The organism is Rhodococcoides corynebacterioides (assembly GCF_019834675.1).
Lineage (GTDB): Bacteria > Actinomycetota > Actinomycetes > Mycobacteriales > Mycobacteriaceae > Rhodococcoides > Rhodococcoides corynebacterioides_A.
The window spans coordinates 1-55,956 of record NZ_JABUBU010000005.1 but is presented as its reverse complement, the minus strand read 5'-3'; the positions used below and the strand labels follow the sequence as shown (position 1 = coordinate 55,956).

Below are 55,956 nucleotides of genomic sequence, written 5' to 3'. Positions count from 1 at the left end.
GGACGGTGCACTGCACCGTCCGCAGCTGCGGGAAGCGCCCGCGGGAACGGGGCTCAGCCCTCCCGCAGCCGCGCGATCTCCGCCTGCAACGCGGCGATCTCGTCGATGTACGGCTGGACCCGCCGCCGCACCTGCTCCTCGGTGTACTGCGGTACCAGGCTGCGGGCGCAGTTCCAGTCGAAGGCCTCGACGTCGATCAGGATGCTGCGCTCGCACGTCGCGCCGACCCGGCTGCCGTCGTCGAGGGTGCGCAGCCGCTCGAGCAGGGCCGGATCGTCCGCCTCGTCGACCACGGTGGCGGTGCCGAACACCTTCAGTCGCTGCCGGCGCGGCAGGTCCGCGAGGTAGAGCGCGACGCGGCCCGTGGACTCGATGTTGCCGACGCTGGCGTACTGCTGGTTGCCGCGATGGTCGGCGAACCCGAGGGTGCGTCCGCCGAGGTGGCGCAGGAAACCCACTGGTCCGCTGCGATATTGGACGTACGGCCACCCGTGCGGCGTGATCGTGCCGAGGTGGAACTGGAATGCACCGCGGATCAGCGTGAGTTCGCGCTCCGTGAGTTCCTGCGGGCCGGGGTCGCCGTCGACCGACCACGCGCCCGAGCGCACGGCCTCGCCCTGACGGCGCCGGGCGTGCTCGCCGAAGATCAACTGCGGGTAGCGGGTTCCCACCTCGTGCCTCCTGGTCCACGGCGCACGCTACGCCCGCGTTTGACCGCGCGGAGGACGGGCACCCCGTTCGACCCCACGAACAGGAGCGCACCATGACCGAACCCCGGCACGAGAACGAGAACGACGGCGGCCTCGGCGAGGACAACACCATCCCCGACACCGACGAGGGCGTGGCCGTCGGCCATTCCGAGGACTCCACCTTCGAACCGGAAGAAGACGCTTGAGCATCCTCCGTCAGCACCGCGTCATGACGAGCCTCCCCGGCATCAAGGACGCGTAAGGAGCCCTCTCCGGGTCGGCGGTCGGTCGTAGACAGAACACGACCGCCGCGCGACCCGCCGGCGGTGTCGGAGCGAACCCGCTCCGATGGCCGACCGAAAGAGGCATCGACTCCGATGGCCGATCTGGCGTATCTCCTGGTGGCAGCGGGAGGGTTCGGCGTCTGCGTGGCGCTCGTGCGTGCCCTCGCCACCTCCCCCACGACGGGTGGCGGGCGATGACCGTCGACGGCGCCACCAGCGTGATCCTGGTGGCGGTGTCCGCGGCTCTGGTGATCTACCTGCTGGTCGCCCTGCTCGATCCCGAGCGGTTCTGATGTCGCCCGCACTGGCGGCCGGCCTGCAGATCGCCGCTGTCGTGATCGTGCTCGCCGCCGCGTACGTGCCGTTGGGCAACTACATGGCTCGGGTGTACGCGTCCCCCGGCGACGACGACCCCCGTGTCGACCCCGACACCGGCGGCGGCACCGCCTTGCGCACCCGGACCCGTCCCCGCACCGACTCCCGCGTCGAGTCCCTGATCTACCGCGTGTGCCGCATCGACCCCCGCGCGGAGCAGACGTGGATCGGCTACTCCATGTCGGTGCTCGGCTTCTCCGCCGCGAGCGTGTTCTTCCTCTACCTGCTGCAGCGGATGCAGGGTGTGCTGCCGCTGAACGGTGCGCTGCCGGGGGTGAGCCCGTCGGTGGCGTTCAACACCGCGATCTCGTTCGTGGCCAACACCAACTGGCAGTCGTACGTCCCGGAGACGACGATGTCCAACCTCACCCAGCCGGTGGGTCTGGCGGTGCAGAACTTCGTGTCCGCTGCCGTCGGCCTGGCCGTCGCGGCCGCGGTCATTCGGGGATTCGTCCGGGTGCGCGTGGGCGGCGAACTGGGCAACTTCTGGGTCGACCTGGTCCGAGGCACCCTGCGCATCCTGCTGCCCCTGTCGTTCGTGATCGCCCTGATCCTGTTGACGCAAGGCGTGATTCAGTCCTTCTCCACCGGTTTCACCGCGACGGGTCTCGACGGGTCCTCCGTCACCAACGCCCTCGCCCCGGTCGCCTCGCAGGAGGCGATCAAGGAACTGGGCACCAACGGTGGCGGCATCCTCGCCGCCAACTCCGCCCACCCGTTCGAGAACCCGACGCCGCTGAGCAACGTCGTCGAGATCCTCGCCATCCTGCTGATCCCGGTGGCCCTCACGCGCACCTTCGGCACGATGGTTGGCGACCGTCGACAGGGCCTGACACTCCTCGCCGTCATGGGGGCACTGTTCGCAGCGCTGCTCGCCGTCACCGCCGCGGCCGAGGCCGGTGCGCGGGGCGTCGCGGCCGAGGCCGCCGGCTCGATGATGGAAGGCAAGGAGGTCCGGTTCGGTATCCCCGGCTCGACGCTCTTCGCCGTCGCCACCACGGGAACGTCCACGGGAGCGGTCAATTCGGCCCACGACAGCATGTCGCCGCTCGGCGGCGGCGCGGTCCTGCTCAACATGCTCGTCGGCGAGATCGCCCCGGGTGGCGTCGGAACCGGTCTCTACGGACTGCTGGTGCTCGCGATCGTCGCCGTCTTCGTCGGTGGCCTGCTGGTCGGCCGGACCCCGGAGTACCTGGGCAAGAAGATCGGCCGCCGGCAGATCACCCTCGCTGCACTGTCGGTGCTCGTCATGCCGGCACTGGTGTTGATCGGGACGTCCGTCACGGTGTTGCTCCCCTCGACCACCGGGTACCAGGGGAACTCGGGAGACCCCGGCACGCCGGGGTCGATCCACGGCTTCACCGAGGTGCTCTACGCGTTCGCCTCGGCGGCCAACAACAACGGCAGCGCCTTCGGCGGCCTCACCGTCACCAGCGACTGGTTCCAGACCTCGCTCGGCCTCGCCATGCTCCTCGGCCGGTTCCTGCCGATCGTGCTGGTGCTCGCGCTCGCCGGATCCCTGGTCACCACCAAGCGCACCCCGCCGAATCCGGGCACGCTCCCGACGACCGGTCCGCTGTTCGCGACGCTCCTGCTCGGCACCGTGGTCCTCGTGGCCGCGCTCACGTTCTTCCCGGCGCTCGCGCTGGGCCCCATCGCAGAGGCAGTGCAATGACGTTCACGACTCTCACTCCGCTCGATCCGGTGACCCCCACCGAGGGCGAGGCCGTCGCCCCGGTCCGCACCGGCTACTTCAGTCCACGCCGCATGGTGACCTCGCTCCCGACGGCGTGCGCGAAGCTCGACCCGCGCCACCTCGCCCGCAACCCGGTGATGTTCGTGGTCCTGGTGGGCTCGGTGGCCACCACCGTGTTGGCGGCGCTGGACCCGTCGGTCTTCGCGTGGGCCGTGGCGGTGTGGCTCTGGTTCACCCTGATCTTCGCCAACCTCGCCGAATCGGTGGCCGAGGGACGAGGCAAGGCGCAGGCGGCGAGCCTGCGAGCGGTCAAGCGCGACACCGTCGCTCGTCGCCGCATCGCCGGCGGCGACACCGAGGAGGTGTCGGCCACCGTCCTCGCCGTCGGTGACGAGGTGGTGGTCGTCGCGGGCGAGACCATCCCCGGCGACGGCGACGTCGTCGAGGGCATCGCCACGGTGGACGAGTCGGCGATCACCGGCGAGTCCGCGCCCGTCGTCCGTGAATCGGGCGGCGATCGCTCCGCGGTGACGGGCGGCACCACCGTGCTGTCGGACCGCATCGTCGTGAGAATCACGGCGGCGCAGGGCCAGACGTTCGTCGACCGCATGATCGCGCTCGTCGAGGGCGCCGCTCGGCAGAAGACGCCCAACGAGATCGCGCTGAACATCCTGCTGGCCTCGCTCACCATCGTGTTCCTGCTCGCCGTCGTGGCGATCGGACCGATGGGCGCCTACGCCGGGCGTGCCGCGGATCCGATCCAGCTCATCGCGTTGCTGGTCTGCCTCATCCCGACCACCATCGGCGCACTGCTGTCGGCCATCGGCATCGCGGGCATGGACCGCCTGGTGCAGCGCAACGTCCTGGCCATGTCCGGGCGGGCCGTCGAGGCGGCCGGTGACATCGACACCCTGCTCATGGACAAGACCGGCACCATCACCTACGGCAACCGCCGGGCGACGGGCCTGCATCCGGCACCGGGCGTCGACGTCGGCGCGCTCGCCGCGGCCGCCCGGCTGTCCTCGCTGGCCGACGGCACCCCGGAGGGACGCAGCATCGTCGAGCTCTGCGTGCGGGACCACGAGCTGCCCGCGTCCGCCACCGACGAGGAGACCCGCGGCGAATTCGTGGCGTTCACGGCCCAGACCCGCATGAGCGGCGTCGACCTGAACGGCGATCGAGTCCGCAAGGGCGCCACCGACTCCGTGCTGGCGTGGGTGCGGGAGCAGGGCGGCACCGTCGACCCGGCGGTGGACGACACGGCCGAGGAGATCGCCCGCAGGGGCGGTACGCCGCTCGTCGTGGCCACGGCGTCGTCCGGTTCCGCCCGGGTCCTCGGCGTCGTCGAGCTCTCCGACGTGGTGAAGCCGAACATCGCCGACCGGTTCGCGCAGTTGCGCGCCATGGGCATTCGCACCGTCATGGTCACCGGTGACAATCCGCTCACCGCGGCATCCATCGCCGCGCAGGCCGGAGTGGACGACTACCTGGCCGAGGCGACGCCGGAGGACAAGCTGGCCCTCATCCGGTCCGAGCAGGAGGGCGGGCGGCTGGTCGCGATGACCGGCGACGGCACCAACGACGCCCCCGCCCTCGCGCAGGCCGACGTCGGTGTCGCGATGAACACCGGCACGTCGGCGGCCAAGGAGGCCGGGAACATGGTGGATCTGGATTCCGATCCCACCAAGTTGATCGAGATCGTCGAGATCGGCAAGCAGTTGCTCATCACGCGCGGCGCGCTGACGACGTTCTCGCTGGCGAACGATCTGGCCAAGTACTTCGCGATCCTTCCCGCCCTGTTCAGCGGCGTCTACCCGCAGCTCGGAGCACTGAACATCATGGGACTGGCGACACCGCAGTCGGCCATTCTCTCCGCCGTGATCTTCAATGCGCTCGTCATCATCGGGTTGATCCCGCTGGCGCTGAAGGGCGTGCGCTACACCCCGGCGGGCGCCTCGGCGCTACTGCGACGGAATCTCCTCGTCTACGGCGTGGGTGGGGTGGTGACCCCGTTCGTCGGGATCTGGCTCATCGACCTCGTCGTCCGACTCGTTCCCGGAATGGGCTGATCATGCGCTGGACTCAACGCTTTCTCGGACAGATCGTCGCCGGCCTGTCGGTGCTGCTCGCACTGACGGTGATCCTCGGCATCGCGTATCCCGCTGCGGTGTGGGCGGTCTCGCGCCTCGGCACCGACAGCGCCGAAGGATCGGCACTGCGCGATGCGAACGGATGCGTCGTCGGCAGCTCGCTGGTGGGGGTCGATCCGCAGGTGCCCGACGGTGAACCGGACCCGTACTTCCACGCGCGGGTGACCGGGTCGGTCGCCGACGACGACGCGTTCGCCCCCGGCGACCCCTCGGCGGCGTTGCCGACCAACCAGGGGCCGAGCAGCGAGATCCTGGCCTCGTTCGTCGAGCAGCGACGCGCCGCCGTCGCCGAGCGGGAGAACGTCGCGCCGGAAGCCGTTCCGGTGGACGCCGTGACCGGCTCCGGATCCGGAATCGACCCCCACATCAGTCCGGCCTACGCGGCGATCCAGGTGCCGCGGGTCGCCGCGGTCACCGGCCGATCGGAGGACGACGTGCGGGCTCTGGTCGCCGAGCACACCGACGGACGACAGTTCGGCTTTCTCGGCGCCGAGGCGGTGAACGTGCCCGAGCTCAACGTCGCGCTCGGTCTCACCGCGCCGACCTGCACCCCCTCCTGACAACCGAGACGTCACACGGTTCGATGGACGACGTGAGCACCAGGGGCGAACTCCGGATCTACCTCGGTGCCGCCCCCGGCGTCGGCAAGACGTACGCGATGCTGGGGGAGGCGCACCGACGGAAGGGCCGCGGCTGCGACGTGGTGGCCGGGGTCATCGAGACCCACGGCCGCGTCCACACCGCGGAGCTGCTCGACGGTATCGAGCAGGTCCCGCTGCGGACCGTGCGCTACCGCGGTGCGGAGGCCCGCGAGCTCGACGTCGACGCCGTGATCGCCCGAGCGCCGGCCCTCGTGCTGGTCGACGAGCTGGCCCACACCAACACTCCGGGCAGCCGGCGCGAGAAGCGCTGGCAGGACGTCGAGGACATCCTGGCCGCCGGTATAGACGTCGTCAGCACCGTCAACGTCCAGCACCTCGAGAGTCTGAACGACGTCGTCGAGCAGATCACCGGGGTCCGGCAGCGCGAGACGGTCCCCGACGCCGTGGTGCGCGGCGCCGAGCAGGTGGAACTGGTCGACGTCGCTCCGGAGGCGTTGCGACGCCGCCTGGTTCACGGCAACGTCTACGCCCCGGACAAGGTCGACGCCGCGCTCTCGAACTACTTCCGGCAGGGCAACCTCACCGCGCTGCGGGAACTGGCGCTGCTGTGGATCGCCGACCAGGTGGACGCCGCCCTGGCGAAATACCGCTCGGCACACCACATCACGGACACCTGGGAGGCCCGCGAGCGTGTGGTGGTCGCGGTCACCGGCGGTCCCGAGTCGGAGACCCTGGTACGTCGGGCTCGCCGCATCGCGGCCAAGTCGAGCGCCGAGCTCATGGTGCTGCACGTGGTGCGCGGCGACGGGCTCGCCGGCGTCTCGGCCCCGCAGATGGGCAAGGTGCGTCGGCTCGCCGCCGCGCTGGGCGCGAGCATGCACAGCGTCGTCGGCGACGACGTCCCGGCCACGCTGCTCGATTTCGCCCGCGGCGCCAACGCGACGCAGCTCGTCATCGGCACGTCGCGACGCTCGCGGTGGGCACGCATCCTCGACGAGGGGATCGGTGCGGCCGTCATCGCCGACTCGGGAAAGATCGACGTGCACATGGTCACGCACGCCGAGATGGGCGGCGGATGGCGGTGGCGACGCCTTCTGCGTCCGGACACCGCGCGTCGCCGCGTGCTGGCGTGGGTGGCGGCCGTGGTGGTGCCGGTGCTGTCCGCGCTCGCCATGATGCTGGTGGACCCCTACCTCGAACTGGGTGGCGAGAGCGCGCTGTTCTTCGTCGTGGTGCTCGCCGTGGCGTTGCTCGGCGGCGTGATCCCCGCGGCGCTGTCCGCCCTGATCGCCGGGCTGCTGCTGAACTTCTTCTTCGCCGAGCCTCGCTACAGCTTCACGATCGCCGAGCCCGACAACTTCGTCACCACCGTCGTGCTGCTCATCATGGCGGTCGCCGTGGCAGTGCTCGTCGACGCGGCGACCCGGCGGTCGCGGGAGGCTCGGCGCGCATCGCAGGAGGCGGAACTGCTGGCGCTGTTCGCCGGAACCGTCCTGCGGGGCGCCGATCTGCCGGCGCTGCTCGAACGCGTCCGCGAGACCTACGGTCAGCAGGCCGTGGCCTTCGTCGACGACGACGGGACCGTCGTCGGGTCGGCGGGTGACGCGCCGCCGACGTCGGCGGACGATGCCGACACCGTGGTCGCGACGGCCGACGGGGATTACACGTTGCTCCTGGCCGGCCCGGCGACCCGCGCCCACGATCGACGGGTGCTGACGGCCGTCGCCAACCAGTCCCGCGGCCTGATCCGCCAGGCCGAGCTGGCCGAGGAGGCCAGTGCGGCAGCGGCCCTCGCCGAGGCGGACCGGCTGCGGCGCGCGCTGCTGTCGGCGGTCGGCCACGATCTGCGGACCCCGCTCGCGGCCGTCAAGGCGTCCGTGTCGAGTCTGCGGAGCACCGACGTGGAGTTCTCGGCCGAGGACACCGCCGAACTGCTGGCCACGATCGAGGAGTCGACCGACCACCTGACCGCGTTGGTGGGCAACCTGCTCGACTCGTCCCGCCTCGCCGCCGGGGTCGTCCGACCCACGCTGACCGCGGTGCCGGTGGCCGACGTGCTCGAGCGCGCCCTGGCGAGCAGCCGCGTGTCGATCGACCGCGTCGAGACGGGCGTCGACGACGTCGTCGTGGCCGCCGATGCCGGGCTGCTCGAACGGGTGCTCGCCAACCTCGTCGACAACGCCGTCCGCCACGCGCCCGAGTCGACGATCCGGGTGACCGCCGCCGATACCGGGGCCGGCCGCGCCGTGATCACGGTGGCGGACAACGGACCCGGCATCGCGCCGGATGCCGCCGAGGCGGTGTTCGCGCCGTTCCAGCGGCAGGGCGACCGGGACAACACGACGGGCGTCGGGCTGGGTCTGTCCGTGGTGCGCGGATTCGTCGAGGCCATGGGCGGCACGGTGACGGTGTCCGACACCGCGGGCGGCGGGGCGACCATGACGGTGGAGTTGTCGACGCGGATTCCCTGACGGGTCAGGATCGCCGGGCGGAGAACAGCACTCGGTGCAGGCCGGCGCCGACGAGGCCGCCGATCAGCGGGAAGACCACGAACGCCCAGACCTGGCCGATGGCGTCGCCGCCGGTGAACAGGGCCGGACCGATCGAGCGCGCCGGGTTGACCGAGGTGCCGTCGACCCCGATGGCGATCAGATGCAGCACGGTCAGCGTGAGGCCGATCGGGACGGCCGCGACGACGGTGGCGCTGCGGCCCGCGGTGGTACCCAGGACGACCAGGACCAGGATCGCGGTGGCCACGATCTCGACGATCGCGACGGCCGCCAGGGAGAAGCCGCCGGTGGACGCGTCCCCGAAGCCGTTGGCGCCCAACCCGTCCACCGACCGGTCGTAGGCGGGGGAGCCCACGGCGATCGCGTAGACCACGGCGGCGCCGAGGATTCCGCCCACCACCTGCGCGGCGACGTAGCCGGCCGCGCGGGCGGCGTCGATGCGCCCGGCGATCAGCGCGCCCAGGGTGACGGCGGGGTTGACGTGGCACCCCGAGATCGGCCCGATGAAGAAGGCGAGGGCCAGCAGCGTGAGGCCGAACGCGAGGGCGATGCCGACCGTGCCGACCTCGTCGCCGAGAACGGCGGTGCCGACGCCGCCGATCACGAGGACGGCGGTGCCGATCAGTTCGGCCGCGTAGACGGTGATCGGGGCGGGGGTGGTGTCGGATGTGTTGTTGCTCATCGCTTCTGCTCCTCGAGTGGTCGGTAGGGGAGGGACGGACGGGAGACGTCGTGCACGGCCACGTCGACGGTGTCGACCCGGACGCCGGCTCGGGCGTACACGGCCGCACCGACGGCGCGTCGGACGTCGGCCGCGACCTCCGGAATGGGGACGCCGTAGTCGGCGACGACGTCGAGGCGAATGTCGGCCCGGCCGTGGCGCACTCGCGCGGTGACGCCGCGACGTGCGCGTGCGGACGGGGCTCGACGATCCACCCGCGCCGGGTGGGGATGCAGCCCCGGCACCTCCGCCGCGGCCAGGCCGGCCGTCGTCTCCACCACCGCGGGCGCGACGGTGGTGCGGCCGCGGCTCCCGGCGGGAACGTGGCGGCGGCGGGACGGGGTCCGGGGGGTGGTCACCGAGGTCCTTTCGTGTCGTGTGCGATCGACCCGCGATGCGGATCGTGTGGCCGTGAGTCGGATGCCGACGCGGAAAGCGCACGCGGGGGACCGAGTGAACTGCGTCATCCGGGTGTAAGGAGGGGCGGGGCGGGGAATCCCGACGCGTGCGTTGTGCCCACGACGTGGGTGCATCGGGGGCTGTCGGGAACGGGGGGGCGCGTCGTGCTGGTGCATCCGTCCCGCGTGCCCGGTGTGCAGACCGTGCAGCCGGTGGGGGCCGACGGGTCGTCCGCTCCCGCGCCTGCCCCGGGCGGGCGGTTCCCGACGCTGGACCTCGCGTCGCTGCCCGACCGCGCACTGGCCGCAGCTGCGGCCGTCGGCGATCGGGACGCCTTCGACGAGATCGTGCGGCGGTTCGCGCCGTCGATGACGAGGTTCGCCGAGTCGATGCTCGGCGATCACGGCGCCGCGGAGGAGGTGGTGCAGGACAGTTTCGTCGCCGCGTGGAAGGCCATCGCCGGCTATCGGCAGGAGTCGGCTCTGCGGACCTGGCTGTTCGGGATCACCTCGCACAAGTCCCTCGACCATCGCCGTCGCCGCATTCCGCGGCCGGCCGACGACCACGTCGTCGACGGTGCCTGCACCGACCCGCACACCGACCCGTCGAGAACTTGTTCCGGCGCAGCCTTTCTCGTCGCCGTGGACGCGGTCCTCGCCACGATGCCACCCCGCCAACGGGCGTGCTGGGTGCTGCGCGAGGTCGACGGTCTGCGGGTGGTCGACGTCGCCGACATCATGTCCATGACGCCCGGCGCGGTGCGCGGTCAGATCGCGCGCGCTCGGGCCACCCTCGAAGCCCGATTGGATGCCTGGTCGTGACGCGCAGCGGCGGACCGGCCGACCGCGCCGCCGACGCGGTTCGGCGCCGCGGCGACCGGCCGTCGAGGTGGATCGACGTCACCGATCGCGCGATCTCCCGGGTGCGCGGCGTCGGGGTGCGGGCGTGGCCGCTCGACTCCGTGTTCCCGACGGCGGCGGGCGCGGACACCCTGCGCATCACCGACGTGGTGGTGCGCACCGCGCTGGTGCGCGCACTGATCGCCGCCGGAACGGAGGTGGTGGCCCTCGAGCTCTACACCGAGGGCCACCGATGTTGCGGCACGCGTGTCACGGTTCGCCGTCCGGTCCACCGACGCACCGTCGATGTGGCGGCGACGACCCTCTCGGCGATCCTCGGCGCGCCGTCCGCCGCGTACGACGTGGACGTGGTCACCGCCGTCGACTAGGCAGGTCACCGCCGCAACACCCGTCGGCGGGTTACGGTCGTCGCATGGCGCGCGACCCGCACTTCGACGACGAAATGGCCGCGCTGCTCGCGGACCAGGCTCGCGCCGCCGGCCAGACGCCCGAGCAGTACATCCACGACACCGTGCTGGCCCGGTTGCTGCGCACTCCGGCCGGGCCCACCGAGGCGGGACGCCGGGTGCGAGATCCGAACCGGCTGCGCTCGGTGTGGCGGACGGGACTGCTCGACTCGCCGCGGGCGCCGGTGTTCGAGCGGGCCGTCTCGATCACCGTCGAGTCCCTGCGGGTGCCGTCCGCCGCCATCGTGCTCGTCGACCGAGACCGCGTGTTCTACCTCGGCGCGATCGGCCTGGCGCCGGCGTTCGCGGACTCACGGGAGGCGTCGCTCGAGGATTCCCTGGCCGCGCAGGTGATCGAGTCGGGTGCCGGGTCGTGGGTCGTGCACGACGCGGCCTCGGACGCGCGCATCGCCACGCACCCCGCGGTGGTCGGCGGGGCGGTCGGGTCCTACCTCGCGCATCCGCTGCGCGACGCCGACGACCGTGCGGTCGGGGCCCTCACCGCGTGGCATGCGTGCCCCCACACCTGGACAGCCGGTGAGCAGCGCACGATGGACGACCTGACGTGGGTGGTCCGCGGGCTGATCTTCGGCGAGCACGTCCTCGGCTGACGGGTGCGCGAGTTCCCCCACACCATCAGGTCGCATCCCGCGATCTCGCGGATACGTGTCCGATCGTGTGGCGGAACTCGCGTGGGTGCTCACATGTCGGGCGGGCCGTCACCGGCGACGACGGCCGGGTCCATCCAGATGACCTCCCACACGTGGCCGTCGAGGTCGCGGAAGGACCGCCCGTACATGAACCCGTGATCCTGCGGGTCGGTCCAGGCGCTGCCGCCGTGGCGCAGCGCCGTGTCCGCGAGGGTGTCCACGGCCTCGCGGCTGTCCGCCGACACCGCCAGCAACATCTCTCGGCTCCGGCTCGTGTCCGTCATCTCGTCGAGGATGAACTCCTGGAACTTCGGCCGCGCCAGCAGCATCACCGTGGTGGCGTCGTTCACGATCATGCTCGCGGTGTTCTCGTCCGAGAAGGTCTCGTCGAACGCGAACCCCAGGGCGCCGAAGAAGCTGCGGCTCGCGGCCACGTCCTCGACGTAGGTGTTGACGAACAGCATGCGCGTCATGGTGTCTCCCGAACGATGTCCGGCGTCCCCGAATGGAACGCTCGAGAAAGTAGACCGCGGCGGCGAGGAAAACTCGTCGCGGGCGTGCCGGGTGTGTGCCCACCGGGGTTAGCCGGCGCAGCATCCCGGGCATCCCCACCGCATGTACCCGACCGGCCACCTGACCACGGACGAGTTCTGGACCATGCAGCGTGCCATCGAGGACCGGCTCCGGGCGGAAGCGCGGACCTTCCCGACGTTCGCACTGCGGGACTGGACCGGCCCGCGCGTGCTCGGTCCCTGGGAGCGCGAGAACGACGTCCTGACGACGGTGACCCTGCGGCACGGCGAGCTCGAATCCGAACTCGAGTCGGGAGACGACGTCTCGGCGCCGTTCCTCGACGTCGTCACCACCACGAAAGACCCTGCGAGGAAGGCGATGTCGACGATGCTCGCGGCCGTCGGCCTGACGCCGATGTCACCGGAGTACCGCCGCCGGCGGCAGTCCATCGAGGAGGCGCCGACCCGGACCGCGGAGGTCTCCGTGGACGGTGCAGTGGTGCGGCTCGACGTTCGGGGCGGTGAGGACCGGTGGTGGGCGTGGGGGACGCACGACGGGCTTGGCCTGGTTCTGGAAGGCCGTCACACCTCGATCGACGACGCGACGCTGGTCGCCGCCGACCTCGACCCCTACTTCGAGGGCCTGCGGTCCTCCATCGCCGCGGCGCGGGGTGAGTGAGATGCTGCCGTCCCACGACCGGTTCGACTACGCCCCGATCACCGAGCGCGCGCAGTTCACCTGGCCGGGCGGCGCCACGCTGGCGGTGTACGTCGCGGTGAACTGCGAGCACTTCGCCTACGGCGCCACCGATCTGGGATACACGCCCGGCGGGCAGTCGCCGGACACGTACAACTGGGCGTGGCGCGAGTGGGGCAACCGAGTGGGCGTGTTCCGGCTCGCGGACACTCTGCGCGAGGTCGGTATCAGGCCCACAGTGCTGGTGAACGCCGAGATCTACGACCACGCCCCGCAGGTGGTCGAGGCGCTCCGGGTGCTCGGCGGCGAGGTGGTCGCCCACGGCCGCACCAACTCGCGCATCCCGGTGGCGCAGGACGAGGACGAGGAGCGGCGCACCGTCGAGCACGTCCGCGCGGTGATCGAGCGGCACGAGGGAGCCCCGCCGCGGGGCTGGATGAGCCCCGGCGCCGCGCCGAGTGCGGTGACCGAGGATCTGTTGGCGGAGAACGGTTTCGACTACACTCTGGACTGGCCGATCGACGATCGCCCGGTGTGGCTGCGCACCCGGTCCCGACCGATCCTGTCGGTCCCGTATCCCCACGAGATCAACGACCTGCCGGTGATCGTGCACCACCACGGCACCGGTCGCGACTTCGCCGACCGCATCGTCGACACCGTCGACGAGCTCGCCGAGCAGTCCCGTCAGCAGTCGGTGGTCCTGTCGATCTCGACCCACACGTTCCTCACAGGGCAGCCGGATCGGCTGCGGCACTTCCGCCGCGCGCTGCATCACGTGGCGGAGACGGCCGGGGTGTGGTTGACGACGCCGGGCGACATCGCCGACCACTACCGCACTATCGACCGGCCGCCCACGTGACGTAGTCGTGCAGATCCGATTCGGACAGGTTCGCCTCGGTGAGGGCGGCCAGCGCGTCGGGATCGAGGTTCTCCGCACTGCCGTCCGCGAAGCGGCGGGCACCCTCGGCGGTGACTCCGCGCTCCCACAGGTCCTCGAAGGCGGCGCTCATACCCCGGCCGCCACGGCGCGAGTGGAGACTCCGGCACCCATGTTGTAGCCGAGGTGACCCCCCAGGGCGCCGCCGAGACCGGCCACCGCGAACCCGGCCAACGCGAGGGCCTTCGCGGTGGCGTCGGGGGCGGCCGTGGCGTCGGGAGCAGCGGGGACGGCGGGGGCGGCGGGAGCAGCGGGAGCGGCGGAGGTCACGGGCACGGCCGCCACCCGACGCTTGTACGACGCCGCGAACAGGCCCAGGGCCACGGCGTTGGTGCTCGCGTGGACCAACCCGACGCGCCGTTGCTCGCGGGTGAGCGTGGACCAGGTGGCCCAGCCCGTCACCAGGGCGGTCGGGGCCGTCAGCAGGCCGGCGCCGAGGAGGGTGCGGGCGGCGTCGGGACTGCGTCCGGTGACGTCGAGCAGCACCGCGCTGCTCCACAGGCCCACCGACGAGTACGCCATGATCGGATGCATCGGGTGTCCCACGAACGTGCCGCGCAGCAGACCGTCGACGGGAGTGTCGGACAGTACCGAGCGCAGGCGGGCGGCGACGGGGTCGCTCACCCGGTCGAGCAGCGACGCCTTCTCGAACGGTCGGAACAGCGCAGTGAGATCCATGTCACGCGGTTACCCGGGTCCGGGAACCGTAACCGGGTGTGCAGAAAAGCAGGCCGCGGGTGCGGAAGGCGTCATCGACACCCCGGCGTCGTCCACCGACACTGAACCGCATGAGCGACGACGCGACGCGACCCGGCACCATGGATCTGACCGGCCGGACGGCCCTGGTCACGGGCGGGGCGAGCGGCATCGGCGCCGCGGTCGCCGCGACCCTGGCCGGACGCGGCGCCGAGGTGACGGTGGCGGACTTCGACGGCGAGGCCGCGGAGCGCGTCGCCACCGAGATCGGCGGCCGGGCCTGGACGGTGGACCTCACCGACGTCGACGCCCTGGCCGACCTCCGACTCGAGACGGACATCCTGGTGAACAACGCCGGGATCCAACACGTCTCGCCGATCGACGAGTTCGACCCGGCGGCGTTCCGGCGGATCCTCACCCTCATGGTCGAGGCGCCGTTCCTGCTGATCCGCGCCGCCCTGCCCCACATGTACGCGTCCGGCTACGGACGGATCGTCAACATGTCGTCGGTCCACGGCATCCGCGCCTCGGCCAACAAGAGCGCGTACGTCACCGCCAAGCACGCGCTGGAGGGCCTGTCGAAGGTGACCGCGCTCGAGGGCGCGGAGCGCGGCGTGCGCAGCAACTGCGTCAACCCCGGGTACGTGCGAACCCCGTTGGTGGAGAAGCAGATCGCCGATCAGGCCCGAGTGCACGGTATCGGCGAGGACGAGGTGTTGGAGCGCGTGCTGCTCGCCGAGAGTGCCGTGAAGCGGCTCGTCGAGCCCGCCGAGGTGGCGGCGCTGGTGGGGTTCCTCGTCTCCGACGAGGCCTCGATGGTCACCGGGACCTCCTACGTCATGGACGGCGGGTGGAGCGCGAGCTGATCGCACGCGAAACGCGGGCGGCGGCGTCCGGTTGGTCTCTACGATCATCGACGTGCCCACTCGCCACCGCCCGATCCGGTCGGTCGCGCTCGCGCTGACGATCGTCGCCGTGATCGCGGCGGCCGTCCTCGTCACCACCCTGCGCGGGGAGGTCCCGCCGCGTCACCACTACGTGGCCGCGGCCGAGAACCGAGCCGCTCCGCTCCGCGTGACCGTCGTCGGCGACTCCTTCGCCGCCGGGGTCGGAGCCGACGCCCCGACCGGCGGCTACGCGTACGCGGCCGCCGCACGCGGTTGTTGGACGCCGACGCTGGTGGCGTCGTCGGGCACCGGATACGCGCGGGTGCGCTTCCCCGGCACCGTCCCGTTCACCGACCCGACCCGCCTGGCCGCGGTGGCCGCGTCGAATCCCGACGTCGTCGTGGTGCAGGGCAGCGGCAACGACGTCGGCGACGACGGTCTGCGAGCCGCGGCGACCGCGATGTACGCGGCCCTCGCGGTGATCGTGCCGCGCGCTCGCGTCGTCGTCGTGGGGCCGACGGACGCGCCGGCGGCCCGGCACGAGAACATCGGGCGTATCCGCACGATCCTCGCCGAGGTCACCCGGTCCGCGGGGGTGCCGTTCGTCGACCCCGCCGGCGCCCGGTGGTTGGACTGGACCACCGACTACGTGGCCGACGGCATCCACCCGAACGCGGCGGGGCACCGCGCGATGGGAGAGCGGCTGGCCGCGGAGGTGGCCGCGCTCGGAGTGCCGCGGGCGGACGGGTGCCGCGCGGCTTCCTGAGCGGATCAGCTCGGCGCGGCCGAGTCCCCGTCGCCGGACACCTGGTCGCCGGACACCTTGTCGACGAACTCGCGGGCGATGTCGCGCAGCTTGCGGTTGCGGTGTTGCGAGTCGCGCGACAGCATCGCGAACGCCTCGTCCTCGTCGACGCCGTGCAGCGCCATGAGAATGCCCTTCGCCTGCTCGATGGGGGCCCGGTGATCGAGCGCGTCCCGCAGTCCCGTCGCCACCTCGCGCGCGCTGCGCACGCGCGCGTAGTCGCCGATCGCGGTGGCCACGGTCTCGGTGATGACCCGGAGGACGGCCTCGTCGTCGGCGTCGAACGCGCCCGGCTCGGTGCTGTACAGGTTGATCGAGCCGAGGTCGGCGCCGTCGACCCGCAGCGGCACGGCCAGGAAGGACGCGACACCCTCGCCCGCCGAACGGTGCGCGAAGTCCGGCCAGTGGCGGGTGACGTCGTCGATGCCCATGCGCACCGTCTCGCCCGTCCGCGCCGCCTCGAGGCACGGGCCCTCGCCCACCTCGTACTGGTGCGTGTCGACGCGCAGGGTCAGGTCCGCGGTGTGCACGGCGGTGTACGTCATGCCGCCGAAGAGGATGCTGATGCCGCAGGCCGAGGCGCCGCCGACGGCGTCCTGCGCCAACTCGGCGGTCCGCTGCAGAAGTGTCGCCAGATGGTCGTCGTCCCGCACGCTGCCGCCCACCGCCGCCACGACGGCGGCCAGGCGCGCGCCCGACGTGCGACCGGAGGTGTCGTCGGCCAGGGGGCCGGCGCCGTTGTGTGCCACGGTCGACAAACTATCGCACGGGCGCGGGCAGGCTCGGTCGAAACCCGACTCGAGGGTCACTACCGACCGGTACCGTTCCAGCGGTGGTCCAGCTGCTCACCCGTCGCCCCGTCGAGTCGGGTGACCCGCCCGCGTCGGGACCGGTCGTTCCGGTGCGCACGGTGTCGGTGCAGGCGCTGGCGATCGTGCTGGTCCTCGCCGCGGTGGTCTTCGTCGTGCAGGTGACGCGCCCGGGTCCGGCCACCGAGCCGACGGCGGCGGCGCCGGTCGCGGCCGGTGACCTGCGCCCGTCGTTCCTGGTCGAGTCCGAGCGCAATCTGGGACCGCTGCGTCAGATCGCGAAGGCCAACCGCGCCACCGCGGAGGAGGAGTACGCGGCAGCGCTGGCCGTGCTCGCCACCGCCGCGAGCGCGTCGGAGAAGGATCGGCGCCTCGCCGAGTTGCCCCCGGCCGCGGTGGGCCTGCGCATCGGCTCCTACTCCCTGCCGGCCCGCGGCACCTACACCTCGCCGTTCGGCCCGCGCTGGGGAACGATGCATCGGGGCATCGACATCGCCGGCCCCATCGGTACCCCGATCGTGTCCGTCGCGGACGGGCAGGTGATCGAGGCCGGCCCCGCCAGCGGATTCGGGCTGTGGGTCCGGGTGCGTCACGACGACGGCACGGTCTCGATCTACGGCCACGTCGACACTCTCGTCGCGGTCGCCGGACAACGGGTGGCGGCCGGTCAGCAGATCGCCACCATGGGCAATCGGGGCGATTCGACGGGTCCGCACCTCCATTTCGAGACCGTGGTGGACGGCACCCACGTCGATCCCGAGCTGTGGCTCATCGGCCGGGGGATCTCGCTCGGTCCGACGGGCGACTGACCTGCGCGGTCGTCGGTACTACCCTCGGAAGAATGTCGTCCTCAGCCGATATTCCCGCCTCTCTGATCCTGTCGCGTCGGGACCTCGAGTTTCTGCTCTACGAATGGCTCGACGTCGAATCCCTGACCGAGCGCAAACGGTTCGCCGAGCACTCGCGCGAGACCTTCGACGCGGTGCTCGAGCTCAGCGAGCAGATCGCCGTCAAGCACTTCGCGCCGCACAACAAGAAGGCCGACGCGAACGAACCGCGGGTGGGTGACGACGGCAAGGTCGTGCTCATCCCCGAGGTCGAGAAGGCCCTGCAGGTCTTCACCGAGGCCGGCCTGATCGCCGGGCAGTTCGACGAGTCGCTCGGCGGGATGCAGCTGCCGACGACGGTGTCGAAGGCGTCGCTGGCGTGGTTTCAGGCCGCGAACACCGGCACCGCCACCTACCCGTTCCTCACCATCGGCAACGCCAACCTGCTGATCGAGTACGGCGGCGAGGATCTGATCGACCGGTACGTCCGGCCCATGCTCGAGGGTCGGTTTCACGGCACCATGTGTCTGTCGGAGCCGGGTGCGGGATCGTCGCTGGCCTACATCACCACCAAGGCCACCCCGCGTGACGACGGCACCTACTCGGTCACGGGGACCAAGATGTGGATCTCGGGTGGCGACCACGAGCTGGGCGAGAACATCGTCCACCTGGTTTTGGCGAAGCTGCCCGACGCGCCGGCAGGCGTGAAGGGCATCTCGCTCTTCGTCGTCCCGAAGCACCTGGTGAACGAGGACGGCTCGCTCGGCGAGCGGAACGACGTGAACCTGGTCGGCCTGAACCACAAGATGGGCTACCGCGGCACCACCAACACCCTGCTCGCCTTCGGTGAGAAGGGCGGGGCGACAGGCTATCTGGTGGGCGAGCCGCACAAGGGCCTGGCGTACATGTTCAAGATGATGAACGAGGCGCGCATCGGCGTCGGTATGGGTGCGACCGCCCTGGGCTACACGGGTTACCTGCACTCGCTCGAGTACGCGCGGGAGCGCACGCAGGGTCGCCCGGTGGGGGACAAGGATCCGGCGGCTCCGCAGGTGCCGATCGTCGACCATCCCGACGTCCGGCGCATGCTGCTCGCCCAGAAGTCCTACGCCGAAGGTGGTCTGGCTCTGGGGCTGTACTGCTCGCGGTTGGTCGACGAGCAGATCACCGGCGAGCCCGACGCCGCCGAGCGCGCGGGGTTCCTGCTGGACGTGCTGACGCCGATCGCCAAGGCGTGGCCCTCGCAGTGGTGCCTCGAGGCGAACAACCTGGCCATCCAGGTCCACGGCGGATACGGCTACACCCGCGACTACAACGTCGAGCAGTTCTACCGCGACAACCGGTTGAACCCGATCCACGAGGGCACCAACGGTATTCAGGGTCTCGACCTGCTCGGCCGCAAGGTGGTGGCGCAGAACGGTCGCGGCCTGCAACTGCTCGTGGAGGCCATCACCACCACCCTCGACGCCTCCACCGGCGAGGACGTCCGCGACCACGCCGAGGCGTTGCGCGCCGCGGTGAACCGACTGGTGGAGGTCACCGGAACGGTCTGGGGTCAGGGCGATCCCGATCTGGCCCTGGCCAACTCGACGGCCTACCTCGAGGCCACCGGCCATCTGGTGGTCGCGTGGCTCTGGCTCGAGCAGCTCAATGCCGTGGGCGAGAAGACCGGCGCGTTCTACGACGGCAAGCGGGCCGCCGCGCAGTACTTCTTCCGATACGAGCTGCCCAAGGTCGGTCCGCAGTTCGACCTCGTGGCGTCGCTCGACCGCACCCTGCTCGACCTCGATCCGTCGGTGCTCTGAGCTGCCGGCGCGGCACCCGAGTATCCGTGTAAGTCCGGTCACACTCGGGTGCGGCTGCCGTGCGTTCCCTGCTTAGATACAAGTTGTGCGCAACACGGAACCGACGTCGGCCGACCGGGCCTACACGACCGTGAAAGAGCTCATCGTCTCGGGCGAACTGCCCGGGGGTGAGCTCATCAGCGAAGGACAGATCGCCGCGCGCACCGGCACCAGCCGCACCCCCGTGCGGGAGGCGTTCCTGCGCCTCGCCGCCGAAGGCTGGATGCGGCTCTACCCCAAGCGAGGGGCGCTGATCGTGCCCATCGCACCCGACGAGGCGGCCCATATCGTGGACGCCCGTCGGCTCGTGGAAACCGGCAGTCTCGCCGCGTTCGCCGACGACGCCGCCACCCGCAGCGCCGTCGCGGACCTCATGCGGGCCAGTCTCGACCGACAGCGCGCCCTCGCCGACGACGGCGACGCGCACCGGTTCGCGGCCGAGGACGCCGACTTCCACACCCTCGTCGTGACTCACGGGGCGAACCCCCTGCTGTCGACGTTCTATTCGGGCCTGCGCGACCGGCAACGACGGATGACGTCGAACTCCGTGGCGCGCAACCCGGAAGCGTGGGCGTCGATCGTCGACGACCACACGCGTCTGACCGCATTCGTCGAGCAGGGTGACGTGGCCGGCTTCGAGGTGGCGCTGAGCCGCCACATGGCTGCCACGCATTCCCTGCCGCCCAGCAGAGGACTTTCATGACCACCACCGCTCCGGCCTCGTCCACCACCGGGACCAGGCCCTGGTTACCGGTCGCCCTCGGCATGCTCGCCGTCGCCTGGGGCGGCAACGAGTTCACGCCGCTCCTGGTGATGTACCGCGAGGGGTACGGCTTCTCGCCCGTCGTCGTCGACGTCTTCCTCTTCGCGTACGTGGTCGGCATCGTGCCGGCGTTGCTCGTCGGCGGACCGCTGTCCGATCGGTACGGACGCCGCCCGCTCATGCTGCCCGCGCCGCTGATCGCCGCGGCCGGCTCCCTGCTCATCGCCCTCGGATCCCACACGGCTGCACTGCTGTCCGTCGGCCGCGTCCTCAGCGGCGTCGCGCTCGGGCTCGGCATGGCCGTCGGCGGCAGCTGGGTGAAGGAGCTGTCCGTCGACTCGCCCACGGCCGGCGCACGGCGAGCCGCGATGTCCCTCACCGCGGGCTTCGCCACCGGCGCCGGGGTGGCGGGCGTGCTGGCCCAGTGGGCGCCCTGGCCCGACATGCTGCCCTACGCGGTGCACATCGGTCTCGCCGTGCTCGCGACGCTCGCGCTCGCCGGAGTCCGGGAGACCGTCGTCGACGGGGACCGCACCACCCCGCTGCGCGACGACCTGCGCATCCCGACGGCCGGGCACGCCCGCTTCCTCACCGTCGTTCTTCCCGTGGCGCCGTGGGTGTTCGGCGCGGCGAGCGTGGCCTACGCGGTGCTGCCCGGGTTGATGGCCGACCACGCCGGGGCCTTCCCCGTCGCGTTCTCGGCGCTGCTCGGCGTCGTCGCGTTGTCGTCGGGCTTCGCGATCCAGGCGCTCGGCCGACGCATCGACACGCCGTCGAGCGCGCGGGCCGTCCTGGTGGCCCTGGCCATCGTGGTCGTCGGCATGGTGCTGGTGGCCGTCGCCGCGGACGTGCTGGTGGTGCCGATGGCGCTGCTCGCGGCCGCGGTGCTGGGCGGCGGGTACGGCATGGCGATGGTCTCGGGTCTGCAGGAGGTGCAGCGCATCGCCGGGCCGACGGATCTCGCCGGGCTGACCGCGGTCTTCTACTCGGTGACCTACCTCGGATTCGCGGTGCCCGCACTGCTGGCCCTGCTGGTCGAGGAGACGGCACTCACGTACCCCGAGTTGTTCGGTGCCGGAGTGGTTCTCGCCGTGGTCTCGCTGGCCGTGGTGGCCCGTAACTCCCGCCGCCACCTCCCGGCTCCCGCGTCCCGCTGACGCTGTCCGCAGCTGCGGACGGTGCACCGTCCGTAACTGTACGAACGACCCGCGGGAAGCCGGATCCGGGGTGGAGCACTCAGGGGAGCGGGGGGAGCGCCGTCTGCTCGAGCCACGGCCCGAAGAACCCCGGGTCGACCCCGTGGCGTTCGGCGAGCTCCACGAAGTCGGACGCGGCCACCACCGAATGCCGGTGACTCGCCGTCCATTCGCGCAGAAGGGCGAAGAACGACTCGTCTCCGACGGTGCGCCGCAGCGCGTGCAGAACCAACGCGCCGCGCTTGTACACACGATCGTCGAACATGTCCGCGGGGCCGGGATCGCCCAGCAGAAGGTCCTGCGGCAGACCGGCCAGCCGGGAGCGCGTGCGGGTGGCGAGTTGGTGCGCGCTGGAGGACCCCGACGCCTCGGACCAGAGCCACTCGGCGTAGCAGGCGAACCCCTCGTGCAGCCAGATGTCCTGCCACCGACCGAGGGTCAGGCTGTTGCCGAACCACTGGTGCGCGAGTTCGTGTGCGACCAATCGCTCGTAGCCGCGACGCCCGTCGCAGTGGTTGGCGCCGAACACCGACAGCGTCTGCGCCTCCACGGGGATCTCGAGATCGTCGTCGGTGATCACCACGCCGTACGACGGGTAGGGGTAGGGCCCGAACCGCTCGACGAAGGCCGACATCATCTGCTGTTGCCGGCCGAAGTCGTGGTCGATCAGCGTGCGCAGTCGCGGCGGCGCGTACGCGTCGACGGGTACCGGCGTCTCGCAGAGGCGGCGCTTCTCGTAGAGCCCGATCTGCACCGTCGCCAGGTACGTCGCCATCGGCTCGGGCTGGTGGTAGGTCCACGTGGTGCGCGACGACCGGACCCGCGTGTGCAGCAACGTGCCGTTGGAGATCACGTGGTACGGCGAGTCGGTGGTGATCGAGATGCGGTACGCCGCTTTGGAACTCGGGTGGTCGTCGCACGGGAACCACGACGACGCACCGTTGGGCTGGCTGGCGACGATCACGCCGTCGGTCAGCTCCTCCCAGCCGACCTCGCCCCAGCGCCCGGCGATCGGGGTGGGATTGCCGGCGTACGCGACGGCGACGGAGAAGGACGCCCCGGCGGCGATCGGCGTCTGCGGGGTCACGACGAGCTTGCCCGCCCGATGGGTGAACCGGGCGCGCCGCGATCCGCTCACGCTCACCTTGGTCGGGGTCAGCGCGGGCCCCAGGTCGAGGGTCAGCGCGGCGGCGTCCTGAGTCGCCACCGCGTGCACGATCGTGGTGCCGCTCAAGCGATTCGAGGGCACCTTGTACTCGAGGTCGAGCTCGTACCGCTCCACGGTGTACCCGCGGTTGCCGTGACCGGGGATGTAGGGGTCGAGGGGTTCGTCGGACGCCGTCGGAGTGGGCCGCCCCATCAGGCGGACCACGGCGCGATGGGGTTGCCCTGCCACCGACTCGAGTCCGGAACCGTGTCACCACGCATGACCAGCGACGCCGGTCCGACCGTCGCGCCCGCGCCGATCCCGGCCGCGGGAAGGGCGACGCAGTGCGGCCCGAGCGTCGCTCCGGGGCCGAGGGTGACGGTGTCCATGCTCATGATCCGATCATGGAACAGATGGGTCTGCACAACGCACCCTCGGTTCACGGTCGCGCCGTCGCCGAGGGTGATGAGATCCGCCTCCGGCAACCAGTACGTCTCGCACCAGACTCCCCGTCCGATGTGCGCGCCGAGCCAGCGCAGCCAGACGTTGAGCACCGGCGTGCCCTCGGCCGCGCGGGCGAACCACGGTGCGGCGACCGTTTCGACGAAGGTGTCGGCCACCTCGTTGCGCCACACGAACGAACTCCACAGCGGATGCTCGACGGCGTCGATGCGCCCCACGAGCGTCCACTTGGCGACGGCCGACACGGCCGCGGCGACGGCGCCCGCCACCAGCAGGACGATTCCGGAGAGCAGGGCGGCCGCCCAGTAGCCGAGCGTCCCGGCGATCCAGGTGAGGGCGGCGAGCACCCCGAACCCGATGGCGAAGGAGACGACCACGGGCACCAGTCGACACGTCTCGACGAGCGCGCGCGCGATCTTCAGGCGCCGCGGCGGGTCGAAGGTGCGGCTGCTGTCGGTCGACGCGGGCGCCCGGCGCAGACGGACGGGCGGGCTGCCGAGCCACGACGTGCCGGCCTTGGACTTGGCCGGCGCCGCCGAGAGCACCGCCACCAGACCATTCTTCGGCACCCGTCGTCCCGCGGCGGCCATGCCGGAGTTGCCGAGGAAGGCGCGCTTGCCCACCTTGGCCTGGCCGATCATCATCCATCCGCCGCCGAGTTCGTAGCTCGCGACCATGGTGTCGTCGGCGAGGAACGCGCCGTCGCCGACCGTCGTGAACTTCGGGACCATGAGCACCGTGGAGGCCTCGACGTCCTTGCCGATGTCCGCGCCGAGCAGCCGCAGCCAGCCCGGGGTGAGCAGCGAGGCGTAGAGCGGGAAGAGGAACGTGCGGGCGCTGTCGAGGAGCCGTTCGGTGGTCCAGACCTGCCAGCCCACCCGGCTGCGCACCGGATGGTGACCGGGGGTCATCCCGATCGCGAGGAGCCGCACGGCGACCAGGGTGATCAGTGCGAACACCCCGAGCGAGAGCAGGGTGGCGGGGGCGAGAGCCAGGGCGCCCCGACCGACCGCGCCGGCGAGGGTGCGGGCCCCGGCGGACGCCCACCCGACCACCAGCAGCCCGACGGCGATGGCGAACAGCGGCAGCCCCGAGAGCACCAGGGACGTCAGGCCGTAGACCGGCACCCAGGCGCGGCTGCGCCGGGGCCGGGACGACGGCCAGGGGCGGGTGGCCTTGCCGACCTTGCCCGCCGGGGAGCCGGACCACTGCTGGTTGGCCTTGACCTTGCCGGCGACAGCCGACCCCGCCGTGACCTCGGCGTTCTTGCCCACCTTGGCCCCGGGCAGGAGCGTCGACCGCGCCCCGACCGTGGCGCCGGGACCGACCTCGACGTGCCCGATGTGCACGACGTCGCCGTCGATCCAGTACCCGGTCAGATCGACCTCCGGCTCGATGGAACAGCCGTCGCCGAGGGTCAGCATGCCGGTGACCGGGGGGAGCGTGTGCAGGTCCACGTCGTGACCCACCCGGGCGCCGAGAGCGCGGGCGTAGTCGACCATCCACGGCGCGCCGGACAGGTTGGTCGCGCCGGAGGCGTCGGCGAGGCGGTTGGCCGTCCAGAGACGCAGGTGGACGCTGCCGCCGCGGGGGTAGCTACCCGGCCGGACGCCGCGCAGCAGGACGCGGGCGCCGATCACCGAGACGGCCATGCGGCCGAGGGGTGACACCACCAGGACGAAGCCGAGCAGCGGCCACCACCACGACACGGTGGGCAACCACGAGATCGGGCGGATCCACGAGGCGACGTTCGCGGCGATGGCGAGCCACGTCACCCACTGCAGCCCGGTCAGCGTCGTCAGGGGCAGGGTGGCCGCCACCTGGATCAGTTGCGCTCGACGGGGTGTCGGCTCGACCGACCGGGTCTCCTGCCGCGTGGTGGGGTCCATGTCCTCGAGCAGCGCGACGAGGGAGCCGAGACGCGGCCGGTCGTAGAGGTCGGCGACCGTGATCGTCGGGTATCGCTCGCGCAGCCGGGTCACCAACTGCGCGGCGGTGAGCGAGCCGCCGCCCGCGGCGAAGAAATCGGCGTCCAACGAGGTGATCTCGGCCCCGAGGACGTCGGTCCACACCGCGGCGACCCAGGCGGCGGTCTCGTCGAGATCGACGGTGGGCGTGGCGCCGTCGGGGGTGGCGGCCCGGCCGGGCAGCGGCCACGGCAGGGCGTTCCGATCCACCTTGCCCGACGTCCGGGTCGGCAGATCGTCGACGAGGGCGAGGCGTGGCACCATGGCGGCCGGAAGCTGTTCGGCCAGAATCTCTCTCGCTCGGATCAGATCGAATTCCGGGTCCGTGCTCACCAGGTAGCCGACGAGAACCGGTGTGCCGGAACCGGTCGTGCGGACGGCCGCGGCCGCGCCGCCGACGCCGGGCAGGTTCTGCAGCGCCGTGTCGACCTCGCCGAGCTCGATGCGACGTCCGCCCACCTTGACCTGATCGTCGGCCCTGCCCTGGAAGAGCAGACCCTCGACCTCGAGTCGCACCAGATCGCCACTGCGATAGGCACGGTCCCATCCGAGACTCGGCATGGGCGCGTACTTCTCGGCGTCCTTGGCGGGATCGAGGTAGCGCGCCAGGCCGACGCCGCCGATCACCAGTTCGCCGACCTCGCCGACGGGGACCGGCTGTTCGTCCGGGCCGACCACCGCGAGATCCCACCCGTCGAGCGGTAGTCCGATGCGGACCGGTCCGCGGCCGTCCATGAGCGCGGCGCACGCCACGACGGTGGCCTCGGTGGGACCGTAGGTGTTCCACACTTCCCGGCCCGGAACCGCCAGGCGCTCCGCCAGATCCGGGGGACAGGCCTCGCCGCCGAAGATCAACAGCCGCACGTCCTCGAGCGCCTCACGCGGCCAGAGCGACGCGAGCGTGGGCACCGTGGACACCACGGTGATGTCGCGCGCGACCAGCCAGGGCCCGAGATCCATGCCGGAGCGGACGAGCGAGCGAGGGGCCGGCACCAGGCACGCCCCGGACGCCCAGGCGAGCCACATCTCCTCGCACGACGCGTCGAACGCCACCGACAGTCCCGCGAGCACCCGGTCGCCCGGGCCGAGCGGACGATCCTGCAGGAACAGCCGGGACTCGGCGTCGACGAACGCCGCCGCGTTGCGGTTGCTCACCGCGACGCCCTTCGGCGTACCGGTCGAGCCGGAGGTGAAGATCACCCACGCGTCGTCGTCGATCGTCGGGTGTCCCACCGGGCGTCCCGTCCCGACGCGCCCGGTGCCGGTGATGCCGCTCTCGGTCACGATCGCGGTGACCCCGGCCTCGGAGAAGACCAGGTCCGCCCGTTCGTCGGGATCGTCGACGTCGACCGGGACGTACGCCGCACCCGCGGCGATCACCGACAGGATCGCCGCGTACAGGCCGTAGCCGCCCGACGGCATGCGCACCCCGACGCGATCACCGGCGCTGACCCCGTGCCGGGCCAACCACTGCGCGCCCTCGTCGATGTTCACCATCAGCTCCGCGTAGGAGACGACGCTCTCGCCGTCGTCCACCGCCGGTGCGTCCGGGAACCGCTCGGCGGTGTCGGTGAGGACGTCGACGAGCGTGCGCGGCGGTGCAGCGGCCGGCGAGCGCAGGAACGCCTCGGGTATCGCGGGGTGCGGGGACATCTGCCGGGCGGCCTCTTTCGATGAGCAGGGACGTCTCGTCGCAGAAGGTTATGACACCCGCAGTTTGCGAGGAGATGAACAGCGGCGGGGTGGGCGCCCGTCCGTCCGGTGGTTGACGGCGAACCGCGGCGGGCGTAATACTTAATGAACGTTCATTTATTGAGGAGTATCATGGCAGGCCGTCCCCGGAGGATCGACGACTCCGCGATCTACGAGGCGATGATCCGCGTCATGGGTCGGACCGGTCCCGGAGCGATGACCCTGGCCGTCGTCGCGGAGGAGGCCGGCGTCGTCCCGGCCACACTGGTGCAGCGGTTCGGGTCGAAGCGCGGTCTGCTGCTGGGACTCGCGGAGTACAGCGCGGGGCGGTCGGCGGACCTGCGCGAACAGGCGCAACGGGATCGGCGCCACCCCCTCGACGTGCTCGTCGAGCTTCTCGTCGGCACCTGGGACGTCGCCACGACGCCGCGGGAGTACGCCAATCATCTGGCGTTCCTCTGCGCCGATCTGACCGACGCGCAGTTCCTGGAACTGACGCAGGAGAGTCACCGTGCGCAGCGCGCCCTGCTGGCCGATCTGCTGCGCGCGAGCGTCGACACCGGCGATCTGGCGGGCGGGACGGACATCGACGCCCTCACCGCGACGATCGAGTCGGTCGTCGTCGGCGCGGGCGTCGTCTGGGCCGTCGACCCACGCGGCACCCTCACCGACCGCCTCCGTGCCGCGCTCGAGTCCGTCCTGGCTCCCCACCGCACCCGCACTCCCTGACCGTCCGTTCTCACCGTCACCGACTCACCCCGACAGGAGCACCCTCCCGTGACCACACCGGCCGCACCCACCCGCACCTTCTCCACGAGGGTCTTCATCGCCACCAGCCTCGACGGTTACATCGCCCGTCCGGGGGGTGAACTGGACTGGCTCGTCGAGCGTGGAGAGCGGGCCGGCGACACGGGATACGACGCCTTCATCGCCGACATCGACACCATCGTGATGGGGCGCAACACCTACGAGACGGCGCGGAGTTTCGGTTCCTGGCCCTACCCCGGCACGCCCGTCCGGGTTCTCAGCACGCAGCTCGACACCGACGACCCGAACGTCACCGTCGCCCGCACCGTCCCCGACCTCGTGCGCGACCTCGACGAGGCGGGTGCCCGACACGTCTACGTCGACGGTGGCCGACTGATCCAGACGTTCCTCCGCGAGAACCTCGTCGACCGGCTGACGATCACCACGGCGCCCGTTCTGCTCGGCGTGGGCATTCCGCTGTTCGGTGCACTGGATCGCGACCTGGAACTCCGGCATCTCCACACCGCGACCCTCGCGGAGGGATTCGTGCAGACCACGTACGAGGTCCCTCGGGGCTGAGGGGCTGAGAGCCGGAAACGGGCTGCGGCCCTGCGCAATCGACGTGTCGGGTCCCGAGTCGGCCGTCCGCGCAGGCCGCGTCCGAGTTGACAGCCTCGGCGGCCTTTGCCATTCTGCTGACAGGTCACGAGTACCAGCAACAAGCCCCGGCTCGCTGGTCGGCAACCCTCCTTCCGCGGTGGGGTGCTCCGGGTGACGACCTGGCCGAGTTCCGACCGGAACCGGCAAGCGCGGATCGTCTCACGCCGCCACGGGGAGTACTCGTGCGTCGTCTGCGGTCCCCGGACCGAAGGGTATCGCCATGACTGTCACCACCCCTCTCGCTGCCGTCCTCGGCTCCGATCACACCGTGCGCTGTTCCGACGGGATCGTCCGCTGCACACTCGATCTCGACTACGCGGCCAGTGCGCCGGCGTTGGCCGCGGTGGTCGAGCGCGTCCAGGAGGTGGTGCCGTTCTCGGCCAGCGTCCATCGCGGTGCCGGGCACAAGTCGGCGGTGTGCACCGAGGCCTACGAGGCGGCTCGCCGGACCGTGCACGCGTTCTGCGGGGCGGACGACGAGGACGTCGTGATCTTCGGGCGCAACACCACGGACGCACTGAATCTGTTGGCGCACAGCGTTCCCGGCGACGTCGTGGTCCTCGACGTCGAGCACCACGCGAACCTGCTGCCCTGGCGTCGTCGTCGGGTGGTGCGTACCGAGCGCACCATCACCGCGACGCTCGCTCGCCTGGACGCGGTGTTGTCCGCGAAACCCGCTGCGCTGCTGGCGGTCACGGGCGCGTCGAACGTGACCGGTGAGGTGCTGCCGATCGCGGACCTCGCGGCGCTGGCGCACCGCCACGGTGCGCGCATCCTGGTGGACGGCGCGCAACTGGTGCCGCACCGCCGCGTCGACATCACCGCCGCGGGGGTGGACTACCTCGCGTTCAGCGGCCACAAGCTCTACGCGCCCTTCGGTGCCGGTGTTCTGGTGGGCCGGCGCGACTGGCTCGACGCGGCCGACCCGTACCTCGCCGGAGGCGGTGCGACGTCAGGGGTGTCGGTCCTGGCCGACGGGGACGTGGACACCCACTGGTTCCCCGCGCCCGCCCGGCACGAGGGCGGCACCCCGAACCTGCTCGGCGCGGTCGCGCTGGCGGCGGCGTGCGACGAGATCGCCCGGCTGGACCCGGCGGCCGTCGCGGCGCACGACCGCGCCGCCACCGACGCCGTCGTGCGCGGGCTGACGCGACTCGGCGGCGTCCGGGTGCTGCGGGTCTGGGACGACTCGGACGACGTCGTCGGCATCGTCTCCTTCACCGTCGACGGCGTGGCCCCGACCGTCGTCGCCGACGTCCTGGCTCGCGACCACGCCGTGGCCGTGCGCGCCGGGAAGTTCTGCGCGCATCCGTTGCTCGCGCGCCTCGGCGCCGACGACGGTGCGGTCCGCGTGTCCGTCGGGCTCGGCACCACGTCGGCGCACGTCGAGGCGTTCCTCGACGCGCTGACTGTGACCTGCCTCTCACTGCGCGCCGGTGTCGCGGCGTGATCGATAGCATGACGAACGTGATGGGGGACCGGCTCTGGACTCGACGACACGTCGATCTGTGCCGTTCCACGTCCAGCGCGTGTCGGACCGGTGATCGCCTCGGCCCCGTAGTTCCCGCCGTCGACTGGACCCCTCATGACCCTCGTCTTTCTCGATCCCACCCTCGCTCTCGACGTCGTCGAGTCTCCCCACGACGTCACCGGTGACGTTCCCGGCGTCGTCCGATTCGGTGGCGTCGACCTCTCCACCGCACAGGCGCGCTACCGACGCCTGCGGACCGAGCATCCCGACGCGCGCATCCTCGTCGACCTCGACGTGCACCTCGCGTACGACGCGCGTACCGCCCGTGGCGAGGTCCTCGCCGCCGCGGTCGCTCCCCGCCCGGACACCCTGCGCTACGTGGGAACGCCGGCCGGGCTGGCCGGGTTGATCGCGGACATCGTCGCCGCCGGCGTGGCCGACGGCGTCACCGTGCGGCCCGTGCTCGACCGTGCCCGTGACCGCGTCGTCCGGACCGTCACCACCGAGGTGGCGTCGCTCCTCGATTCACGGACCGCCCGCGCGTCCTGACCGGGCCGGTCAGGGGCCGACGTCGATCGCGAGACCCGCTGTGATGCGGAGCAATTCGCGGTACGACGTCCGGAAGGTGACGTCGGGATGCCCGGCCGACGCCCACAGTCGGTCGTGCTCACCGAGCATCTCGTCGACGTAGGTCGGCAGGTTGGTCGGATGGCCGACGGGAGAGACGGATCCGACCGACTGACCCGTCGCGTGGCGGACCACGTCGGGCGGCGCGTGGGTCAGCGTGCCCTCCAGGCGTCGTCCCGTGGCGACCAGGTCGACGTTGTGGGCGCCGGACACGAGCAGCAGCACCGGATCGTCGTCGAGCAGATGGACCAACGACTTGACCACCGCGCCCACGGCCACGCCATGGGCTGCGGCGACCGCGCGCGCCGTCGACGCCGGCGTCTCGTGGGTGACCAGAACGCCGTGGTGGCCACGCGAGATCAGGACGTCCGCGACGTGCGCGGCGGCGGGGTGCGGAGTCCTGGCCATGACCGAAGAATAGGGTGGAAACCGCTGTCGTGCCCGCAGGTCGGCCCGGCTAGGGTGAGCCGATGACGACCCCCGAGCCCGCGCAGCCGAGCACCTCCTGGACCGCGTTCACGGTCGAGACCGCCGACCACGTCGCCACCGTCACCCTCACCGGGCCCGGCAAGGGCAACACGATGGGCCCCGACTTCTGGTCCGAGCTCCCGCTGATCTTCCGCAGCCTCGACACGGACCCGGACGTGCGGGCCGTCGTCCTCGCCGGATCCGGGCGCAACTTCAGCTACGGACTCGATCTTCCCGCCATGGCCGGCGAATTCGGCGCCGTTCTCGCCGACAAGGCGCAGGCGGGGCCGCGCAGCACGTTCCACGATCTGATTCTGCGGATGCAGGCAGCGATCACCGCCGTGGCCGAGTGCCGCAAGCCCGTCATCGCGGCCGTGCAGGGGTGGTGCATCGGCGGTGGGGTGGACCTGATCTCGGCCGCCGACATCCGTTACGCCTCCGCGGACGCTCAGTTCAGCGTGCGTGAGGTCAAGGTGGCGATCGTCGCGGACATGGGCTCCTTCGCCCGCCTGCCCGCGATCATCGGCGACGGGCATCTGCGGGAGCTGGCGCTCACCGGAAAGGACGTCGACGCGGAGTACGCGCGACGTATCGGCCTGGTCAACGACGTGCTGCCCGACGCGGACGCCGTCCTTGCGCGCGCGTACGAGACCGCCGCGCAGATCGCCGCCAATCCGCCCCTGGTGGTGCACGGCATCAAGACCGTGCTCGATCACGGTCGTCGCGCCGCCGCCGACGAGTCGCTGCGTTACGTCGCGGCGTGGAACTCGGCGTTCCTGCCGTCGGAGGACCTGACGGAAGCCATCACGGCGGTGTTCGAGAAGCGTCCGCCGCAGTTCCGGGGTGCGTGAGAGTCGGTAGGAAGTCGAGGCTACGACGGTGACGTGCGCTGGGTGATCCCACGTTCCCGGTGAACGCCGTTGGTCACTCGCCACATCCGGGGAACCGTGGGGCGCCACCGCGACGTCGAAGGAGAAGACGAGTTCGCCGAGCCCTCGGAATCGTGTTCAGCCTCGACGACGGGCGCGGTGACGGGCTTGATCCGCTCCGGCCCGAAGGAGTTCCCATTCGATGTCCGCCCAGGCTTGGGTCACCCTGACAGTCGGCGTCCTCGCCGTTGTCGGGGTTGCGTTCACCGTCCGCCAGCGAACCATTGCCGACAAGCGCAGCCAGGCTTGGCAACGCATCACGTGGTGCCTGGATCACACACTCAGTGACAAGGATGACGAAGCCGAACTCGGCTGGGACGTCTACGCCACCGTCACCGATTCTCCGCTCATCACCGCCACCGAACGCGATGTATTACGTGCGGTGTCCAACCGCTCCGCCCGCGCGCTGGCGCAGGTGAAGGAAACCGGGGACACTGGCAACTGGAACGACCCACAGGAGCCGCAGTGACCGCCCCCGAACCACACAAGGACGCCCGTACTCCACGACCACGCGTCGCCGCGGCCGCCGCGCGCGCGTCGATTGCGATGTACGAGCGCGATGGCCGAGATGTTCCTCAGTGGCTCCGCGACGTCGCCGACGGCAAGCCCATCGACAAGCGCACGGCCGGCGCCTGACCGCCGGACCACCGACGGAGAGAAGGCCCGATCAGCGGAAGGCGCTCTTCGGGTCGTTCCACAGCTGGTCGGTGAAGTCCTCGAGAACCACGAGCACCACGGAGTCCTCCGCGCGCCGCAGAATGGACTTGCTGGCGCGCACCTGCAGGATGTCGCCCTTGGCATCGGTCATGCGCCACAACGAATCCGCGCGCGTGGCCACCGTCGTCAGGAACGTCTCCGCGATGTTCACTCCGAGCGGCTCGTTGGCCGGAAAGATGTCCTGCAGATGCAACGCATCGTCCGACCGCGGCGTCTGCTCGTCGAACCCCATGAGCTGATCGAAGGCCTCGTTGGCGAAGACCACCGTGCCTCCGGGCTCGACCGCGAGCACGGGCAGCGGAATACGGTCCAGCACCACCGACACCGGGAGTGCCGGGAACTGAGCGGGATCGGAGATCCCGGCGGACGACGAGTTTCGACGATCGCCGACAGCATCGCTCATGAGTACCGCGTCCTTCGTAATCGATCGGCTTCCACGGGCGCCGCCCCGCCCCGGCCGGACCGAGGACGGGAGCGATCGTAGCAGCGTACGAGCCCGCCGGGAGGTGACAACGCATCTCCCGGCGGGAGGCGGGGACGCTGTCAGTGCGAGGCGTCGTTCTTCAGGCGCTCGACGGATGCGGTGATCTCGGCCTCGGCCTCCGCGCGGCCGACCCAGTTCGAGCCCGTCACGTGCTTGTTCGGCTCGAGGTCCTTGTAGTGGACGAAGAAGTGCTCGATGGCGTCGAGCTCGAACTGCGAGACGTCGCCGAGATCCTGGATGTGGTCCCACCGCGGGTCGCCCGCGGGGACGCACAGCACCTTGTCGTCGCCGCCGGCCTCGTCGGTCATCTTGAACATGGCCACGGGACGCGCCTCGACGATCACACCGGGGAACACCGATTCCGGCAGCAGGACGAACGCGTCCAGGGGATCGCCGTCCTCACCGAGGGTGTCCTCGATGAAGCCGTAGTCCGCCGGGTAGCCCATCGCCGTGTAGAGGTACCGGTCCAGACGCACCCGCCCGGACTCGTGATCGACCTCGTACTTGTTGCGCTGACCCTTGGGGATCTCGATGGTCACGTCGAACTTCACGTCCACTGTCCTTTGCTCGGTGGCCACGTACGGTGCACGCAGACACTAGCGTTCCCGGCGGGTCGCCGACGATCGCCGGGTCGGCCGGATGGGTCGATAGGGTGGTCGGGACGCCGGGCGACCCGGTTCGGACGAGTGGTGCGAGGAGTGACGTGGGCAAGGCCAGAGGCTCGGTGCGCTCGCGCCTGCGGTCCCGGCTGCGGTCGCGCTGGGGTGTGGCCCTCGCCGTCCTCGTGCTGATCGCGGCCGTCGTCGGGGTCGCCGCGGTCACCCCGACCTTCCGGGAGCCCGACGCGCCGGTGGCGTCCGCACCCGAGCCCGACCCGGTGCTCGCGTCCCCGGCGGTGGCGCCGGTTCCGGCGGACGCACCGCGACCGGACCCGGCGGCTCTCGCCACCACGCTCGCCCCACAGCTGCGCAATCCCGACCTGGGCCGCTTCACCGGATCGGTGGCCGACGCGATCACCGGCGAGGTGCTGTGGAGCACCGATCCGGACACGCCCATGACGCCGGCGTCGACCACGAAGATCCTCACCGCGGCGGCGGCGATGCTCGCCCTCCCGTCCGACCATCGCGTCACCACCAAGGTGGTCCAGGGGGATCGTCCCGGCCAGGCCGTGCTGGTCGGGGAGGGCGATCCCACCCTGACCGCGCAACCGATCGGCACACCCGGGTTCTACGACGGCGGCGCCCGCATCGACGATCTCGCCGACCAGATCCGTCGTTCCGGCGTGCAGATCACCTCGATCGGCGTCGACCTCGGCGCGTACTCGGGGCCGTCGTCGGCCGACGGCTGGTTCCCCGGCGACGTCGCCGCCGGCTACATCGCGCCCATCGAACCGGTGACCCTCGACGGGGGCCGGTCGGTGCCGACGGTCGACGAGTCGCCGCGCAGCGCCACCCCGGGACTCGACACCGGCCGCGCCCTCGCCCGCGCCCTGGGTCTCGACCCCGCCGTCGTGTCCGCCGAGTCGGCGCCCAGCGGCGCGGGCTCGCTCGCCACCGTGCAGTCCGCGCCCCTGCGCCAGCGGCTCGGTCAGATGATCGGCTTCTCCGACAACGTGCTGGCGGAGGCCGTCGGCCGCGAGATCGCGGCCGGAACGGGGAAGCCGACGTCCTTCGACGGCGCCGTCGACGCCGTCCTGTCGACGCTGCGCGGCAACGGTGTCGACGTGGACGGGGTGCGGTTGGCGGACACCAGCGGACTGTCCGTGGACAACCGGATCCCGGCGCGGGTGCTGTCCGCGATCGTCACCGCGGCGGCCGGGCCCGTCGACACCCGCACCCACGCCGAAGCCCTGCGCCCCATGCTCGACTACCTGCCCGTGGCCGGCGCGACAGGGACGCTCGCCGCGCGCTACGCCTCGGGCGACCGCACCGCGGCGGGCTGGCTGCGGGCCAAGACGGGAACGCTCTCGAACGCCAGTGCGTTGGCCGGATACGTGGTCGACTCGAGCGGACGCGTCCTGACGTTCGCGCTGATGTCCAACGACCGCCCGCCCGAGGTGGGGCGACCGGCCCTGGACGCCGTGGCGTCGACGCTGCGGTCGTGCGGCTGCACGTGAGAGACGACCTCGGTGCCCACCGGGGCCGGTCGTGATCGAAAGCAGGTGCACCCATGGGTGATTCGGGAGTGATCGACTGGGACTTCGCGGCCCGCACCGGCGCCCGGCTGGCGCCCCGCGGTCCGCGGACGTCCCGCTACACCGCCGACGCCGTGACGGCCGAGTTGGCCGACGCCTCCGTCCGGGCCGAGGCCCCCGTGCGCGAGGTCACCGGGCTGGCCGACGGGCTCCCGGTCCCCGCCGCCCGCGTTCTGGACCGGCCCGAGTGGATCGCGGCGGCGTCGTCGTCGATGCGGGAGCTGATGACCGAGCGGAACACCCGCGACGGCAAGGGCGAGGACGACGGCGACGGTGCCTTCCTCGGCGGCAAGCCCGGCGGGCTGCAGGCCGGGGCCATGCTCGCCTTCCTGTCGACGGCCATCCTCGGCCAGTACGACCCCTTCACCGGACCGAACGGCACGCTGCTCCTCGTGGCGCCCAACGTGGTGGCGGTCGAGCGGGCGCTGCGCGTGCGGCCGTCCGACTTCCGTCTCTGGGTGTGCCTGCACGAGGTCACCCACCGCGTGCAGTTCTCCTCCTCACCGTGGCTCGCGGGATACATGAAGGACTGCGTGACCACGCTCGGCGACGGCGCGGACGAGCCGCTGTCCGCGGTGGTGTCCCGGCTGTCGGAGGCGCTGCGGCGGCGCGACGAACTCGGCGACGGCATCGTCGGCCTGCTCCGGGCGACACAGGCGCCCGCCCAGCGCGAGGCCCTCGATCGGTTGCTGATGCTGGGAACGTTGCTCGAGGGCCACGCCGATCACGTCATGGACGCGGTCGGGCCGGCCGTGGTGCCGACGGTGGGACGCATCCGAGAGGCGTTCGACGCCAGACGAACTCGGAAGCAGAACCCGGTGCAGCGGATCCTGCGCGCGCTGCTCGGCATGGACGCGAAGATGGCGCAGTACGTGCGGGGCAAGGCCTTCGTCGACGCCGTCGTGGGGCAGGTGGGCATGGCCCAGTTCAACGCCGTCTGGACCGACGCGGAGACGCTGCCGCGGACCGACGAGATCGAGGCCCCGGAGCGGTGGACCGCGCGCGTCCTCGGATGACCTTCCCGGAGACACCGGCGCTGCACCGTGTTCGGCGGGCGGTGCGGGAGTGGCGGACGCAGTGGCCGACGCCCGACGGCGTGGTGGTCGGGTGTTCCGGCGGCGCGGACTCGACGGCGCTGGTCGCGGGCTGCTGCGCCGAGGGTCTGGCGGTGCGGGCGGTGGTGGTCGATCACGGCCTGCAGGACGGGTCCGCGGAAGTGGCCGCCGCGGCGGCGGCGCGGGCGGAGACCCTGGGCGCCACGACGACGGTGGTGCGTGTGCGGGTGAGCGGATCCGGCGGGCTCGAGGCCGCGGCACGCCGGGCGCGGCGGACGGCGCTGACGGCGGCCGCCGACGGGCGACCGGTCCTGCTCGGCCACACCCTCGACGATCAGGCGGAGACGGTCCTGCTCGGGCTCGGTCGGGGCGCCGGCGCGGGATCCCTCCGCGCCATGACGCCGTGGTCCCCGCCCTGGGGCCGACCGCTGCTGAGCGTTCGCCGAGCCGACACCGTCGCCGCGTGCGCCGAGCTCGGCGTCGACCCCTGGACCGACCCGCACAACGCCGATCCCCGCTTCACCCGCGTTCGCGTGCGCACCGAGGTCCTCCCGCTGCTCGAGGAGGTCCTGCAGGGCGGCGTCGCCGAGGCGCTCGCGCGCACCGCGCGTCGGCTGCGGGAGGACGACGACGCCCTGGCCGCCCTCGCCGACGAGCTGCTCGGCCGGGCGCGCTCCGCGCAGGCCCTGGTGGTCGACGCCCTCGTCGACGCCCCCGCGGCGATCCGACGACGTGCGGTGCTGGCCTGGCTGCGCGAGCGCGGCGCCGACGTGCGTACCGACGCCTCGCTGCGGGCGGTCGACGACCTGGTCGTGCGCTGGCGGGGACAGGGCGGGGTCGCGCTCGCCCGACCGGCCGGTCCGGTGTCGATCGAGGGGGGCGGACGGTTGGTCGCGATCCGTCGACGTGGCAAGCTCGAGGTGATCGGACACCCGCGCGACGGGCACCCACTCGACCACTGACGGCTCGACCGAAGGGACACTCACCCGTGTACGAGGGCGACATCGCATCGATCCTGATCTCCCGCGAGGAGATCGACAAGCGTATCGCCGAGCTGGCCGAGGAGATCGCCGCTCGCTATCCGGTGGGGGCGCCCGAGGGCGATCTCCTGCTGGTCGGCGTGCTCAAGGGCGCCATCATGTTCATGACGGATTTCGCTCGCGCACTGCCGATTCCGAGCCAGCTCGAGTTCATGGCCGTCAGTTCCTACGGCTCGTCGACGTCGTCGTCCGGGGTGGTCCGCATCCTCAAGGACCTCGACCGCGACATCGCCGGCCGCCACGTCCTGATCGTCGAGGACATCATCGACTCGGGCCTGACCCTGTCCTGGCTGATGAAGAACCTCGCCACCCGGCAGCCCGCCTCGCTCGAGGTGGTGACGTTGCTGCGCAAGCCGGAGGCGGTCAAGGTCGACGTCGAGGTGGCCAACGTCGGCTTCGACATTCCCGACGAGTTCGTCGTCGGCTACGGGCTCGACTACGACGAGCGGTACCGCGACCTGCCCTACATCGGCACCCTCGACCCGCACGTCTACGGCGGCTGACGTGCGCACCGCGACCGCTGTCGCCGAGGACGTCCGGTCGGGACGTGTCCAACCCGCCGCGGTCGCGCAGGACGCGCTCGACCGCATCGCCGCCGGGTCGCACCTGAATGCCTTCGCCGTCGTCCGCCCCGACGAGGTGCTGCGCGAAGCGGACGCCGTCGCCACCCGCGCCGACCTCGCCGCGCTGCCCCTCGCCGGCGTGCCGATCGCGGTGAAGGACAACGTGCCCGTCGCCGGCTACCCGATGCGCAGCGGGTCACGGGCGACCTCCGCCGACCCCGCGGCCGCGGACCACGCCGTCGTCGCCCGGTTGCGGGACGCCGGCGCCGTCGTGGTCGGACTGACCACCGTGCCGGAACTGTGTCTCTGGGCCGCCACCGACGGCGCCGACGGCATCACCCGGAACCCGTGGAACACCGACCTGACCTCGGGCGGATCGTCCGGTGGCGCGGCCGCCGCGGTGGCCGGGGGACTGGTTCCCGTCGCCCACGGCAACGACGGTCTCGGCTCCATCCGGATCCCCTCGGCCGACTGCGGACTCGTGGGCATCAAGCCCGGCCGCGGCCTCGTCCCCTCCGACCTGGGGGCGAACTCGTGGTTCGGGATGGCCGAGAACGGCCCGCTCGCGACCACCGTCGCCGACGCCGCACTGGTGCTGTCGGTGATGGCGGGTGACCCCTCCCTGGCCTACGTCGACGAGCCCCGCCCGCTGCGGGTGGGCCTCGCGCTCGGCTCACCGTCGCCCGTGGTCCGCATTGACGGCCACTTCCGGCAGGCGGCGCGGGACACCGCGGACGCCCTGGCCGGGTGCGGCCACCGTGTCGAGTCGGCCGAGCTGCCCTACCCCGCCAGCCCGGTGGGCCAACTCGCGCGCTGGACCGCGGGCGCGGCGGCGGACGCCGCGGGACTGGACCGATCCGCACTGCAGAAGCGCACGCGTCGTCACGTCGCCGCGGGACGACTCGGGCGTCGGCTGGTGCGGCCGTCGCAGATCGAGGCACTCGAGCGGCGGGTGACCGCCTACTTCGCCGACGTCGACGTGGTGGTCACGCCGATGCTCGCGCAGCCGCCCATCGCGGCCGACCGGTGGAGCGAGAAGAGCTGGGTCGGCAACCTGGCCGCCAACATCCGCTACGCCCCGTTCGCCGCGCTGTGGAACCTGCTCGGCTGGCCGGCGATGAGCGTGCCGATGCCGGGCACCCACCCGGTCTCCGGAACACCGCTGGCCGCGCAGATCGCCGGACCGCCCGGATCCGAAGCGCTGTTGCTGTCGGTGGCCGCCCAGCTCGAGCGCGACCGACCCTGGACGCGGACGGCCGACGACCGCTCCTGACCGCACACGGGAGAGCCGGGGGACATCGGTGACGACGGACGACGACGACCAGATCGAGTGGAACCGCGAGGTGCGGGGCGAGACGCCGACCCAGCAGCTCGACCGCAACTGGCTCGCGCTGCTCCAAGAGCTGCGGGTGGTGCAGACCGGTGTGCAGTTGCTCACCGGGTTCCTGCTCACCCTGCCGTTCCAGAGCCGGTTCGAGGACCTCTCCGCGCGCGGTCACGGCATCTACCTGGTGACGGTCTCCGCGTCGACGATGGCGACGATCCTCCTGGTCGCCCCGGTGGGGATGCACCGGCTCCTGTTCCGCCGACGCGCGATCGGCGTCCTGGTCACGGCCGGAAACCGGCTCGCCATCGGCGGTATCGCGATGCTCGGGGTGACCCTGGTGGGCGCCGTCGCCCTGACCTTCGAGATCGTGATCGGACCGGCCGCGGCGCTGCCCGCGGCGGCCGTCGTCACCGTCCTGCTCATCGGGTTCTGGTACCTCATGCCGCGGGCCGCCCGCCCCCGCATCTGACCCCGCATCCGACCCCGCGCCGGGAACCATCGCCGGGCCGTCGTCGTTGGGCCGATTGTGTGCATCGGCGGGCGGGACCTCTCACGCGGTAACCTGACCCTTTCCGGTGTTGTGCCGGGGAGCGGGTGTTCCCGTCCCCGACCTGCGCACGTGACGACGAGCCCGACGGCCCCAGAAGGCGACGCTGTATGAACCGCAAGACACTGTTCCGCAACCTGGCGATCGTCGCCGCCATCCTGTTGGTGATCTTCGCCTTCAGCTGGTTCGGCGACGACACGCGGGGCTGGACGCGGGTGGACACCTCCACCGCCGTGACCCAGCTGGACGACCGGAACGTGAAGACGGCCCAGATCGACGACCGCGAACAGCAGGTCCGGCTGGAGCTGAACCAGGGCAGCGACGCCACCGAGGGCAAGACGCAGATCATCGCGCAGTACCCGGACTCGGTGGCCGGCCAGATCTACGACAAGGTGGCGGCGTCGGGAGCCGAGAGCTTCGACACCCGCGTCACGCAGGACAGCTGGTTCAGCTCGATCCTGCTGTTCCTGCTGCCGATGATCATCCTGCTCGGACTCTTCGTCTTCGTCATGTCCCGCATGCAGGGCGGCGGCCGCGGTGGCGTGATGGGCTTCGGCAAGTCCAAGGCCAAGCAGCTCACCAAGGACATGCCGAAGACCACGTTCGCCGACGTCGCGGGCTCGGACGAGGCGGTCGAGGAGCTCTACGAGATCAAGGACTTCCTGCAGAACCCGGTTCGCTACCAGTCGCTCGGCGCGAAGATTCCGCGTGGCGTGCTGCTGTACGGCCCGCCCGGAACGGGCAAGACGCTGCTCGCCCGCGCGGTCGCCGGGGAGGCCGGTGTGCCGTTCTTCACCATCTCCGGATCCGACTTCGTCGAGATGTTCGTCGGTGTCGGCGCCTCCCGCGTGCGCGACCTGTTCGAGCAGGCCAAGCAGAACAGCCCCTGCATCATCTTCGTGGACGAGATCGACGCCGTCGGACGTCAGCGCGGCGCGGGCCTCGGCGGCGGCCACGACGAGCGAGAGCAGACGCTGAACCAGCTGCTCGTCGAGATGGATGGATTCGGCGACCGCACCGGCGTCATCCTCATCGCCGCGACCAACCGGCCCGACATCCTCGACCCCGCCCTGCTGCGTCCCGGCCGCTTCGACCGGCAGATCCCCGTCGGCGCCCCCGACCTCGCGGGTCGGCGCGCCATCCTGGCGGTGCACTCCAAGGGCAAGCCGATCGCCCAGGACGCCGACCTCGAGGGCCTGGCCAAGCGCACCGTCGGCATGTCCGGCGCGGACCTCGCCAACGTCATCAACGAGGCGGCGCTGCTCACCGCACGCGAGAACGGCACGGTCATCACCGAGGCGGCGCTCGAGGAGTCGGTCGACCGCGTCATCGGCGGCCCCCGTCGCAAGAGCCGCATCATCAGCGAGCACGAACGCAAGATCACCGCGTACCACGAGGGCGGCCACACCCTGGCCGCCTGGGCGATGCCGGACATCGAACCGATCTACAAGGTCACCATCCTCGCGCGCGGCCGCACCGGCGGTCACGCCATGACGGTGCCGGAGGACGACAAGGGCCTGATGACCCGGTCGGAGATGATCGCGCGCCTGGTCATGGCCATGGGTGGCCGCGCCGCGGAGGAACTCGTGTTCCACGAGCCCACCACCGGCGCGTCGTCCGACATCGACCAGGCCACCAAGATCGCCCGCGCGATGGTCACCGAGTACGGCATGAGCAGCAAGCTCGGCGCCGTCCGGTACGGCCAGGAACAGGGCGACCCGTTCCTCGGCCGGTCCATGGGACAGCAGTCCGACTACTCGCACGAGGTCGCTCGCGAGATCGACGGCGAGGTGCGCAACCTCATCGAGGCCGCCCACACCGAGGCGTGGGCCATCCTCGACGAGTACCGCGACGTGCTCGACGAGCTCGCCACGCAGCTCCTCGAACGCGAGACCCTCACCCGCAAGGATCTCGAGCAGATCTTCACGGGCGTCGAGAAGCGTCCCCGCATCACCACGTTCAACGACTTCGGTGATCGCACCCCCTCGACCAAGCCGCCGGTGAAGACGCCGCGCGAACTCGCCGCCGAGCGCGGCGAGCCGTGGCCGCCGGTGTCCGTCGTCAAGCAGCCGAGCCTGGTCGGGTCCGGTCGCGAGACGGCGTCGGGCGAGTGGAACGGCGGCGCCCACAACGGCGCGCCGAACGGCACCCAGCACGGGTCCGGTCAGAACGGGTCGGGTCAGACCGGGTCGGGTCAGAACGGATCCGGCCAGAACGGGTCGCGCGGCTGGAACGACGGCCGGGGAGTCACGGGCGGCGGCGCACACCGCGGCGGTCGTCCCGGTGTGTCCGTGCCCGATTACGGTGCTCCGGCCGGCTGGTCCGCGCCGGGCTGGCCGCCGCGCGAGGACGAGGCGCCGCGCTACCAGGGGCAGTACGGACCGGCCGGCGACCAGGGGTACGGCCAACCGCAGGGGTACGGCCAGCCGCAGGGGTACGGGCAGCCGCAGGGGTACGGGCAGCCGCAGGGTTACGGCCAGCCGCAGGGATACGGACAGCCGCAGGGCTACGGACAGCCGCAGGGCTACGGACAGCCGCAGGGCTACGGACAGCCCCATCCCCACGGCGAGAACCCGCCCTACGGTGATCCCCAGCCGTACGGCGAGGCTCAGCCGTATCGCGAACCGCAGCCGTACCGCGAGCCGCAGGCCGAGCCCGAGCCGTACCGCGAGCCGCAGGCCGAGCCCGAGCCGTACCGCGAGCCGTACGGGCAGGACGATCCGCAGAACCCGGACCGTGGCTCGTCCACACCGCCGCCGACCCAGCGGTGGGAGGGGCCGGACTCCCGCTAGAGTCTGGCCGTTGGTCCCCTCGTCCCGTCGACATCCGGTCGGCGTGGTCCATCGCTGGAGCGGTGTTGCCGTCACGGCCGCGCCGCTCCCGCCTGCAGTGCCTCATCGGAAGGGGCCGAAACCGTGTCTCTCAGTCGTGTCGACGAGTCCTACGATCAACCGGTGTCCGTCACCAACGGTCGCCCGTTCGATCGGGAGCGGGCCGAGGCCGCCGTCCGTGAACTGCTGATCGCCGTCGGCGAGGATCCCGACCGGGAGGGTCTGAAGGACACTCCGGCGCGGGTGGCGCGGGCGTACGAGGAGGTGTTCGGCGGACTGTTCGTCGACCCGGACTCGGTGCTCGACACCACGTTCGACGAGTCGCACCGCGAGTTGGTGATGGTGCGGGACATTCCGATGTACTCCACCTGCGAGCACCACCTGGTGTCGTTCCACGGTGTGGCCCACGTCGGGTACATCCCCGGACCGTCCGGCCGGGTCACCGGGCTGTCGAAGCTGGCCCGCGTGGTCGATCTGTACGCCAAGCGGCCGCAGGTGCAGGAGCGGCTCACCACCCAGGTGGCCGACGCCCTGATGCGCAAACTCGAGCCGCGAGGCGTCATCGTCGTCATGGAGGCGGAGCATCTGTGCATGGCGATGCGCGGAATCCGCAAGCCCGGCGCGCGGACCACGACCTCGGCGGTCCGCGGGGTGTTCCAGTCGAGCGCGGTCTCCCGGTCCGAGGCCCTGGACCTCATTCTGCGTGGATAGTGCGGCCGTGATCGCTCTCGACCCGGCGTCGTCCGCACGCGTCGGCCGCCCGCCCGTCGTGATGGGGGTGGTCAACGTGACCGCCGATTCCTTCTCCGACGGCGGTCGCTACCTGGACGTCGATCGCGCCGTGGCCCGCGGGCTCGATCTCGTCGCCGACGGCGCCGATCTGGTCGACGTCGGTGGTGAATCCACGCGGCCGGGTGCGGACCGCGTCGATCCCGCGGTGGAGACCGCGCGGGTCGTCCCCGTGATCCGCCTGTTGGTCGCGGAGGGCGTGGCCGTCAGCGTCGACACGATGCGGGCGTCCGTCGCCGCGGCCGCCGTCGAGGCCGGCGCGAGCTGGATCAACGACGTCTCCGGTGGACTCGCCGATGCGGCGATGTCGCGCACGGTCGCCGACGCCGGCGCGGGGTGGATGCTCATGCACTGGGCGGCGACCCCGGACTGGACCCACCGGCCGGGCTCCCCGGCGGCGCTCGAGTACGGGAACATCGTCGACGACGTGCGGGCCGGTCTGCTCCGCCAGGTGGACGCCGCGGTGGCCGCCGGGGTCCACGCGGACCGCATCGTGCTCGATCCCGGTCTCGGGTTCGCCAAGAACGCCGACCACAACTGGGCCCTGCTGCGCGGTCTCGGTCGCCTGGTCGACACCGGCTTTCCGGTCCTGGTGGGCGCCTCGCGGAAGCGGTTCCTCGGAACGTTGCTCGCGCGGGGCGGCGAGCCGCGGCCCCCGACGGAACGCGACGTCGCGACGGCGGCGATCTCCGTGTTGGCCGCGAGGGCGGGCGCGTGGGGTGTGCGCGTGCACGACGTCCGCGGAACCGTCGACGCCCTCGCCGTCCACCACCGGTGGACGGCCCCCGATCTCGGAGGAACGCCGTGACCGACCGCATCGAACTGCGTGGGCTGACGGTCCGCGGGCACCACGGCGTGTTCGACCACGAGCGCCGTGACGGCCAGGACTTCGTCGTCGACCTGGTGGTGCACATGGATCTGGCGCCCGCTGCGGCGTCCGACGACCTCGCCGACACCGCCCACTACGGCGAACTGGCCGAGGCCGCTGCCGCCGTGATCGCCGGGCCGCCGCGCGATCTCATCGAGACCGTGGCCGGCGAGATCGCCGACGGCGTTCTCACCGATCCGCGGGTGGTGCGGGTCGAGGTCACGCTGCACAAGCCGTCGGCTCCGATTCCGCTGCAGTTCGCCGACGTCGCCGTCGTGGTGACCCGCGAGCGCGCATGAGCCGCGTCGTCCTGTCGCTGGGAAGCAACCTCGGCGACTCGCGCGCGTTGCTCGGCGCCGCCGTCGACGGGCTCGGTGACACCGTCGTCGCCGTCTCGCACACGTACGCGACGCCGCCGTGGGGTGGAGTCGAGCAGGACGACTTCCTCAATCTGGTGGTGCTCGCCGAGGACGCCGACGCCGACGCGCGGGAATGGCTGCTGCGTGCCCAGCGCCTCGAACAGGTCGCCGAGCGCACGCGGGTGGTGCGCTGGGGACCGCGCACGCTGGACGTCGATCTCGTCGCCTGTGACGACGTCGTCAGCGACGATCCGGAGCTCACCCTGCCGCATCCGCGCGCCCACCTGCGCGCCTTCGTGCTGCGACCGTGGTTGGACGTCCAGCCCGACGCCGTCCTGCACGGCGTTCCCGTGACCGAGCATCTGGCGGCCCTGAGTCCCGCGGAGCGGGACGGCGTCCGACGGGTGGAGGACGTGCGGTGACCGCCACCCGCGTGCGCGACCTCCTGGTCATCGCGGTGACCGCCGCCGTGGCGTCGTGGTTGCTGGTGCGCACGTTCTACGGGACGGTGCCGCCGATCTCGCCGTTCGCCGGGGCGTCCCTCTATCCGGTGTCGGTGGTGCTGGTGGTGGTCGGGTTCGTCGTGCGCTCGCGGCTGCGGACCCGGCGTATCGGGCCGGGGCCCGGACAGCTGCACCCGATCACCGTGGCGCGGGGCGCTGCGCTGGCCAAGGCCGCGGCGTTGGTGGGAGCCGCGGCCGCGGGCGTGTGGGCCGGTGTCCTCGTCCACCTCCTGCCGCTGCGGGGCGTGCTGCGGGCCGCGAGCGAGGACCTGCCGGGTGTCGTCGTCGGAGCCGTCGCCGGCGTCGTGACGGTGGCCGCCGCACTCTGGGTGGAGCACTGCTGCCGCACGCCGGACGAGCCGGGCGAGGACCACGCCGCGTCCTGACGTCGTCGTTCCGGCGGGCGGGTTGGTGACGGAGAACAGACCGGGGTGCCGTTACCCTGGAGGCCATGACGGAGACCGGGCGTGGCAAGGCGAACCGTCGCACCAGACGTGGCAACGATCACACCGTTCTCGCAGGTCTGGTGCTTCTCGGCGTCGTCGCGAGCGTGGTGCTGATCCTCAGCGACAGCGTTCCACTGCTGCGCGTGGGCATCGTCGCCGCACTGTGGGCGGCCATCCTCGGAGCCTTCGCCATGACGCGGTACCGACGCGACGCGGCGGCCGATCGGATGAAGGCGCGCGATCTGCAGACCGTCTACGAACTCCAGCTCGAGCGCGAGATCGCGGCACGACGGGAGTACGAACTCGGCGTCGAGAGCCGCGTGCGCGCCGAGGTGGGCGAGAGCTCGGACGAGGTCCGCGCGCTGCGCGCCGAACTGGTCGCGCTGCGCCGCAGCCTCGAGATGCTGTTCGACGGGGAACTGCCCGACGATCGCGCCGCCCTCGCCGAGGCGCACCGCATGCGCGAACTCGCCGACCGGGCCCACGGCTACGAAGCGGCGCCCTCGGGCCTCTACGTCCCCGGCGCATCCCGCACCCGCACCCCCGCGTACAGCCCGGAGCCGTCGTACGGCCACGCCGGCTTCGCGAGCCCGTACGACGATCCGGTCACGGCCGAGACCTCGATCATCGGCGGCGAATTCGACGCCGACGGCACTTTCCGCCCGGCTCCGGCGCGGTCCACCGGACGGGCGGAGACAGTTCCGTCCTCGCCCGAGCCCGAGCCGGTTCCTGCCCCGCCCGAGCCCGACCCGGTTCCGTTCCCGGCCGAGCCCGACCCGGTTCCGTTCCCGGCCGAGCCGGACCCGGCGCCGGCGCCCGAGCCGTTCCCGACGCCGGAGCCCGCGCCGTTCCCCGAGCCGGAGCCCGAGCCCGAGCCGTTCCCGATGCCCGAGCCGGAGCCGACCCCGGCGCCCGAACCGACCCCGGCGCCCGAACCGACCCCGGCACCCGAGCCGAGCGCAGCCGACTACCCGCCGGAGGACTCGCGGTCCGGCTCGCACACCAGCGGGCGGTCCGTCGCGGAGATTCTGGCGTCGATGGGGACCGCGGACACGGCGTCGGGTGGCGGTCGTCGCCGTCGTCGCGCGGACTGATCCGGGCGCGTTCTCACCGCGCGGGCGTCGTCGCCGCGTCGCCGGGTGTGACCGGCGTCGCATGGCGCCCGTGAACTCCACGGCACTACTCTGGCGCTCGATCACTCACGAGTAGTCCGGTACCCGCCAGGCGGGACTGGAACGAACGGAGACCATCGGTGACCACCGATCCTGCGCCGGCGCGTCTGTCCGTCGGCATCGTCTCGGCGGGCCGTGTCGGCACCGCCCTCGGCGAAGCTCTGGACAGGGTCGGTCACGTCGTCTTCGGCTGCGCCGCCGTGTCCGAAGCGTCGCGAGACCGCGCGCGTACTCGCCTTCCCGACGCCGCCGTGCTCCCCGCCGCCGAGGTCGCCGCGCGCGCCGAACTTCTCGTGCTCGCGGTCCCCGATGCCGAACTGCCGGACCTGGTTCGCGGGCTCGCGCGGACCGGCGCCGTCACTCCCGGAACGTTGGTCCTGCACACCTCGGGCGCCAACGGTGTCGGTGTCCTCGCTCCGCTGGCCGGCGACGGCGTGGTGACGATGGCCGTGCATCCGGCGATGACGTTCAGCGGCAAGCCGGAGGACACCGAGCGGTTGGCGTCGGCCTGCTTCGGCATCACGGCCGCCGACGAGATCGGGTACGCCATCGCGCAGTCGCTCGTCCTCGAGATCGGCGGCGAGCCCGTCGGCGTTCGGGAGGACGCACGCACGCTGTACCACGCCGCGCTGGCCCACGGCAGCAACCACCTGGTGACCGTCGTCAACGACGCGCTGGACGCGTTGCGGGCCGCGCTCGCCGACACGGAACTGACGGGGCAGCAGCCGGTGGAGTCCCGGCCCGGCGGCGTCGCCGAGCGGGTGCTCGCGCCCCTGCTGTCGGCGGCGCTCGACAACGTGCTCCGCAGCGGACCCGCCGCATTGACGGGTCCCGTCGCGCGGGGCGACGCCGACGCCGTGGACGCGCACCTGCAGGCTCTCGGGGCGATCGACGAGAACATCGCAGCCGGGTATCGGGCGTTGTCCCTACGGAGCGCGCAGCGCACGGGGGCAACCCACATCGTCGAGCGCCTGAGGAGGCAATCGTGACCGGAGACAGCCCCATGTTCGTCCCGGGCGCCTTGACCACACATCATGCGCCGCAGGCCATTCGGACGGTCACGCGCGCGCTGCGCGGGTCCGGCCGACGGGTCGTTCTGGTGCCCACCATGGGCGCGCTGCACGCGGGCCACGTCCAGCTGATGGAGATGGCGCGCCGGACGGGCGCCGTGGTGGTGGTGTCGATCTTCGTGAATCCGTTGCAGTTCGGGGCGGGGGAGGACCTCGACGCCTACCCGCGCACCCTCGACGCCGACCTCGACGTTCTGCGCGAGGCCGGGGTGGAACTGGCCTTCGTGCCGTCGGTGTCCGACATGTACCCCGACGGCCCGCGCACCACGGTGCGCCCGGGCCCGCTGGGTGCCGAGCTCGAAGGTGCTTCTCGCCCCGGTCATTTCGCGGGCATGCTGACGGTGGTGGCGAAACTGCTCTCCATCGTCGGTCCGGACGCCGCATACTTCGGCGAGAAGGACTACCAGCAGTTGGTGCTGATCCACCAGATGGTGCGGGACTTGAACCTGGACGTCGAGATCGTCGGCGTTCCCACGGTGCGCGAATCCGACGGGTTGGCGCTGTCGTCCCGCAACCGCTACCTGTCGGCGGAGCAGCGCGACGCCGCCGTGGTGCTCTCGGCGGCGTTGGTCGCCGGTCAGCACGCGGGTGAACGCGGCGCGGACGCGGTCCTGTCGACCGCATCGGCCGTGCTCGCGGCCGCGCCCGAGGTGGACGTCGACTACCTCGAACTGCGGGGCGCCGACCTGCGCGACGCGCCCGAGGAGGGGCGGGGCCGCCTGCTGATCGCCGCGCGGGTCGGAACCACCCGGTTGATCGACAACGTGGGCGTGGCGCTGAGCTCACCCGCGGACCCGGCCGGCCACCGCCACCTGGGCCACTCCTGAGCCACTCCCGAGCCACTCCCGAGCCACTCCCGAGCGCGGCTCCCACCACCCCGACGCACCCTCCAACCCACCGAATTCGAGGACCACGCCATGTTGCGCACCATGATGACGTCGAAGATCCACCGCGCGACGGTCACGCACGCCGACCTGCACTACGTCGGGTCGGTCACCGTCGACCAGGATCTGCTCGACGCGGCCGGGCTGCTCGAGGGCGAGCAGGTGACCATCGTCGACATCGACAACGGCGCCCGGCTCGAGACCTACGCGATCGCCGGGACGCGCGGCTCCGGCGTGATCGGAATCAACGGTGCCGCAGCACATCTCGTGCACCCCGGTGATCTGGTCATCATCATCGCCTACGGGATCCTGAACGAGCAGGAGATCCTGGACTACGCGCCCCGCGTGGTCTTCGTCGACGCCGACAACCGCCCGGTCCACCTGGGTGCCGACCCTGCCGACGTGCCGGCCGACTCCGGGTTGATCTCCCCGCGCACGCTTCAGCGCGACGTCGCGGTGTCGTACTGATGTTGCTCGCCGTCGACGTTCGGAACACCACGACCGTCCTCGGCGTCTTCACCGGCAGCGGGGACCACGCGACCCTGACGGTCCAGCGTCGCTTCCGGACGGACCCCGCCGTGACGGCCGACGAGATCGCCCTCACGTTCCGCGGTCTCCTCGGACCCGACGTCGAGAACATCACCGCGGTGGCGGCCCTGTCCACCGTCCCGTCCGTCCTGCGCGAGATGCGAGTCATGTTGTCCCGCTACTGGTCACATGTTCCGCAGGTGGTCGTCGAACCGGGCGTCCGGACCGGGGTGCCGCTGTTGGTCGACAACCCGAAAGAGGTGGGTGCCGACCGCATCGTGAACTGCCTGGCCGCCTACGAGAAGTTCCGATCCCCCTGTGTGGTGGTCGATTTCGGCACCTCGACGTGCGTCGACGTCGTGTCCGGCAAGGGTGAGTTCCTCGGCGGCGTCATCGCCCCGGGGCTCGAGATCTCCATGGACGCGCTGGCGTCGCGCTCCGCGGCGTTGCGGACGGTGGAACTGGTCAGCCCGCGACACGTCCTGGGCAAGAACACGGTCGAGGCCATGCAGGCCGGCGCGGTCATCGGGTTCGCCGGCCTGGTCGACGGGCTGGTCGCACGCATCCGGACCGAGGTTGCCGGCTTCGGCGGTGCCGGGGTGGTCGTGGTCGCGACCGGGGACAGCGCGTCGCTGGTGGCGCCCGAGTCGACCGCGATCGATCGCGTCGAGCCGACGCTCACCCTCGACGGCCTGCAGCTGGTGCACGAGCGCAACCGCGCCCGGCGCCGTCCGTGAGGGCCTCTCCGGGAGGAGCGGCGGTTCCCGGCAGGGGTGGCGCGGTGCCGGAGTGTCTGCCACACTGGGCGCCGTGACCTACTGCGCGAACCGGGAGTGTTGTCGGGGCTGACGCCTGTCCCGACTCGTTGTCACACCTCCCTGGAGTTCCGCTGTGCTGTCCCTTCCTGCGCGTACGCGCACCTCGTCTCGTCGTTCCACCACCACCCTGCGCTCGGTCCCGCCGCGCGTCGGGTCGCCCGCTCCCCGCTCGTCCGAGGCGCCGCCGGCGGTCCTGGCGCCGACCTCGCTGCGGCCCGCCGATCTGCTGCGACTGAGCGACCAGAGCGCCGCCGACGTACTCGACGGCCGCCACGACGCCCTGCTGCCGACGGGCGGGTTCCCCACCGACGAGCGGTGGTCGGTGCGGGTCCACTCGGACGACCTCGTCGACGTCTGGCTCATCAGCTGGGTGCGGGACCGCTCCACCGAATTGCACGACCACGCAGGGTCGTTGGGCGCGTTGACCGTGCTCAGCGGCGCGCTCAGCGAATACCGCTGGAACGGAACCACGTTGGCGCACCGGCTGCTCCGGGCCGGCGATCAGGCGTCGTTCCCGCTCGGCTGGGTGCACGACGTGACCCACGCCCCGACGGACGATCGCGACGCGGTGGCCGCGTCCTCGTCGTCGTCGTCTCCCACGCTCAGCGTGCACGCCTACTCGCCGCCGTTGACGGCGATGTCCTACTACGACATCGGGTCCGGTGGACTGCGCCGCACCCGCACCGAGCTCACGGACGTCCCGGAGGGAACCGCGTGATGACCATCGACGAGATGCTCGAGCGGGCCCGCGCCACCTACCGTCGGATGCCCGTCGACGAACTGCCCGACGCCGTCGCCCGCGGGGCGATTCTCGTCGACATCCGCCCCCAGGCCCAGCGCGCCGCGGAAGGCACCATGCCGGGAGCCCTCGCGGTCGAACGCAACGTGTTGGAGTGGCGTCTCGACCCGCTCTCGTCCGCCCGCCTCGCGGCGGCGGTGGACCACGACGTCGAGTGGGTGGTTCTGTGCTCGGAGGGCTACACCTCCTCCTTGGCCGCCGCCGCTCTGCAGGAACTCGGCCTGCACCGGGCGACGGACGTCGTCGGCGGCTACCAGGCCGTCCGCGCCGCCGGACTGCTGGGCGTCGTCGGCCGGGCGCGGCACTGCATCCGGGAAGGGCGTGCGCTGGTCGCGCACTGAGCGTGGCCGGCCACGCTGGTCGCGCACTGAGCGTGGCCGGCCGCGCGGGGCGCCTCGCGCCGGTGACCACGGGCAACGCAGTACGCTGAACGTCCGTGACCGACGCAGAGCCCACCCCCGCGACCGACGACACCCCCGAGCAGTTGCGCATCCGCCGCGAGAAGCGCACGCGCCTGCTGGAGTCCGGTCGGGAGCCCTATCCCGTGTCGGTCGGCCGGACCCACTCTCTCGCCGAGGTGCGCGCGGCGCACCCGGACCTCGAGCCGGACACGCACACCGGTGTGCAGGTCGGCGTCGCCGGTCGCGTCATCTTCCTGCGGAACACGGGCAAGCTGTGCTTCGCGACCCTGCAGGACGGCGACGGCACCCAGCTGCAGGCGATGATCTCGCTCGCCGGGGTCGGCGAGGAGTCGTTGGCGCAGTGGAAGTCGGACGTCGATCTCGGCGACATCGTCTTCGTCGGCGGTGAGGTGATCTCCTCGCGACGCGGCGAACTGTCGGTGATGGCCGACCGGTGGGAGATGGCGTCGAAGTCGTTGCGGCCGTTGCCCGTCGCGCACAAGGATCTGTCGGAGGAGTCGCGGGTTCGGCAGCGTTATGTCGACCTCATCGTGCGGCCGGAGGCCCGGGAGAACGCGCGTCGGCGAGTGCGCGCCCTGCGCGCTCTGCGGGACGGACTCGAACGGCGAGGATTCCTCGAGATCGAGACCCCGATGCTGCAGACGCTGCACGGCGGCGCGGCGGCCCGCCCGTTCGTGACGCATTCCAACGCGCTCGACATCGACCTCTACCTGCGGATCGCGCCGGAGCTGTTCCTCAAGCGCGCGGTGGTCGGCGGGATCGACCGCGTCTTCGAGATCAACCGCAACTTCCGGAACGAGGGCGTCGACTCCACGCACTCCCCGGAATTCGCGATGCTCGAGACGTACGAGGCCTACGGCACGTACGACGACTCGGCGGTCATGACCCGCGAGTTGATCCAGGAAGTGGTGCAGGCCGTGTACGGCAGCCTGCAGGTCACGCTCGCCGACGGCACGGAGTACGACTTCGCGGGCGAGTGGCGCAGCATCGAGATGTACCCGTCGCTGTCGGAGGCGACCGGGGAGACGGTGACCCCGGAGACGGGCGTCGACGAGCTTCGCGCGCTCGCCGACCGCGTCGGGCTCGAGGTGCCGGAGGGCAAGGGCTGGGGCCACGGCAAGCTCGTCGAGGAACTGTGGGAGCACACGTGCCGCGACCAGCTGACGGTCCCGACTTTCGTTCGCGACTTCCCCGTGGAGACGTCGCCGCTGGTCCGTGCCCATCGATCGACGCCGGGCGTCGTCGAGAAGTGGGATCTCTACGTCCGTGGCTTCGAACTCGCGACCGGCTACTCCGAGCTGGTCGATCCGGTGGTGCAGCGGGAGCGGTTCGCGGACCAGGCGCGGCTGGCCTCGGCGGGTGACGACGAGGCGATGGTGCTCGACGAGGACTTCCTGGCCGCCATGGAGTACGGAATGCCGCCCACCACGGGCACCGGAATGGGGATCGACCGTCTGTTGATGGCCCTCACCGGGCACGGTATTCGCGAGACCATCCTCTTCCCGCTGGTTCGTCCGGACCGCGGACGGCACTGACGCAAAACGGGCTTTTCGGTCCGAGTGGTGCCCTCGATCGGGCTATTCGCGTAATATGGGAGGGCACGGTACACAAAGCCGCCGTGGTCGGGATCGGGGGAATGTGAGAATGGTCAAGAAGGTCACTGTCACGTTGGTGGACGACATGGACGACGTCCCCGCCGACGAAACGGTTTCGATCGGCCTGGACGGCACGTGGTACGAGATCGATCTGTCCGAGCGCAACGCAGCTGATCTGCGGGAACACATGGACAAGTGGATCCACCACGCCCGTCGGGTGACGTCGCGGGGGAGTTCGGAGCCGGAGCCGGGGACGGCGCCGACGTCGGGAAAGTCGCGTCCGCGCGGGGCCGCGGATCGCGCTCGGAGTGCGGCGATCCGAGAATGGGCACGCACGCAAGGATTCGAGATCAGCGAGCGTGGACGCATTTCGTCCGAGATCGTCCGCGCGTGGGAACGTCGTACCGATTCGGTCGCGTCCTGAGTCGTCGCCTTGGGCCGACCGTCATTCAATTGAATGACGGTCGGCCCAATGGCGGACGGCATTCTTTATCAGCGGTCACTAAGCGAACTCGGTGGCCGTTCGCTGTAGGTGGACGCCGCGACGCGTCTCCGCGGTAACGATCTCGCGCCGACGTGCGTTGTGCTCTCTACGAGGGTCCGCCCGGCAGTGACGGTCCGACGGCAGCGTCCGCCACGGTCGTTCGCCGTCGGAGGAACTTCCCCGCTGAGCGGCACCCTCCCGGTCACGACAACTAGAGTGAGTCGTGGGGGATCGGGGTTCGATGCACCAGAGCGTCGGAACCTGCCCGCCATGAGTGTGAGGGAGAGCGATGTTCGAGAGGTTCACCGACCGCGCACGGCGCGTCGTCGTCCTGGCCCAAGAAGAGGCCCGGATGCTCAACCACAACTACATCGGCACGGAACACATCCTGCTGGGTCTCATCCACGAGGGTGAAGGCGTGGCGGCGAAGTCCCTGGAGTCGCTCGGGATCTCCCTCGAAGGTGTGCGCAGCCAGGTCGAGGAGATCATCGGCCAGGGTCAGCAGGCACCGTCCGGGCACATCCCGTTCACGCCCCGTGCCAAGAAGGTCCTCGAGCTCAGCCTCCGCGAGGCGCTGCAGCTCGGACACAACTACATCGGCACCGAGCACATCCTGCTCGGCCTCATTCGCGAGGGCGAGGGCGTCGCCGCCCAGGTCCTGGTGAAGCTGGGCGCCGATCTCAACCGCGTGCGCCAGCAGGTCATCCAGCTGCTGTCCGGCTACCAGGGCAAGGAGCCCAGCGAGTCCGGCAGCGGCGGGCGCGGCGAGGCCGGCACACCGTCGACCTCCCTGGTGCTCGACCAGTTCGGTCGGAACCTGACCCAGGCCGCCCTCGAGGGCAAGCTCGACCCGGTCATCGGGCGCTCCAAGGAGATCGAGCGCGTGATGCAGGTGCTCAGCCGCCGCACCAAGAACAACCCGGTGCTCATCGGTGAGCCGGGCGTCGGCAAGACCGCCGTCGTCGAGGGTCTCGCGCAGGCCATCGTCAACGGCGAGGTGCCGGAGACGCTCAAGGACAAGCAGCTCTACACCCTCGACCTGGGGTCGCTGGTGGCCGGCAGCCGCTACCGCGGTGACTTCGAGGAGCGCCTGAAGAAGGTGCTCAAGGAGATCAACACCCGCGGCGACATCATCCTGTTCATCGACGAGCTGCACACGCTCGTCGGCGCGGGTGCCGCCGAGGGCGCGATCGACGCCGCCTCGATCCTCAAGCCGAAGCTGGCTCGTGGCGAGCTGCAGACCATCGGCGCCACCACGCTGGACGAGTACCGCAAGTACATCGAGAAGGACGCCGCACTCGAGCGTCGCTTCCAGCCGGTGCAGGTGGGCGAGCCGTCCGTCGATCACACCATCGAGATCCTCAAGGGTCTGCGCGACCGGTACGAGGCGCACCACCGCGTCTCCATCACCGACAGCGCACTGGTGGCCGCCGCCACCCTCGCGGACCGGTACATCAACGACCGGTTCCTGCCGGACAAGGCGATCGACCTCATCGACGAGGCGGGCGCGCGCATGCGCATCCGTCGGATGACCGCGCCGCCGGACCTGCGCGAGTTCGACGACAAGATCGCCGACGCGCGTCGGGAGAAGGAGTCCGCGATCGACGCGCAGGACTTCGAGAAGGCGGCGAACCTGCGCGACAAGGAGAAGCAGCTCGTCGCGCAGCGCGCCGAGCGCGAGAAGCAGTGGCGTTCCGGTGACCTGGACGTCATCGCCGAGGTCGACGACAACGAGATCGCCGAGGTCCTGGGCAACTGGACCGGCATCCCGGTGTTCAAGCTGACCGAGGAGGAGACCACCCGTCTGCTGCGCATGGAGGACGAGCTTCACAAGCGCATCATCGGTCAGGTCGAGGCCGTCAAGGCCGTCTCCAAGGCCATCCGTCGCACCCGCGCCGGGCTGAAGGACCCCAAGCGTCCGTCGGGCTCGTTCATCTTCGCCGGCCCGTCGGGTGTCGGTAAGACCGAGCTGTCGAAGGCGCTGGCGAACTTCCTCTTCGGCGAGGACGACGCGCTCATCCAGATCGATATGGGCGAGTTCCACGACCGGTTCACCGCGTCGCGTCTGTTCGGTGCGCCTCCCGGCTACGTGGGCTACGAAGAGGGCGGCCAGCTCACCGAGAAGGTGCGCCGCAAGCCGTTCTCCGTGGTGCTGTTCGACGAGATCGAGAAGGCCCACCAGGAGATCTACAACACGCTCCTGCAGGTCCTCGAGGACGGCCGTCTCACCGACGGTCAGGGACGCACGGTCGACTTCAAGAACACCGTGCTGATCTTCACCTCGAACCTCGGCACGTCGGACATCTCCAAGGCCGTCGGCCTCGGCTTCAGCTCGGGTGAGGGCGACAGCTCGAACTACGAGCGCATGAAGCTCAAGGTGCACGACGAGCTCAAGAAGCACTTCCGGCCCGAGTTCCTCAACCGCATCGACGACATCGTCGTGTTCCACCAGCTCACGCAGGACGAGATCATTCGCATGGTCGACCTCATGCTGGGTCGCGTGGAGGTGGCGCTGAAGAACAAGGACATGGCCATCGAGGTCACCGACAAGGCCAAGTCGCTGCTGGCCAAGCGCGGCTTCGACCCGGTCCTCGGCGCCCGGCCGCTGCGTCGGACCATCCAGCGCGAGATCGAGGACCAGCTGTCGGAGAAGATCCTCTTCGGCGAGGTCGAGCCCGGTCAGATCGTGCTGGTCGACGTCGACAACTGGGACGGCGAGGGTCAGGGCGAGGACGCCGTGTTCACCTTCCGAGGCGAGAAGAAGCCGATCACGCTTCCCGACGACCTCACAGTGGACCTGGCCAAGTCGGGCGAGAGCTCGGAGTAGGTACTCGGTTCCCTGCGAACGGGCCGCATCTCTTCGGAGGTGCGGCCCGTTTCGTCGTGTCAGGCCTGTGTCCTACTGCCCGCCCGCCTGCCCTTCCCCCCTTCCCTCC

The 55,956-nt window shown here is 71.3% G+C and carries 59 protein-coding genes and 1 riboswitch; of the genes, 47 read left to right on the top strand and 12 right to left on the bottom strand.

The window, feature by feature from the left end:
- Positions 1 to 53: 53 nt before the first annotated feature.
- On the bottom strand, positions 54 to 671 hold the full coding sequence (locus tag HQ603_RS09010; protein WP_222684211.1) for a pyridoxamine 5'-phosphate oxidase family protein: 618 nt from the start codon (positions 669 to 671) through the stop codon (positions 54 to 56).
- Between the two features lie 92 nt (positions 672 to 763).
- Between HQ603_RS09010 and HQ603_RS18890 the strand changes: the two genes are divergently transcribed.
- The 6 genes from HQ603_RS18890 to HQ603_RS08985 all read left to right on the top strand — a co-directional run bounded on the left by HQ603_RS18890 (position 764) and on the right by HQ603_RS08985 (position 8,267).
- Complete coding sequence (locus HQ603_RS18890) at positions 764 to 895, top strand: hypothetical protein (protein ID WP_261773604.1); 132 nt, start codon at positions 764 to 766, stop codon at positions 893 to 895.
- Positions 896 to 1,167: 272 nt separating this feature from the next.
- Positions 1,168 to 1,266, top strand: coding sequence for a K(+)-transporting ATPase subunit F (kdpF, locus tag HQ603_RS09005; protein ID WP_068149352.1), 99 nt, complete (start codon positions 1,168 to 1,170; stop codon positions 1,264 to 1,266).
- Positions 1,266 to 3,023, top strand: coding sequence for a potassium-transporting ATPase subunit KdpA (gene kdpA, locus HQ603_RS09000; protein WP_222684210.1), 1,758 nt, complete (start codon positions 1,266 to 1,268; stop codon positions 3,021 to 3,023). The genes kdpF and kdpA overlap by 1 nt, the downstream gene beginning before the upstream one ends.
- Positions 3,020 to 5,113, top strand: a complete 2,094-nt coding sequence (gene kdpB, locus HQ603_RS08995; RefSeq protein ID WP_222684209.1) for a potassium-transporting ATPase subunit KdpB — start codon at positions 3,020 to 3,022, stop codon at positions 5,111 to 5,113. Before kdpA ends, kdpB begins: the two co-directional genes overlap by 4 nt.
- A 2-nt stretch (positions 5,114 to 5,115) precedes the next feature.
- Positions 5,116 to 5,754, top strand: coding sequence for a potassium-transporting ATPase subunit C (locus HQ603_RS08990; RefSeq protein ID WP_222684208.1), 639 nt, complete (start codon positions 5,116 to 5,118; stop codon positions 5,752 to 5,754).
- Between the two features lie 23 nt (positions 5,755 to 5,777).
- Positions 5,778 to 8,267, top strand: coding sequence for a sensor histidine kinase (locus HQ603_RS08985; RefSeq protein ID WP_222684207.1), 2,490 nt, complete (start codon positions 5,778 to 5,780; stop codon positions 8,265 to 8,267).
- A gap of 4 nt (positions 8,268 to 8,271) precedes the next feature.
- On the opposite strand, the gene HQ603_RS08980 is transcribed toward HQ603_RS08985, so the two are convergent.
- Entirely contained in the window at positions 8,272 to 8,988 is a 717-nt protein-coding gene (locus tag HQ603_RS08980; RefSeq protein WP_222684206.1) for an aquaporin, read from the bottom strand.
- Positions 8,985 to 9,386 carry an Asp23/Gls24 family envelope stress response protein gene (locus HQ603_RS18885; protein ID WP_222699705.1) on the bottom strand — a complete coding sequence of 134 codons (402 nt, stop codon included), beginning with the start codon at positions 9,384 to 9,386 and terminating at the stop codon, positions 8,985 to 8,987. The genes HQ603_RS08980 and HQ603_RS18885 overlap by 4 nt, the downstream gene beginning before the upstream one ends.
- A 204-nt stretch (positions 9,387 to 9,590) precedes the next feature.
- Between HQ603_RS18885 and HQ603_RS08970 the strand changes: the two genes are divergently transcribed.
- Genes HQ603_RS08970 through HQ603_RS08960 form a run of 3 tightly spaced genes read left to right on the top strand, consistent with a single transcriptional unit; the run spans position 9,591 to position 11,343 of the window.
- On the top strand, positions 9,591 to 10,247 hold the full coding sequence (locus HQ603_RS08970) for an RNA polymerase sigma factor (RefSeq protein WP_308126432.1): 657 nt from the start codon (positions 9,591 to 9,593) through the stop codon (positions 10,245 to 10,247).
- Positions 10,244 to 10,654 (top strand): hypothetical protein, encoded by a 411-nt coding sequence (locus tag HQ603_RS08965; RefSeq protein ID WP_222684203.1) that lies wholly within the window; start codon positions 10,244 to 10,246, stop codon positions 10,652 to 10,654. Before HQ603_RS08970 ends, HQ603_RS08965 begins: the two co-directional genes overlap by 4 nt.
- A 44-nt stretch (positions 10,655 to 10,698) precedes the next feature.
- Entirely contained in the window at positions 10,699 to 11,343 is a 645-nt protein-coding gene (locus tag HQ603_RS08960; protein ID WP_222684202.1) for a GAF domain-containing protein, read from the top strand.
- 89 nt (positions 11,344 to 11,432) lie between these two features.
- Here the strand turns inward: HQ603_RS08960 and HQ603_RS08955 are convergent, their stop codons facing one another.
- Complete coding sequence (locus tag HQ603_RS08955; protein WP_222684201.1) at positions 11,433 to 11,855, bottom strand: VOC family protein; 423 nt, start codon at positions 11,853 to 11,855, stop codon at positions 11,433 to 11,435.
- Positions 11,856 to 11,997: 142 nt separating this feature from the next.
- Between HQ603_RS08955 and HQ603_RS08950 the strand changes: the two genes are divergently transcribed.
- Complete coding sequence (locus tag HQ603_RS08950) at positions 11,998 to 12,573, top strand: hypothetical protein (protein ID WP_222684200.1); 576 nt, start codon at positions 11,998 to 12,000, stop codon at positions 12,571 to 12,573.
- Position 12,574: 1 nt separating this feature from the next.
- Positions 12,575 to 13,450 (top strand): polysaccharide deacetylase family protein, encoded by an 876-nt coding sequence (locus HQ603_RS08945; protein WP_222684199.1) that lies wholly within the window; start codon positions 12,575 to 12,577, stop codon positions 13,448 to 13,450.
- On the opposite strand, the gene HQ603_RS08940 is transcribed toward HQ603_RS08945, so the two are convergent.
- Together HQ603_RS08940 and HQ603_RS08935 are read right to left on the bottom strand one after the other, a co-directional pair.
- Positions 13,428 to 13,601, bottom strand: coding sequence for a hypothetical protein (locus HQ603_RS08940; RefSeq protein WP_222684198.1), 174 nt, complete (start codon positions 13,599 to 13,601; stop codon positions 13,428 to 13,430). The two genes, HQ603_RS08945 and HQ603_RS08940, sit on opposite strands and share 23 nt — an antisense overlap.
- Positions 13,598 to 14,206, bottom strand: coding sequence for a DUF2231 domain-containing protein (locus HQ603_RS08935; protein WP_222684197.1), 609 nt, complete (start codon positions 14,204 to 14,206; stop codon positions 13,598 to 13,600). Before HQ603_RS08935 ends, HQ603_RS08940 begins: the two co-directional genes overlap by 4 nt.
- A gap of 140 nt (positions 14,207 to 14,346) precedes the next feature.
- Between HQ603_RS08935 and HQ603_RS08930 the strand changes: the two genes are divergently transcribed.
- Entirely contained in the window at positions 14,347 to 15,090 is a 744-nt protein-coding gene (locus HQ603_RS08930; protein ID WP_222684295.1) for a 3-hydroxybutyrate dehydrogenase, read from the top strand.
- A gap of 52 nt (positions 15,091 to 15,142) precedes the next feature.
- On the top strand, positions 15,143 to 15,877 hold the full coding sequence (locus tag HQ603_RS08925) for an SGNH/GDSL hydrolase family protein (RefSeq protein WP_222684196.1): 735 nt from the start codon (positions 15,143 to 15,145) through the stop codon (positions 15,875 to 15,877).
- 5 nt (positions 15,878 to 15,882) lie between these two features.
- Here the strand turns inward: HQ603_RS08925 and HQ603_RS08920 are convergent, their stop codons facing one another.
- Entirely contained in the window at positions 15,883 to 16,665 is a 783-nt protein-coding gene (locus tag HQ603_RS08920) for a GAF and ANTAR domain-containing protein (protein WP_222684195.1), read from the bottom strand.
- Between the two features lie 83 nt (positions 16,666 to 16,748).
- On the opposite strand from HQ603_RS08920, the gene HQ603_RS18880 reads away from it, so the two are divergent.
- The 4 genes from HQ603_RS18880 to HQ603_RS08900 all read left to right on the top strand — a co-directional run bounded on the left by HQ603_RS18880 (position 16,749) and on the right by HQ603_RS08900 (position 21,316).
- Entirely contained in the window at positions 16,749 to 17,534 is a 786-nt protein-coding gene (locus HQ603_RS18880; RefSeq protein WP_308126431.1) for a M23 family metallopeptidase, read from the top strand.
- 32 nt (positions 17,535 to 17,566) lie between these two features.
- Entirely contained in the window at positions 17,567 to 19,357 is a 1,791-nt protein-coding gene (locus HQ603_RS08910; RefSeq protein WP_222684194.1) for an acyl-CoA dehydrogenase, read from the top strand.
- An 85-nt stretch (positions 19,358 to 19,442) separates the two neighbouring features.
- Entirely contained in the window at positions 19,443 to 20,099 is a 657-nt protein-coding gene (locus tag HQ603_RS08905) for a GntR family transcriptional regulator (RefSeq protein ID WP_222684193.1), read from the top strand.
- Positions 20,096 to 21,316, top strand: a complete 1,221-nt coding sequence (locus HQ603_RS08900) for an MFS transporter (RefSeq protein WP_222684192.1) — start codon at positions 20,096 to 20,098, stop codon at positions 21,314 to 21,316. The genes HQ603_RS08905 and HQ603_RS08900 overlap by 4 nt, the downstream gene beginning before the upstream one ends.
- Positions 21,317 to 21,395: 79 nt before the next feature.
- Here HQ603_RS08900 and HQ603_RS08895 read toward each other — a convergent pair whose 3' ends face one another.
- Positions 21,396 to 22,715: a M1 family metallopeptidase gene (locus HQ603_RS08895; RefSeq protein ID WP_222684293.1), complete on the bottom strand. Its 1,320-nt coding sequence runs from the start codon at positions 22,713 to 22,715 to the stop codon at positions 21,396 to 21,398.
- Entirely contained in the window at positions 22,715 to 26,584 is a 3,870-nt protein-coding gene (locus HQ603_RS08890) for a Pls/PosA family non-ribosomal peptide synthetase (protein ID WP_222684191.1), read from the bottom strand. Before HQ603_RS08890 ends, HQ603_RS08895 begins: the two co-directional genes overlap by 1 nt.
- 171 nt (positions 26,585 to 26,755) lie before the next feature.
- On the opposite strand from HQ603_RS08890, the gene HQ603_RS08885 reads away from it, so the two are divergent.
- The 5 genes from HQ603_RS08885 (at position 26,756) to HQ603_RS08870 (ending at position 30,050) form a co-directional block, all read left to right on the top strand.
- Positions 26,756 to 27,352: a TetR/AcrR family transcriptional regulator gene (locus HQ603_RS08885; protein ID WP_222684190.1), complete on the top strand. Its 597-nt coding sequence runs from the start codon at positions 26,756 to 26,758 to the stop codon at positions 27,350 to 27,352.
- Between the two features lie 48 nt (positions 27,353 to 27,400).
- Positions 27,401 to 27,949 (top strand): dihydrofolate reductase family protein, encoded by a 549-nt coding sequence (locus tag HQ603_RS08880; RefSeq protein ID WP_222684189.1) that lies wholly within the window; start codon positions 27,401 to 27,403, stop codon positions 27,947 to 27,949.
- Positions 27,950 to 28,071: 122 nt separating this feature from the next.
- A riboswitch (SAM riboswitch) is annotated at positions 28,072 to 28,186 on the top strand.
- 64 nt (positions 28,187 to 28,250) lie between these two features.
- Positions 28,251 to 29,480 carry an aminotransferase class V-fold PLP-dependent enzyme gene (locus HQ603_RS08875; protein WP_222684188.1) on the top strand — a complete coding sequence of 410 codons (1,230 nt, stop codon included), beginning with the start codon at positions 28,251 to 28,253 and terminating at the stop codon, positions 29,478 to 29,480.
- Between the two features lie 8 nt (positions 29,481 to 29,488).
- Positions 29,489 to 29,686 (top strand): putative leader peptide, encoded by a 198-nt coding sequence (locus tag HQ603_RS19220; protein WP_371831031.1) that lies wholly within the window; start codon positions 29,489 to 29,491, stop codon positions 29,684 to 29,686.
- The gene (locus HQ603_RS08870) at positions 29,616 to 30,050 is read left to right on the top strand and encodes a hypothetical protein (RefSeq protein WP_222684187.1); all 435 of its coding nucleotides are present in this window, start codon (positions 29,616 to 29,618) and stop codon (positions 30,048 to 30,050) included. Before HQ603_RS19220 ends, HQ603_RS08870 begins: the two co-directional genes overlap by 71 nt.
- 9 nt (positions 30,051 to 30,059) lie before the next feature.
- Here the strand turns inward: HQ603_RS08870 and HQ603_RS08865 are convergent, their stop codons facing one another.
- Positions 30,060 to 30,536 (bottom strand): YbaK/EbsC family protein, encoded by a 477-nt coding sequence (locus tag HQ603_RS08865; protein WP_222684186.1) that lies wholly within the window; start codon positions 30,534 to 30,536, stop codon positions 30,060 to 30,062.
- Between the two features lie 62 nt (positions 30,537 to 30,598).
- Here HQ603_RS08865 and HQ603_RS08860 point away from each other — a divergent pair, with 62 nt between their 5' ends.
- From HQ603_RS08860 to HQ603_RS08850, 3 genes are all read left to right on the top strand, one after another.
- Positions 30,599 to 31,447: a crotonase/enoyl-CoA hydratase family protein gene (locus HQ603_RS08860; RefSeq protein ID WP_222684185.1), complete on the top strand. Its 849-nt coding sequence runs from the start codon at positions 30,599 to 30,601 to the stop codon at positions 31,445 to 31,447.
- Between the two features lie 220 nt (positions 31,448 to 31,667).
- Positions 31,668 to 31,994 (top strand): hypothetical protein, encoded by a 327-nt coding sequence (locus HQ603_RS08855; protein ID WP_222684184.1) that lies wholly within the window; start codon positions 31,668 to 31,670, stop codon positions 31,992 to 31,994.
- The gene (locus HQ603_RS08850) at positions 31,991 to 32,161 is read left to right on the top strand and encodes a hypothetical protein (RefSeq protein WP_222684183.1); all 171 of its coding nucleotides are present in this window, start codon (positions 31,991 to 31,993) and stop codon (positions 32,159 to 32,161) included. Before HQ603_RS08855 ends, HQ603_RS08850 begins: the two co-directional genes overlap by 4 nt.
- 31 nt (positions 32,162 to 32,192) lie before the next feature.
- On the opposite strand, the gene HQ603_RS08845 is transcribed toward HQ603_RS08850, so the two are convergent.
- Both HQ603_RS08845 and HQ603_RS08840 read right to left on the bottom strand, forming a co-directional pair.
- A complete protein-coding gene (locus HQ603_RS08845) occupies positions 32,193 to 32,645 on the bottom strand; it encodes a histidine kinase (protein ID WP_222684182.1) in 453 nt (150 codons plus the stop codon).
- Positions 32,646 to 32,785: 140 nt separating this feature from the next.
- Positions 32,786 to 33,277, bottom strand: a complete 492-nt coding sequence (locus HQ603_RS08840; RefSeq protein WP_222684181.1) for an inorganic diphosphatase — start codon at positions 33,275 to 33,277, stop codon at positions 32,786 to 32,788.
- Between the two features lie 152 nt (positions 33,278 to 33,429).
- On the opposite strand from HQ603_RS08840, the gene dacB reads away from it, so the two are divergent.
- The 22 genes from dacB to HQ603_RS08730 all read left to right on the top strand — a co-directional run bounded on the left by dacB (position 33,430) and on the right by HQ603_RS08730 (position 55,847).
- Complete coding sequence (dacB, locus tag HQ603_RS08835) at positions 33,430 to 34,842, top strand: D-alanyl-D-alanine carboxypeptidase/D-alanyl-D-alanine endopeptidase (protein WP_371831030.1); 1,413 nt, start codon at positions 33,430 to 33,432, stop codon at positions 34,840 to 34,842.
- 53 nt (positions 34,843 to 34,895) lie between these two features.
- Positions 34,896 to 35,936, top strand: a complete 1,041-nt coding sequence (locus HQ603_RS08830) for a zinc-dependent metalloprotease (RefSeq protein ID WP_222684180.1) — start codon at positions 34,896 to 34,898, stop codon at positions 35,934 to 35,936.
- The gene (tilS, locus tag HQ603_RS08825) at positions 35,933 to 36,937 is read left to right on the top strand and encodes a tRNA lysidine(34) synthetase TilS (protein WP_222684179.1); all 1,005 of its coding nucleotides are present in this window, start codon (positions 35,933 to 35,935) and stop codon (positions 36,935 to 36,937) included. The genes HQ603_RS08830 and tilS overlap by 4 nt, the downstream gene beginning before the upstream one ends.
- Positions 36,938 to 36,963: 26 nt before the next feature.
- On the top strand, positions 36,964 to 37,518 hold the full coding sequence (gene hpt, locus HQ603_RS08820) for a hypoxanthine phosphoribosyltransferase (protein ID WP_222684178.1): 555 nt from the start codon (positions 36,964 to 36,966) through the stop codon (positions 37,516 to 37,518).
- Between the two features lies 1 nt (position 37,519).
- Complete coding sequence (locus tag HQ603_RS08815; RefSeq protein WP_222684177.1) at positions 37,520 to 38,851, top strand: amidase; 1,332 nt, start codon at positions 37,520 to 37,522, stop codon at positions 38,849 to 38,851.
- A gap of 28 nt (positions 38,852 to 38,879) precedes the next feature.
- Positions 38,880 to 39,374 carry a DUF6328 family protein gene (locus tag HQ603_RS08810; protein ID WP_222684176.1) on the top strand — a complete coding sequence of 165 codons (495 nt, stop codon included), beginning with the start codon at positions 38,880 to 38,882 and terminating at the stop codon, positions 39,372 to 39,374.
- Positions 39,375 to 39,562: 188 nt separating this feature from the next.
- A complete protein-coding gene (gene ftsH / locus HQ603_RS08805) occupies positions 39,563 to 42,244 on the top strand; it encodes an ATP-dependent zinc metalloprotease FtsH (RefSeq protein ID WP_222684175.1) in 2,682 nt (893 codons plus the stop codon).
- A gap of 162 nt (positions 42,245 to 42,406) precedes the next feature.
- Positions 42,407 to 42,994, top strand: coding sequence for a GTP cyclohydrolase I FolE (folE, locus tag HQ603_RS08800; protein WP_308126430.1), 588 nt, complete (start codon positions 42,407 to 42,409; stop codon positions 42,992 to 42,994).
- A 61-nt stretch (positions 42,995 to 43,055) separates the two neighbouring features.
- A complete protein-coding gene (gene folP, locus HQ603_RS08795; protein WP_222684291.1) occupies positions 43,056 to 43,880 on the top strand; it encodes a dihydropteroate synthase in 825 nt (274 codons plus the stop codon).
- The gene (gene folB / locus HQ603_RS08790; protein WP_222684173.1) at positions 43,877 to 44,239 is read left to right on the top strand and encodes a dihydroneopterin aldolase; all 363 of its coding nucleotides are present in this window, start codon (positions 43,877 to 43,879) and stop codon (positions 44,237 to 44,239) included. Before folP ends, folB begins: the two co-directional genes overlap by 4 nt.
- Entirely contained in the window at positions 44,236 to 44,721 is a 486-nt protein-coding gene (gene folK / locus HQ603_RS08785; RefSeq protein ID WP_222684172.1) for a 2-amino-4-hydroxy-6-hydroxymethyldihydropteridine diphosphokinase, read from the top strand. Before folB ends, folK begins: the two co-directional genes overlap by 4 nt.
- Positions 44,718 to 45,188, top strand: coding sequence for a DUF3180 domain-containing protein (locus HQ603_RS08780; RefSeq protein WP_222684171.1), 471 nt, complete (start codon positions 44,718 to 44,720; stop codon positions 45,186 to 45,188). The genes folK and HQ603_RS08780 overlap by 4 nt, the downstream gene beginning before the upstream one ends.
- A 65-nt stretch (positions 45,189 to 45,253) precedes the next feature.
- A complete protein-coding gene (locus HQ603_RS08775) occupies positions 45,254 to 46,342 on the top strand; it encodes a DUF6779 domain-containing protein (protein ID WP_222684170.1) in 1,089 nt (362 codons plus the stop codon).
- 158 nt (positions 46,343 to 46,500) lie between these two features.
- Entirely contained in the window at positions 46,501 to 47,409 is a 909-nt protein-coding gene (locus HQ603_RS08770) for a Rossmann-like and DUF2520 domain-containing protein (RefSeq protein ID WP_222684169.1), read from the top strand.
- A 14-nt stretch (positions 47,410 to 47,423) separates the two neighbouring features.
- Complete coding sequence (panC, locus tag HQ603_RS08765; protein WP_222684290.1) at positions 47,424 to 48,317, top strand: pantoate--beta-alanine ligase; 894 nt, start codon at positions 47,424 to 47,426, stop codon at positions 48,315 to 48,317.
- A gap of 90 nt (positions 48,318 to 48,407) precedes the next feature.
- Positions 48,408 to 48,842 carry an aspartate 1-decarboxylase gene (gene panD, locus HQ603_RS08760; RefSeq protein ID WP_222684168.1) on the top strand — a complete coding sequence of 145 codons (435 nt, stop codon included), beginning with the start codon at positions 48,408 to 48,410 and terminating at the stop codon, positions 48,840 to 48,842.
- A complete protein-coding gene (locus tag HQ603_RS08755; protein WP_222684167.1) occupies positions 48,842 to 49,639 on the top strand; it encodes a type III pantothenate kinase in 798 nt (265 codons plus the stop codon). The genes panD and HQ603_RS08755 overlap by 1 nt, the downstream gene beginning before the upstream one ends.
- 274 nt (positions 49,640 to 49,913) lie before the next feature.
- Positions 49,914 to 50,438, top strand: coding sequence for a cysteine dioxygenase (locus HQ603_RS08750; protein ID WP_261773609.1), 525 nt, complete (start codon positions 49,914 to 49,916; stop codon positions 50,436 to 50,438).
- On the top strand, positions 50,438 to 50,860 hold the full coding sequence (locus tag HQ603_RS08745; protein WP_222684165.1) for a rhodanese-like domain-containing protein: 423 nt from the start codon (positions 50,438 to 50,440) through the stop codon (positions 50,858 to 50,860). Before HQ603_RS08750 ends, HQ603_RS08745 begins: the two co-directional genes overlap by 1 nt.
- A 95-nt stretch (positions 50,861 to 50,955) precedes the next feature.
- Complete coding sequence (gene lysS / locus HQ603_RS08740) at positions 50,956 to 52,476, top strand: lysine--tRNA ligase (RefSeq protein WP_222684164.1); 1,521 nt, start codon at positions 50,956 to 50,958, stop codon at positions 52,474 to 52,476.
- A 109-nt stretch (positions 52,477 to 52,585) separates the two neighbouring features.
- A complete protein-coding gene (locus tag HQ603_RS08735; RefSeq protein WP_222684163.1) occupies positions 52,586 to 52,960 on the top strand; it encodes a histone-like nucleoid-structuring protein Lsr2 in 375 nt (124 codons plus the stop codon).
- 349 nt (positions 52,961 to 53,309) lie between these two features.
- Positions 53,310 to 55,847 carry an ATP-dependent Clp protease ATP-binding subunit gene (locus HQ603_RS08730; protein ID WP_222684162.1) on the top strand — a complete coding sequence of 846 codons (2,538 nt, stop codon included), beginning with the start codon at positions 53,310 to 53,312 and terminating at the stop codon, positions 55,845 to 55,847.
- Positions 55,848 to 55,956 lie beyond the last annotated feature (109 nt).

Bases quoted from the DNA above. Each gene is read 5' to 3' on its own strand.
- folP (WP_222684291.1), top strand. From the start codon at position 43,056: ATGGGGGTGGTCAACGTGACCGCCGATTCCTTCTCCGACGGCGGTCGC.
- HQ603_RS08855 (WP_222684184.1), top strand. From the start codon at position 31,668: ATGTCCGCCCAGGCTTGGGTCACCCTGACAGTCGGCGTCCTCGCCGTT.
- HQ603_RS08895 (WP_222684293.1), bottom strand. From the start codon at position 22,715: ATGGGGCGGCCCACTCCGACGGCGTCCGACGAACCCCTCGACCCCTAC.
- HQ603_RS08935 (WP_222684197.1), bottom strand. From the start codon at position 14,206: ATGGATCTCACTGCGCTGTTCCGACCGTTCGAGAAGGCGTCGCTGCTC.
- HQ603_RS08985 (WP_222684207.1), top strand. From the start codon at position 5,778: ATGGACGACGTGAGCACCAGGGGCGAACTCCGGATCTACCTCGGTGCC.
- HQ603_RS08950 (WP_222684200.1), top strand. From the start codon at position 11,998: ATGTACCCGACCGGCCACCTGACCACGGACGAGTTCTGGACCATGCAG.
- HQ603_RS08955 (WP_222684201.1), bottom strand. From the start codon at position 11,855: ATGACGCGCATGCTGTTCGTCAACACCTACGTCGAGGACGTGGCCGCG.
- HQ603_RS08875 (WP_222684188.1), top strand. From the start codon at position 28,251: ATGACTGTCACCACCCCTCTCGCTGCCGTCCTCGGCTCCGATCACACC.
- HQ603_RS08865 (WP_222684186.1), bottom strand. From the start codon at position 30,536: ATGGCCAGGACTCCGCACCCCGCCGCCGCGCACGTCGCGGACGTCCTG.
- HQ603_RS08870 (WP_222684187.1), top strand. From the start codon at position 29,616: ATGACCCTCGTCTTTCTCGATCCCACCCTCGCTCTCGACGTCGTCGAG.
- HQ603_RS08960 (WP_222684202.1), top strand. From the start codon at position 10,699: ATGGCGCGCGACCCGCACTTCGACGACGAAATGGCCGCGCTGCTCGCG.
- tilS (WP_222684179.1), top strand. From the start codon at position 35,933: ATGACCTTCCCGGAGACACCGGCGCTGCACCGTGTTCGGCGGGCGGTG.
- kdpF (WP_068149352.1), top strand. From the start codon at position 1,168: ATGACCGTCGACGGCGCCACCAGCGTGATCCTGGTGGCGGTGTCCGCG.
- ftsH (WP_222684175.1), top strand. From the start codon at position 39,563: ATGAACCGCAAGACACTGTTCCGCAACCTGGCGATCGTCGCCGCCATC.
- kdpA (WP_222684210.1), top strand. From the start codon at position 1,266: ATGTCGCCCGCACTGGCGGCCGGCCTGCAGATCGCCGCTGTCGTGATC.
- HQ603_RS08755 (WP_222684167.1), top strand. From the start codon at position 48,842: ATGTTGCTCGCCGTCGACGTTCGGAACACCACGACCGTCCTCGGCGTC.
- HQ603_RS08860 (WP_222684185.1), top strand. From the start codon at position 30,599: ATGACGACCCCCGAGCCCGCGCAGCCGAGCACCTCCTGGACCGCGTTC.
- HQ603_RS08730 (WP_222684162.1), top strand. From the start codon at position 53,310: ATGTTCGAGAGGTTCACCGACCGCGCACGGCGCGTCGTCGTCCTGGCC.
- HQ603_RS08930 (WP_222684295.1), top strand. From the start codon at position 14,347: ATGGATCTGACCGGCCGGACGGCCCTGGTCACGGGCGGGGCGAGCGGC.
- HQ603_RS08890 (WP_222684191.1), bottom strand. From the start codon at position 26,584: ATGTCCCCGCACCCCGCGATACCCGAGGCGTTCCTGCGCTCGCCGGCC.
- HQ603_RS08775 (WP_222684170.1), top strand. From the start codon at position 45,254: ATGACGGAGACCGGGCGTGGCAAGGCGAACCGTCGCACCAGACGTGGC.
- HQ603_RS08900 (WP_222684192.1), top strand. From the start codon at position 20,096: ATGACCACCACCGCTCCGGCCTCGTCCACCACCGGGACCAGGCCCTGG.
- HQ603_RS08990 (WP_222684208.1), top strand. From the start codon at position 5,116: ATGCGCTGGACTCAACGCTTTCTCGGACAGATCGTCGCCGGCCTGTCG.
- HQ603_RS18890 (WP_261773604.1), top strand. From the start codon at position 764: ATGACCGAACCCCGGCACGAGAACGAGAACGACGGCGGCCTCGGCGAG.
- HQ603_RS08980 (WP_222684206.1), bottom strand. From the start codon at position 8,988: ATGAGCAACAACACATCCGACACCACCCCCGCCCCGATCACCGTCTAC.
- HQ603_RS19220 (WP_371831031.1), top strand. From the start codon at position 29,489: ATGACGAACGTGATGGGGGACCGGCTCTGGACTCGACGACACGTCGAT.
- HQ603_RS08885 (WP_222684190.1), top strand. From the start codon at position 26,756: ATGGCAGGCCGTCCCCGGAGGATCGACGACTCCGCGATCTACGAGGCG.
- HQ603_RS08945 (WP_222684199.1), top strand. From the start codon at position 12,575: ATGCTGCCGTCCCACGACCGGTTCGACTACGCCCCGATCACCGAGCGC.
- HQ603_RS08845 (WP_222684182.1), bottom strand. From the start codon at position 32,645: ATGAGCGATGCTGTCGGCGATCGTCGAAACTCGTCGTCCGCCGGGATC.
- HQ603_RS08745 (WP_222684165.1), top strand. From the start codon at position 50,438: ATGACCATCGACGAGATGCTCGAGCGGGCCCGCGCCACCTACCGTCGG.
- HQ603_RS08830 (WP_222684180.1), top strand. From the start codon at position 34,896: ATGGGTGATTCGGGAGTGATCGACTGGGACTTCGCGGCCCGCACCGGC.
- kdpB (WP_222684209.1), top strand. From the start codon at position 3,020: ATGACGTTCACGACTCTCACTCCGCTCGATCCGGTGACCCCCACCGAG.
- HQ603_RS08735 (WP_222684163.1), top strand. From the start codon at position 52,586: ATGGTCAAGAAGGTCACTGTCACGTTGGTGGACGACATGGACGACGTC.
- folK (WP_222684172.1), top strand. From the start codon at position 44,236: ATGAGCCGCGTCGTCCTGTCGCTGGGAAGCAACCTCGGCGACTCGCGC.
- HQ603_RS08910 (WP_222684194.1), top strand. From the start codon at position 17,567: ATGTCGTCCTCAGCCGATATTCCCGCCTCTCTGATCCTGTCGCGTCGG.
- panC (WP_222684290.1), top strand. From the start codon at position 47,424: ATGTTCGTCCCGGGCGCCTTGACCACACATCATGCGCCGCAGGCCATT.
- panD (WP_222684168.1), top strand. From the start codon at position 48,408: ATGTTGCGCACCATGATGACGTCGAAGATCCACCGCGCGACGGTCACG.
- HQ603_RS08940 (WP_222684198.1), bottom strand. From the start codon at position 13,601: ATGAGCGCCGCCTTCGAGGACCTGTGGGAGCGCGGAGTCACCGCCGAG.